General features: G+C 62.6%; 50 protein-coding genes, 1 tRNA gene, 1 pseudogene and 1 riboswitch (1 of these 53 running past the window's edge). Of the genes and pseudogenes, 29 read left to right on the forward strand and 23 right to left on the reverse strand.

The features are described from left to right. Positions 1–27 precede the first annotated feature (27 nt). The 7 genes and pseudogenes from NKH98_RS00790 to NKH98_RS00820 all read left to right on the forward strand — a co-directional run bounded on the left by NKH98_RS00790 (position 28) and on the right by NKH98_RS00820 (position 8,714). Positions 28–1,824, forward strand: a complete 1,797-nt coding sequence (locus tag NKH98_RS00790; RefSeq protein WP_352895934.1) for an acyl-CoA dehydrogenase — start codon at positions 28–30, stop codon at positions 1,822–1,824. Between the two features lie 237 nt (positions 1,825–2,061). Further along, on the forward strand, positions 2,062–3,231 hold the full coding sequence (locus NKH98_RS00795; protein WP_352895936.1) for an acyl-CoA dehydrogenase family protein: 1,170 nt from the start codon (positions 2,062–2,064) through the stop codon (positions 3,229–3,231). Between the two features lie 8 nt (positions 3,232–3,239). Beyond that, positions 3,240–3,695, forward strand: coding sequence for an OsmC family protein (locus NKH98_RS00800; protein WP_254816313.1), 456 nt, complete (start codon positions 3,240–3,242; stop codon positions 3,693–3,695). Positions 3,696–3,712: 17 nt separating this feature from the next. Continuing rightward, positions 3,713–4,921 (forward strand): acetyl-CoA C-acetyltransferase, encoded by a 1,209-nt coding sequence (locus NKH98_RS00805; protein WP_352895938.1) that lies wholly within the window; start codon positions 3,713–3,715, stop codon positions 4,919–4,921. Between the two features lie 12 nt (positions 4,922–4,933). Beyond that, the gene (locus tag NKH98_RS00810; protein WP_352895940.1) at positions 4,934–7,153 is read left to right on the forward strand and encodes a 3-hydroxyacyl-CoA dehydrogenase NAD-binding domain-containing protein; all 2,220 of its coding nucleotides are present in this window, start codon (positions 4,934–4,936) and stop codon (positions 7,151–7,153) included. A gap of 81 nt (positions 7,154–7,234) precedes the next feature. Continuing rightward, positions 7,235–7,879, forward strand: coding sequence for a S24 family peptidase (locus NKH98_RS00815; RefSeq protein ID WP_352644339.1), 645 nt, complete (start codon positions 7,235–7,237; stop codon positions 7,877–7,879). An 11-nt stretch (positions 7,880–7,890) separates the two neighbouring features. Then, positions 7,891–8,714 (forward strand): annotated as a pseudogene (locus NKH98_RS00820) (thermonuclease family protein). Here NKH98_RS00820 and NKH98_RS00825 read toward each other — a convergent pair. Then, the gene (locus NKH98_RS00825) at positions 8,677–10,332 is read right to left on the reverse strand and encodes a lysine--tRNA ligase (protein WP_352895942.1); all 1,656 of its coding nucleotides are present in this window, start codon (positions 10,330–10,332) and stop codon (positions 8,677–8,679) included. The pseudogene NKH98_RS00820 and the gene NKH98_RS00825 overlap by 38 nt on opposite strands. Positions 10,333–10,578: 246 nt before the next feature. On the opposite strand from NKH98_RS00825, the gene NKH98_RS00830 reads away from it, so the two are divergent. After that, complete coding sequence (locus tag NKH98_RS00830; protein WP_352895944.1) at positions 10,579–10,989, forward strand: tellurite resistance TerB family protein; 411 nt, start codon at positions 10,579–10,581, stop codon at positions 10,987–10,989. Positions 10,990–10,997: 8 nt separating this feature from the next. Here the strand turns inward: NKH98_RS00830 and NKH98_RS00835 are convergent, their stop codons facing one another. Continuing rightward, positions 10,998–11,849: an ABC transporter substrate-binding protein gene (locus tag NKH98_RS00835; RefSeq protein WP_352895947.1), complete on the reverse strand. Its 852-nt coding sequence runs from the start codon at positions 11,847–11,849 to the stop codon at positions 10,998–11,000. Positions 11,850–12,120: 271 nt separating this feature from the next. On the opposite strand from NKH98_RS00835, the gene NKH98_RS00840 reads away from it, so the two are divergent. From NKH98_RS00840 to NKH98_RS00850, 3 genes are all read left to right on the forward strand, one after another. After that, the gene (locus NKH98_RS00840) at positions 12,121–12,852 is read left to right on the forward strand and encodes a helix-turn-helix transcriptional regulator (RefSeq protein WP_254816321.1); all 732 of its coding nucleotides are present in this window, start codon (positions 12,121–12,123) and stop codon (positions 12,850–12,852) included. Positions 12,853–12,949: 97 nt separating this feature from the next. After that, positions 12,950–13,588 carry an acyl-homoserine-lactone synthase gene (locus NKH98_RS00845; RefSeq protein WP_023677342.1) on the forward strand — a complete coding sequence of 213 codons (639 nt, stop codon included), beginning with the start codon at positions 12,950–12,952 and terminating at the stop codon, positions 13,586–13,588. A 15-nt stretch (positions 13,589–13,603) separates the two neighbouring features. Continuing rightward, positions 13,604–14,353, forward strand: coding sequence for an enoyl-CoA hydratase-related protein (locus NKH98_RS00850; protein ID WP_352702289.1), 750 nt, complete (start codon positions 13,604–13,606; stop codon positions 14,351–14,353). 24 nt (positions 14,354–14,377) lie between these two features. Here NKH98_RS00850 and ppk2 read toward each other — a convergent pair whose 3' ends face one another. Continuing rightward, entirely contained in the window at positions 14,378–15,280 is a 903-nt protein-coding gene (ppk2, locus tag NKH98_RS00855) for a polyphosphate kinase 2 (RefSeq protein WP_352506183.1), read from the reverse strand. A 213-nt stretch (positions 15,281–15,493) separates the two neighbouring features. On the opposite strand from ppk2, the gene NKH98_RS00860 reads away from it, so the two are divergent. From NKH98_RS00860 to NKH98_RS00870, 3 genes are all read left to right on the forward strand, one after another. Beyond that, positions 15,494–16,759, forward strand: coding sequence for a sensor histidine kinase (locus NKH98_RS00860; RefSeq protein WP_352895950.1), 1,266 nt, complete (start codon positions 15,494–15,496; stop codon positions 16,757–16,759). Positions 16,760–16,876: 117 nt separating this feature from the next. Next, positions 16,877–17,602 carry a phosphate signaling complex protein PhoU gene (gene phoU, locus NKH98_RS00865; RefSeq protein WP_352895953.1) on the forward strand — a complete coding sequence of 242 codons (726 nt, stop codon included), beginning with the start codon at positions 16,877–16,879 and terminating at the stop codon, positions 17,600–17,602. A 117-nt stretch (positions 17,603–17,719) separates the two neighbouring features. Continuing rightward, positions 17,720–18,727 (forward strand): magnesium and cobalt transport protein CorA, encoded by a 1,008-nt coding sequence (locus NKH98_RS00870; RefSeq protein WP_023677347.1) that lies wholly within the window; start codon positions 17,720–17,722, stop codon positions 18,725–18,727. Positions 18,728–18,845: 118 nt separating this feature from the next. On the opposite strand, the gene NKH98_RS00875 is transcribed toward NKH98_RS00870, so the two are convergent. Then, a complete protein-coding gene (locus NKH98_RS00875) occupies positions 18,846–19,370 on the reverse strand; it encodes a GcrA family cell cycle regulator (protein WP_352475925.1) in 525 nt (174 codons plus the stop codon). 354 nt (positions 19,371–19,724) lie between these two features. On the opposite strand from NKH98_RS00875, the gene NKH98_RS00880 reads away from it, so the two are divergent. The 3 genes from NKH98_RS00880 (at position 19,725) to NKH98_RS00890 (ending at position 23,023) form a co-directional block, all read left to right on the forward strand. Further along, positions 19,725–20,924, forward strand: a complete 1,200-nt coding sequence (locus tag NKH98_RS00880) for an aspartate aminotransferase family protein (RefSeq protein ID WP_352895955.1) — start codon at positions 19,725–19,727, stop codon at positions 20,922–20,924. 14 nt (positions 20,925–20,938) lie between these two features. Beyond that, positions 20,939–21,850, forward strand: a complete 912-nt coding sequence (gene argF / locus NKH98_RS00885; RefSeq protein WP_254816329.1) for an ornithine carbamoyltransferase — start codon at positions 20,939–20,941, stop codon at positions 21,848–21,850. A 162-nt stretch (positions 21,851–22,012) separates the two neighbouring features. Then, on the forward strand, positions 22,013–23,023 hold the full coding sequence (locus NKH98_RS00890) for an Hsp33 family molecular chaperone (protein WP_352895957.1): 1,011 nt from the start codon (positions 22,013–22,015) through the stop codon (positions 23,021–23,023). A 6-nt stretch (positions 23,024–23,029) separates the two neighbouring features. Here NKH98_RS00890 and apaG read toward each other — a convergent pair whose 3' ends face one another. Next, positions 23,030–23,422, reverse strand: coding sequence for a Co2+/Mg2+ efflux facilitator ApaG/CorD (gene apaG, locus NKH98_RS00895; RefSeq protein WP_254816331.1), 393 nt, complete (start codon positions 23,420–23,422; stop codon positions 23,030–23,032). Positions 23,423–23,643: 221 nt separating this feature from the next. Between apaG and NKH98_RS00900 the strand changes: the two genes are divergently transcribed. Next, complete coding sequence (locus tag NKH98_RS00900) at positions 23,644–24,798, forward strand: ceramide glucosyltransferase (protein WP_352800520.1); 1,155 nt, start codon at positions 23,644–23,646, stop codon at positions 24,796–24,798. Positions 24,799–24,834: 36 nt separating this feature from the next. Here NKH98_RS00900 and NKH98_RS00905 read toward each other — a convergent pair whose 3' ends face one another. Further along, a complete protein-coding gene (locus NKH98_RS00905) occupies positions 24,835–26,025 on the reverse strand; it encodes an O-succinylhomoserine sulfhydrylase (protein ID WP_254816333.1) in 1,191 nt (396 codons plus the stop codon). 70 nt (positions 26,026–26,095) lie between these two features. Next, positions 26,096–26,173, reverse strand: a riboswitch (SAM riboswitch). A gap of 135 nt (positions 26,174–26,308) precedes the next feature. Here NKH98_RS00905 and NKH98_RS00910 point away from each other — a divergent pair. Continuing rightward, the gene (locus NKH98_RS00910) at positions 26,309–27,403 is read left to right on the forward strand and encodes a 2'-deoxycytidine 5'-triphosphate deaminase (protein WP_352895959.1); all 1,095 of its coding nucleotides are present in this window, start codon (positions 26,309–26,311) and stop codon (positions 27,401–27,403) included. A 55-nt stretch (positions 27,404–27,458) separates the two neighbouring features. On the opposite strand, the gene araD1 is transcribed toward NKH98_RS00910, so the two are convergent. The 4 genes from araD1 to chvE form a co-directional block, all read right to left on the reverse strand. Beyond that, entirely contained in the window at positions 27,459–28,451 is a 993-nt protein-coding gene (gene araD1, locus NKH98_RS00915; protein WP_352475920.1) for an AraD1 family protein, read from the reverse strand. 191 nt (positions 28,452–28,642) lie between these two features. Further along, entirely contained in the window at positions 28,643–29,935 is a 1,293-nt protein-coding gene (gene mmsB / locus NKH98_RS00920; RefSeq protein ID WP_352805373.1) for a multiple monosaccharide ABC transporter permease, read from the reverse strand. Then, the gene (mmsA, locus tag NKH98_RS00925; protein WP_352895961.1) at positions 29,932–31,464 is read right to left on the reverse strand and encodes a multiple monosaccharide ABC transporter ATP-binding protein; all 1,533 of its coding nucleotides are present in this window, start codon (positions 31,462–31,464) and stop codon (positions 29,932–29,934) included. Before mmsA ends, mmsB begins: the two co-directional genes overlap by 4 nt. A gap of 99 nt (positions 31,465–31,563) precedes the next feature. Next, positions 31,564–32,628 (reverse strand): multiple monosaccharide ABC transporter substrate-binding protein, encoded by a 1,065-nt coding sequence (gene chvE / locus NKH98_RS00930; protein WP_254816339.1) that lies wholly within the window; start codon positions 32,626–32,628, stop codon positions 31,564–31,566. A 316-nt stretch (positions 32,629–32,944) separates the two neighbouring features. On the opposite strand from chvE, the gene NKH98_RS00935 reads away from it, so the two are divergent. Further along, the gene (locus NKH98_RS00935; protein WP_352475919.1) at positions 32,945–33,934 is read left to right on the forward strand and encodes a LysR family transcriptional regulator; all 990 of its coding nucleotides are present in this window, start codon (positions 32,945–32,947) and stop codon (positions 33,932–33,934) included. 286 nt (positions 33,935–34,220) lie between these two features. Here NKH98_RS00935 and NKH98_RS00940 read toward each other — a convergent pair. Next, positions 34,221–34,294: transfer RNA gene (locus tag NKH98_RS00940), tRNA-Gly, on the reverse strand. A 93-nt stretch (positions 34,295–34,387) separates the two neighbouring features. Here NKH98_RS00940 and NKH98_RS00945 point away from each other — a divergent pair. Further along, complete coding sequence (locus NKH98_RS00945; RefSeq protein ID WP_352895964.1) at positions 34,388–34,690, forward strand: DUF6460 domain-containing protein; 303 nt, start codon at positions 34,388–34,390, stop codon at positions 34,688–34,690. A gap of 3 nt (positions 34,691–34,693) precedes the next feature. On the opposite strand, the gene NKH98_RS00950 is transcribed toward NKH98_RS00945, so the two are convergent. Continuing rightward, positions 34,694–35,596, reverse strand: a complete 903-nt coding sequence (locus tag NKH98_RS00950) for a histone deacetylase family protein (protein ID WP_352805366.1) — start codon at positions 35,594–35,596, stop codon at positions 34,694–34,696. A 49-nt stretch (positions 35,597–35,645) separates the two neighbouring features. Between NKH98_RS00950 and NKH98_RS00955 the strand changes: the two genes are divergently transcribed. Next, complete coding sequence (locus tag NKH98_RS00955) at positions 35,646–37,070, forward strand: MATE family efflux transporter (protein ID WP_352896319.1); 1,425 nt, start codon at positions 35,646–35,648, stop codon at positions 37,068–37,070. Positions 37,071–37,073: 3 nt separating this feature from the next. Here the strand turns inward: NKH98_RS00955 and NKH98_RS00960 are convergent, their stop codons facing one another. Together NKH98_RS00960 and NKH98_RS00965 are read right to left on the reverse strand one after the other, a co-directional pair. Further along, positions 37,074–38,150, reverse strand: a complete 1,077-nt coding sequence (locus tag NKH98_RS00960) for a quinone-dependent dihydroorotate dehydrogenase (protein ID WP_352895966.1) — start codon at positions 38,148–38,150, stop codon at positions 37,074–37,076. Then, complete coding sequence (locus NKH98_RS00965) at positions 38,147–38,497, reverse strand: DUF952 domain-containing protein (protein ID WP_352895969.1); 351 nt, start codon at positions 38,495–38,497, stop codon at positions 38,147–38,149. Before NKH98_RS00965 ends, NKH98_RS00960 begins: the two co-directional genes overlap by 4 nt. Positions 38,498–38,623: 126 nt before the next feature. Between NKH98_RS00965 and NKH98_RS00970 the strand changes: the two genes are divergently transcribed. Beyond that, positions 38,624–39,055 carry a hypothetical protein gene (locus NKH98_RS00970; RefSeq protein WP_352644304.1) on the forward strand — a complete coding sequence of 144 codons (432 nt, stop codon included), beginning with the start codon at positions 38,624–38,626 and terminating at the stop codon, positions 39,053–39,055. A gap of 118 nt (positions 39,056–39,173) precedes the next feature. Continuing rightward, positions 39,174–39,836 carry a response regulator gene (locus NKH98_RS00975; RefSeq protein ID WP_473556440.1) on the forward strand — a complete coding sequence of 221 codons (663 nt, stop codon included), beginning with the start codon at positions 39,174–39,176 and terminating at the stop codon, positions 39,834–39,836. Positions 39,837–39,839: 3 nt separating this feature from the next. On the opposite strand, the gene NKH98_RS00980 is transcribed toward NKH98_RS00975, so the two are convergent. After that, positions 39,840–43,328, reverse strand: coding sequence for a PAS domain-containing hybrid sensor histidine kinase/response regulator (locus NKH98_RS00980; RefSeq protein WP_352895972.1), 3,489 nt, complete (start codon positions 43,326–43,328; stop codon positions 39,840–39,842). A gap of 236 nt (positions 43,329–43,564) precedes the next feature. Here NKH98_RS00980 and mscL point away from each other — a divergent pair, with 236 nt between their 5' ends. Together mscL and NKH98_RS00990 are read left to right on the forward strand one after the other, a co-directional pair. Continuing rightward, positions 43,565–43,987: a large conductance mechanosensitive channel protein MscL gene (mscL, locus tag NKH98_RS00985; protein WP_254816348.1), complete on the forward strand. Its 423-nt coding sequence runs from the start codon at positions 43,565–43,567 to the stop codon at positions 43,985–43,987. A 111-nt stretch (positions 43,988–44,098) separates the two neighbouring features. Then, entirely contained in the window at positions 44,099–45,265 is a 1,167-nt protein-coding gene (locus NKH98_RS00990) for a pyridoxal phosphate-dependent aminotransferase (RefSeq protein WP_352895975.1), read from the forward strand. A gap of 36 nt (positions 45,266–45,301) precedes the next feature. On the opposite strand, the gene hemA is transcribed toward NKH98_RS00990, so the two are convergent. Continuing rightward, on the reverse strand, positions 45,302–46,579 hold the full coding sequence (hemA, locus tag NKH98_RS00995) for a 5-aminolevulinate synthase (protein ID WP_352896321.1): 1,278 nt from the start codon (positions 46,577–46,579) through the stop codon (positions 45,302–45,304). A 265-nt stretch (positions 46,580–46,844) separates the two neighbouring features. On the opposite strand from hemA, the gene galE reads away from it, so the two are divergent. Continuing rightward, positions 46,845–47,840, forward strand: a complete 996-nt coding sequence (gene galE / locus NKH98_RS01000; RefSeq protein ID WP_352805350.1) for a UDP-glucose 4-epimerase GalE — start codon at positions 46,845–46,847, stop codon at positions 47,838–47,840. Positions 47,841–47,883: 43 nt separating this feature from the next. Beyond that, the gene (locus NKH98_RS01005; RefSeq protein ID WP_352895980.1) at positions 47,884–49,134 is read left to right on the forward strand and encodes a D-amino acid dehydrogenase; all 1,251 of its coding nucleotides are present in this window, start codon (positions 47,884–47,886) and stop codon (positions 49,132–49,134) included. Positions 49,135–49,170: 36 nt separating this feature from the next. Here NKH98_RS01005 and NKH98_RS01010 read toward each other — a convergent pair whose 3' ends face one another. The 7 genes from NKH98_RS01010 to NKH98_RS01040 all read right to left on the reverse strand — a co-directional run bounded on the left by NKH98_RS01010 (position 49,171) and on the right by NKH98_RS01040 (position 56,311). Further along, entirely contained in the window at positions 49,171–50,541 is a 1,371-nt protein-coding gene (locus NKH98_RS01010) for an FGGY-family carbohydrate kinase (protein ID WP_352895983.1), read from the reverse strand. Further along, positions 50,538–50,855, reverse strand: a complete 318-nt coding sequence (locus NKH98_RS01015) for an L-rhamnose mutarotase (protein WP_352895986.1) — start codon at positions 50,853–50,855, stop codon at positions 50,538–50,540. Before NKH98_RS01015 ends, NKH98_RS01010 begins: the two co-directional genes overlap by 4 nt. Then, entirely contained in the window at positions 50,855–51,856 is a 1,002-nt protein-coding gene (locus tag NKH98_RS01020) for an ABC transporter permease (protein WP_352895989.1), read from the reverse strand. Before NKH98_RS01020 ends, NKH98_RS01015 begins: the two co-directional genes overlap by 1 nt. Continuing rightward, the gene (locus NKH98_RS01025) at positions 51,853–52,830 is read right to left on the reverse strand and encodes an ABC transporter permease (RefSeq protein ID WP_352475904.1); all 978 of its coding nucleotides are present in this window, start codon (positions 52,828–52,830) and stop codon (positions 51,853–51,855) included. The genes NKH98_RS01020 and NKH98_RS01025 overlap by 4 nt, the downstream gene beginning before the upstream one ends. Then, positions 52,827–54,368 carry a sugar ABC transporter ATP-binding protein gene (locus NKH98_RS01030; protein WP_352895992.1) on the reverse strand — a complete coding sequence of 514 codons (1,542 nt, stop codon included), beginning with the start codon at positions 54,366–54,368 and terminating at the stop codon, positions 52,827–52,829. The genes NKH98_RS01025 and NKH98_RS01030 overlap by 4 nt, the downstream gene beginning before the upstream one ends. An 83-nt stretch (positions 54,369–54,451) precedes the next feature. After that, positions 54,452–55,447: a rhamnose ABC transporter substrate-binding protein gene (rhaS, locus tag NKH98_RS01035; RefSeq protein ID WP_254820009.1), complete on the reverse strand. Its 996-nt coding sequence runs from the start codon at positions 55,445–55,447 to the stop codon at positions 54,452–54,454. 54 nt (positions 55,448–55,501) lie between these two features. Continuing rightward, complete coding sequence (locus NKH98_RS01040; protein ID WP_352805334.1) at positions 55,502–56,311, reverse strand: DeoR/GlpR family DNA-binding transcription regulator; 810 nt, start codon at positions 56,309–56,311, stop codon at positions 55,502–55,504. 187 nt (positions 56,312–56,498) lie between these two features. Here NKH98_RS01040 and NKH98_RS01045 point away from each other — a divergent pair, with 187 nt between their 5' ends. Continuing rightward, positions 56,499–56,523 carry the start of a bifunctional rhamnulose-1-phosphate aldolase/short-chain dehydrogenase gene (locus tag NKH98_RS01045; protein ID WP_352895995.1) on the forward strand. The gene runs 2,078 nt beyond the window's last position, so 25 of the gene's 2,103 nt are visible here — the first part of the coding sequence; the start codon lies at positions 56,499–56,501; its stop codon lies off the right edge, out of view.

The raw sequence follows: 56,523 nt of genomic DNA on the forward strand, positions 1-56,523 counted from the left end.
CCAAGACCGCATGGTGGAGGAAAACGCATGCCGATCTACAAGGCGCCGATCCGGGACACGCTGTTCGTGCTGAACGAAGTGCTGGGGTATCAGCGCTATTCCAATCTTCCCGGATTTTCCGACGCCACGCCGGATGTGCTCGAGGCCATCCTTGCCGAAGGGGCGAAACTCGCTGAAAACGTGATGCAGCCGCTGAACCGTGTCGGCGACACGGAAGGTTGCGTGCGCCATGACGACGGTTCGGTAACGACGCCGAAAGGCTTCAAGGAGGCCTTCGACCAGTATCGCGAAGGCGGCTGGATGGGGCTCGCCGCACCTGTCGAGTTTGGCGGGCAAGGCTTGCCCTACGCGGTGCACACCGCGGTTGCCGAATACATGGTGTCGGCCAATATGTCGCTGATGATGTATGCCGGCCTGACGCAAGGCGCGATCGCTGCGATCATCACCCATGGCACCAAAGAGCAGAAGGCAACATGGTTGCCGAAGCTGGTCGAGGGCGCCTGGACCGGCACCATGAATCTGACCGAGCCGCACTGCGGAACCGATCTTGGCCTGCTGCGCAGCAAGGCCGTCCCAAATGGCGACGGCACCTACAGGATCTCCGGCCAGAAGATCTTCATCTCGGCCGGCGAGCATGACATGTCGGACAATATCGTCCACCTGGTGCTGGCCCGTATCGAGGGCGCGCCGGATGGCGTGAAGGGCATCTCGCTGTTCATCGTGCCGAAGTTCAAGCTCGATGTCTCAGGCAATCCCGGCGAGAAGAACACCGTCTCCTGTGGCTCGATCGAGGAGAAGATGGGTATCCATGGCAACTCGACCTGCGTCATGAATTACGACGACGCTGAAGGCACGCTGCTCGGCGAGGCCAATGGCGGGCTGAAAGCAATGTTCACCATGATGAATGAGGCGCGGCTTGGCGTCGGCCTGCAGGGGCTCTCACTATCGGAGGTCGCCTATCAGAATGCGGTTTCCTACGCCAAGGACCGTCTGCAGGGCCGCTCGCTGTCAGGACCGAAGGCGCCGGACAGGAAGGCCGATCCGATCATCGTCCATCCGGACATCCGCCGCAGCCTGATGACCATGAAGGCGTTCAACGAGGCCGGCCGCGCGCTGGCGCTGTGGACGGCGATCAAGTCCGACATCGCTCACCGCTCCGGTGACGACAAAGATCGCCAGGTCGCAGACGACTATACCGGCCTGATGACGCCGGTGGTCAAGGGCGTGCTCACCGACAAGGGTTTCGATCATGCGGTAATGGCGCAGCAGGTGTTCGGCGGCCACGGCTATATAGAAGAACACGGCATGAGCCAGTTCGTCCGCGATGCCCGCATCGCCATGATCTATGAGGGTGCCAACGGCATCCAGGCGCTCGACCTCGTCGGCCGCAAGCTGGCCTTGAATGGCGGCCGCGCGGTCCAAGTCTTCTTTAGGGAAGTCGGAGAGTTCTGCGAGGAGAACCGCACCGATGAGAAGATGGCGCCCTTCACCAAGGCGCTTAAAAAGGGCCTCGACGATCTGCAGGCGGCGACGGTGTGGCTGGTGCAGAACGGCATAGCCAAGCCCGACAATGCGGGTGCCGCCTCGACCGACTACATGCATCTCTTCGGCCTGGTGGCGCTGGGCTATATGTGGGCCCGGATGGCCAAGGTGGCCGCAGCGAAATTGGCTGATGGTCCCGACGGCGCTTCGTCTTTCTACGACAACAAGCTGGTGACGGCGCGCTTCTTCATAGAGCGGATTATGCCGGAGACGTCGGCGCATCTTGCCCGCATCTCCAGCGGTGCCGACACATTGATGGCACTGGCGGCGGAAGCGTTCTAGCTTCGGCGTTCCCCTGCCCCTCGAGGGGAGGGTGGCCCGAAGGGCCGGGAGGGGTCCTGCCTGCAGTGCGCCGACCTCCATTCTGGTGCACGCCTTGGAGGAAAATGATCGCAATGCCGTGGCACATGGCGCAGGTTGTAAAAGATAAGGTCGAGCAAGTCATCGGCGACCCCACCCGGCCGCTTCGCGGCCACCCTCGTCTCGAGGGCAGGGGGACGTCGGCGCGAGGGAGAAACCATGACCCACCCCGCCGAAATCCTTAGCCTTCCCAAGCCCGCCTGGGCGGCGGACGAGGTCGGCATGCTTTACAACATGGCGCACCGCTTCATGTCGGAAGAGATCGCGCCGCGTTACGACGAGTTCGAGAAGAACGAGATGGTCGACCGCGAAAGCTGGCAGAAGGCGGGTGCTGCCGGACTGCTGTGCGCCTCGATGCCGGAGGAATATGGCGGATCGGGCGGCACCTTCGCGCATGAGAGCGCCATCATCGAGGCGATCGGCCATGTCGGCGTCGACGGGTTCGGCATTGGCCTGCACAATTCGATCGTTGCCCCCTATATCCTCCACTACGGCTCGGAGGAGCAGAAGAAGAAGTGGCTGCCGAGGCTGGCGACCGGCGAGTTGATCGGCGCCATCGCCATGACTGAGCCGGGTGCGGGCTCAGACCTGCAGGGCATCAAGATGCGCGCCGAAAAGGACGGCAACCGGTACAAGCTCAACGGCTCGAAGACTTTTATCACCAACGGCCAGCTCGCCAATTTCATCATCGTCGTTGCCAAGACCGATCCTGAGAAGGGCGCCAAGGGCATCTCGCTGATCGTCGTCGAGACTGACGAGGTGGAGGGTTTCGAGCGCGGCCGTAACCTCGACAAGATCGGCCTCAAGGCCAACGACACGTCGGAACTGTTCTTCAACGACGTGCGTGTGCCGACCTCGAACCTGCTCGGCAATGACGAAGGCCAGGGCTTCGTCCAGTTGATGCAACAATTGCCGCAGGAGCGGCTGCAGATCGGCACCACTGCTATTGCCATGGTCGAGCGGGCTCTGGCGCTTACCATCGACTACGTCAAGGAGCGCAAGGCCTTCGGCAAGGCCATCATCGAATTCCAGAACACCCAGTTCAAGCTTGCCGAATTGAAGACCGAGGCGACCATCGGCCGCGTCTTCTATAATGACTGCGTTGCCCGCCATATTAACGGTGGTCTCGACCCGGTGACGGCTTCGATGGCCAAATACTGGCTGTCAGACCTGCAAGGAAAAGTCGTCGACGGATGCCTTCAATTGCATGGCGGCTATGGCTACATGAATGAATATCCGATCGCCCGCATGTTCCGCGATGCCCGCGTCCAGCGCATCTACGGCGGCACCAACGAGATCATGAAATTGCTGATCGGGCGGAGCCTTTAGGAGGTCGCATGTCGAAGCATTTTGCTGGGCTTCGCTGGAAGTCGGGGGCACGGGAGGATTTCCTTTCCGGCCGCTATTCCCGGGTCCATGAACTTCATTTTGATGGTGGCGCGGTCATCTCCGCTTCCGCATCGCCGTCGATTGTGCCGGCACCTTTTAGCGATGCAACGATCGTCGATCCGGAAGAACTGTTCGTCGCTTCGCTTTCTTCTTGCCACATGCTCTGGTTCTTGGATCTGGCAAAACGCGCTAAGCTCAATGTCCGATCTTATCACGACGAAGCCGAAGGCCTGATGGCCAAGAATGCTGAAGGGCGCACAGCCATCACACATGTCACCCTTCGGCCGCTCGTCGAATGCGACGCAGATGCGGCTATGATCGAGAGCATTCATCACAAGGCGCACGACGCCTGTTTCATCGCCAATTCGGTGCGGACCGAAGTGGTGGTCGAGCCCCGATTTTAGATCACAGGAGATCACCAATGGCCGAAGCTTATGTCTATGATGCCGTGCGCACGCCGCGCGGCAGGGGCAAGAAAGATGGTTCGCTGCACGAAGTGCCGGCGGTGCGGCTCGGCGCCAAGGTGCTCGAGGCCATCCGCGACCGCAACGGGCTGGACACTAGCACCGTCGACGACGTCATCTTCGGCTGCGTCGATCCGGTTGGCGAGGCGGGTGCGGTCATTCCACGTGCCGCCGCCTTCGAGGCCGGCTACGACACCAGGGCGCCCGGCATGCAGATATCGCGCTTCTGCGCCTCGGGCCTCGACGCCATCAATTTCGGCGCCGCCAAGATCGCACAAGGCGCCGACGAGATCGTCATTGCCGGTGGCGTCGAATCAATGTCGCGCGTCGGCATGGGCGCCTCCGGCGGCGCCTGGTTCATGGATCCCTCGGTCGGCCTGCCCGGCTGGTTCGTGCCGCAAGGCATATCGGCCGACCTGATCGCCACCAAATACGGCTTTTCGCGCGATGACGTCGACGCTTATGCGGTCGAGAGCCAGAAGCGTGCCGCCAAGGCGTGGGGAGAGGGCCGCTTCAAGAAATCGGTGATCTCGGTCAAGGACCAGAACGGCCTGACCATCCTCGACCATGACGAGCACATGCGGCCCTCAACCGACATGCAGTCGCTGGCCGCACTCAATCCGTCCTTCGTCATGCCGGGCGAAATGGGCGGCTTCGACGCCGTCGCCGTGCAGAAGCATCCCGAGGTGGAAGAGGTCAACCACGTCCACCATGCCGGCAATTCGTCCGGCATTGTCGACGGCGCGGCGGCCGTGCTGCTCGGCTCGAAAAAGGCGGGAAAGACGCTCGGCCTCAAGCCGCGCGCGCGCATCCGTGCGTTCGCCAATATCGGCTCCGAGCCGGTGCTGATGCTGACCGGCCCGGTCGACGTCACCGAGAAGCTGTTGAAGCGGGCGAAGATGAAGCTGCAGGACATCGACTTGTTCGAGCTCAACGAGGCTTTCGCTTCGGTGGTGCTGCGCTACATGCAGGCTTTCGACATTCCGCATGACCGGATCAACGTCAATGGTGGGGCCATCGCCATGGGCCATCCGCTCGGCGCCACCGGTGCGATGATCTTCGGTACGGTGCTGGACGAATTGGAACGCCGTGACCTCAACACCGCGCTGGTGACGCTTTGCATCGGAGCCGGCATGGGCACTGCAACGATCATCGAACGCGTTTGACGGAGAGAGTTGATGAGCTACACCAATTTCACCCTCGACATCGACGCCGACGGCATTGCGCTGGTCACCTGGAACATGCCGGACCGTTCGATGAACGTCTTCACCGAGGAGGTGATGCGCGAACTGAACGCCATCGTCGACAAAGTGGCAAGCGATGCAGTGATAAAGGGCGCGGTGATCACCTCCGGCAAGGATACGTTCTCGGGCGGCGCCGACATCACCATGCTGCAGAAGATGCTGGCGAGCTTCGCCGCCGACAAGGCGAAGGACCCGGAGAAGGCGACCAAGGCGCTGTTCGACAAGGCGGGCGCTATGAATGGCCTGTTCCGTAAACTGGAAACCTCGGGCAAGCCGTGGGTTTCGGCGATCAACGGCACCTGCATGGGCGGCGCCTTCGAATTGTCGCTCGCCTGCCACGGCCGTGTCGCGGCTGATTCCGACCAGGTGAGGATGGCGCTTCCGGAAGTGAAGATCGGCATTTTTCCAGGCGCCGGCGGCACCCAGCGCGTACCGCGGCTGATCGACCAGCAGCAGGCGCTGCAAATGCTGACGTCCGGCCAGACGCTGTCGCCGCAGAAGGCCAAGTCAATGGGCTTGATCCATGAGATTGCCGAGGCGGACAAGCTGGTCGAAACTGCCAAGGGGATGATCAAGAACGGCTTGAAACCGGTGGCGCCATGGGATGAAAAGGGCTTCAAGCTGCCCGGCGCTCCGATCTATTCTGTGGCAGGTGCCAATCTGTGGCCGCCGGCTATCGCCATTCTGCGCCGCGAGACCTATGGCAATTATCCCGCTGCCGCCGCCATCCTGAAATGCGTCTACGAGGGCCTGCTGGTGCCGTTCGATACCGCCTTGCGGATCGAGCAACGCTACTTCACCGAGATCATGCAGACCAGGGAAGCGGCGGCGATGATCCGCTCATTGTTCGTGTCGCTGCAAGAACTGAACAAGGGCGCTCGCCGCCCAGCTGGTGTGCCGGAAACGACGTTCAAGAAGATCGGCGTGCTCGGCGCCGGCTTCATGGGCGCCGGGATCGCCTATGTAACGGCCAAGGCTGGCATTCCGGTGGTGCTGCTCGACCGCGACATGGAGTCCGCCGCCAAGGGCAAGGCGCATTCCGAGACCCTGATCTCGGATCAGGTGAAGAAGGGCCGTGCCAAGCCGCAGGATAAGGATCGGTTGCTGTCGCTGATCACGCCAACGGCCGATTACGCGGATCTTGCCGGCTGCGATCTTGTGGTCGAGGCGGTGTTCGAGGACTCGGCCGTCAAGAAGGATGCCACGGAACAGGCCGAGGCTGTACTCAAGCCGTCGACGATCTTCGCCTCGAATACGTCGACCATACCGATTACATCGCTGGCCAGGAATTCGGCGCGGCCGAAGAATTTCATCGGCATCCACTTCTTCTCGCCGGTCGACAAGATGATGCTGGTCGAGATCATCCTCGGCAAGAAAACCGGCGACAAGGCGCTGGCCACCGCGATCGACTTTGTCCGCGCCATCAAGAAGACGCCGATCGTCGTCAACGATACGCGCGGTTTTTACGTCAATCGCTGCGTACTGCGCTACATGTCGGAAGCCTACAAGATGCTGATCGAAGGTGTTCCGGCGCCGATGATCGAGAATGCGGCGAAAGCCGCTGGCATGCCGGTCGGTCCTCTGGCATTGACCGACGAGACGGCGATCGACCTTGCCCAGAAGATCATGAAGCAGACCATGCGCGACCTCGGCGACAAGGCGGTCGATCCGAAGCAGATGGCGCTGATCAACACGATGGTCGACACGCATGGTCGCTTGGGCCGCAAGAACGGCAAGGGCTTCTATGACTATCCGGCAAAACCGGCAAAGAAGAAGTTGTGGCCAGGCCTCAGGGACCTCTACCCGCAGCTGTCGCCGGAGCAGGTCGACTATGAGGAACTGAAGCAGCGGCTGCTGGTCACCATCGCGCTTGAGGCGGTACGGGTGATGGAAGAGGGCATCGTTACCGACCCACGCGAGGCCGATGTCGGGTCGATCCTGGCCTTCGGCTTCGCACCCTATACAGGCGGTGCACTGTCCTACATCGACGGCATCGGCGCGAAGAAATTCGTCAAACTCGCCAAGCGCCTGCAGAAGAAATACGGCGCCGAGTTCAAGGCGCCGAAGCTGCTGCTCGACATGGCCGAGAAGGGCGAGACCTTCTACGAGCGCTTCGATCCCTATACCAGGAACGAGGCCAAGGAGGCGGCCTGACGCCGTCTCCGGCGGTGGACAAGATGGCGGCCAAGGGGTAGAACAGCAAAGGTATTTTTTCCTGTTTCGAAGGAGAGCAAGGTGCTCTCGCACGACCGCGTTTGGGCCGCCATCGACGCTCTTGCCGAGCGTTATTCGCTTTCGGCCTCCGGACTGGCCAGGCGCGCTGGCCTCGACTCGACCGCCTTCAACAAATCGAAGCGGCTGTCCTCAGATGGGCGGCCGCGCTGGCCGTCTACCGAATCGCTGGCCAAGATCATCGAGGCGACCGGCGCCTCGCTGGATGAATTTGCAGGACTGGTCGAAGGCCGGGGTAATTCCGGCGCACTGCCCGTGCAGAAATCGTCGGTGCCGCTGCTTGGCTTCGCCCAGGCGGGCGCCGGCGGCTTCTTCGACGATGCCGGGTTTCCGGCGGGGCAGGGATGGGACCTGATCGAATTGCCGGCACGGGCAACCGAAACCTCCTATGCGTTGAAGGTCCAGGGCGATTCCATGCTGCCGCTCTACCGCAATGGCGATGTCCTCATCGTCGAGCCGGGAGCTACCATACGAAAGGGCGATCGCGTCGTCGTCAAGACCAATGCCGGCGAGGTGATGGCCAAGGTGCTCGACCGCCAGACACCGAAGTCGATCGCGCTGGTCTCCCTCAATCCCGATCACCCGGACCGCGACATCCCCATGCGCGATGTCGAATGGGTGGCGCGGATTGTTTGGGCAAGCCAGTAGGCGCGGGGCCGGTGCGTCTGCCTCACCTTGCCTTGGCTGTTCTGGCGATCCCGGCGATGGCCACGGCAATTGTCGCCGGCGGCCGTGCCGTCCAGAGCGAAAGCGGCGGCCCCTGGGAGCAAATCCAGGTCGGCGCTGAACCGCAGCCCGCCGCGCCGGCTACGTCGGCCATCCCGAAACCAGTGCCGGCCAAGCAGGCGGCGCATTCGAGGGCAATCGATCCAGAAATCGTGGTGCCGCCGCAGCTCGGTTCCAACGAGCTTGAACGGATAGAGCCGCGCGCCCCGTTGAGCGATCTGGCATTGGCCGGACCGCCCAAGCCGCCAAAAACGAAAATGCCCGACGACTGGAAAGGCACGAAACTATTCCAGCCCGTCGCGTCGGCCGCCGGGGTCATCGAAGCAAAGGGCTATTCGATTGCGGTTTCCGGTATCGACATCGTCAAGCAGGAGGAGACTTGCACCGACGGCGGCGAGTCCTGGAATTGCGGCATTCGGGCGCGAACGGCCTTCCGCGCCTTTCTCCGTAGTCGTGCTGTGGTCTGTGCCGTGCCGCCCGAAGGCGGTCGTGATCTGATCGCCGCCGAGTGCCGGATCGGCAATCAGGATATCGGCCAATGGCTGGTCGAAAATGGCTGGGCGCGCGCCGCCAAGGGCGGCCCTTACGTAGAAGCCGGCGAGAAGGCGCGTGCAGCAAAAAAAGGCGTCTTCGGGCCGCCGCCGAGCGTTTCAGGCCTGCCGCGTCGCGATCCGCACCTGTAGTGCCTAGCTCGATCCTGGAGGAGCAGGACGGCGCGCTCACGCCGCCAACTGACCAGCCAGCGCCCGCTGAATGAGCTCGCGCGTTTCGGCGATGCCGTAGAGCGCGGCGAAGGAGCCGAAGCGCGGCCCACGTTCCTGACCTATCAGCACCTGATAGATCATCTGGAAGAAGGCGACGGAGACACCGGGTCCGCCCTCCGGGCTCTGCTTGGAATGATCCTGGTAGCGCTCGATCTTGCGCGCAACATTGAGGGCGGCGTTCTGGATTGCCTCGCTGTCGACATCAGCCGGCAGCGCGGCGAGCGCTTCCGAAAGCTTGGTCAGCGCCTCGCGCTCGACCGCGTCGGCGGCACGATACACTTTCGCCGGCTTCACGAAATCGTCGAAATAGCGGATGGCATATTCGGCCAGCCGGTCGAGCTCGGGATGGGTCGTCGGCGTCACACCCGGCGCGTGGCGCGAAATGAAACCCCACAGCACGCTCCTGTTTTGGGCATTCGAGGCGCTGACCAGGTTGAGCAGCAGCGAGAACGGAACCGGCAGGTCGACTGCCGGGGGATTGCCGTCATGCATGTGCCAGACCGGATTGCCCAGCCGCTCCTTCCAGTCCTGCCTCTGATAGGCAGAGAGGAACGTATAATACTCGTCCACTGCCTTCGGGATAACGTCGAAATAAAGTTTCTTCGCCGTTCGCGGGCGCTGGAACATATAAAGGCTAAGACTCTCGGTCGGCGCGTAAGTTAGCCACTCGTCGATGGTTAGCCCATTGCCCTTCGACTTCGAGATCTTCTGGCCGTGCTCATCGAGGAACAGCTCATAATTGAAGCCCTCTGGCGCCGGAGCATCGAGCGCGCGGCAAATCTGCCCGGCGAGCTTGACGGAATCGATCAGATCCTTGCCGGACATCTCGTAATCGACGCCGAGTGCTGCCCAGCGCATCGCCCAATCGGGCTTCCATTGCAGCTTGGCATGACCGCCGGTCACCGGCGTCTCGAAGCGCTCGCCGGTGTCCGGATCGCGCCACACGATGGTGCCGGCGTCGAGCTTGCGCTCGTCGATCGCGACTTGCATGACGATCCCGGTGTTGGGATGGATCGGCAGGAAGGGCGAATAACTCAGCGCCCGTTCCTCGCGCAGGGACGGCAGCATAATTGCCATCACCTTATCAAAGCGCTCGAGCATCTTGAGCAGCGTCGCGTCGAAGCGGCCGGAAGTATAATAGTCGGTCGAGGAAGCGAATTCGTAATCGAAGCCGAAACGGTCGAGGAAAGCGCGCAGCCGTGCGTTATTGGCGGCGCCGAACGACGGATACTCATTGGAGAAAGGGTCCGGTATCCTGGTCAGCGGCTTGCCGAGATAGGCGCGCAGCATGTCCTTGTTAGGCACATTGTCCGGCACCTTGCGCAATCCGTCCATGTCGTCGGAGAAGCACAGCAGTCGCGTCTTGACCTTGTCTTCAGTCAACACGCGGAAGGCGTGGCGCACCATAGATGTACGCGCCACCTCGCCGAACGTGCCGATATGCGGCAGGCCGGACGGGCCGTAGCCGGTCTCAAACAGCACCGTTTCCGGGTAGCCACCGATCGCGTAGCGAGCGACGATCTTTTTCGCTTCCTCGAACGGCCACGCCTTGCTTTCGGCGGCGGCGGTGAGGAGTTCCGGGCTGAGATCGATCGGCTGTTGTTCGGCCATGATGCTATTCCTGCAACTTGCCGGCATCCATGCCGGCAGCCGCATGCTCTAGACCATGATCCCGAAAAGTGGAACCCGGTTTCAGGGCAGGACCGCGATCAGGCAAGAAGATTGAGAGCTCCGGTCCCAATTAGTCGGGATGGATCAAATTCCAAGCGTGACCGGAGCGCCAACGATCGCCGCTCTTTTTCCTTGCGGCGCCGGTCTCTCGTTCCTAACTTCGGGACCCATCTCAAGGAGTTCTAAATGTCTTTGTCGCCGCACGAAGCCATGATCTACCTGATGGTCATCACCTCGGCGTCGGACCGCGACATGACCGACATCGAACTGGCGCGGATCGGTGACGTCGTTCGATCCTGGCCGGTGTTTGAGGATTTCAATCAGGAGCGGCTGGTCGATGTCGCCCAGGCCTGCCAGGAAATGCTTCAGGAAAAGGACGGGCTGGAGGGCGTCCTGGCGCGTGTCGCCGAGGCGCTGCCCGAACGGCTGCGTGACACTGCCTATGCCGCCGCCTTCGAGGTTGCGGCCGTCGATCTCGAAATGCGCCTGGAGGAGGTGCGCGTGCTACAGCTCGTCCGCCGGGAACTCGATCTCGATGCGCTGACGGTCGCCGCCATCGCGCGAGCCGCCAAGGCGCGCCTTCGCACGCTGACCTGAGCCGGCAGTCAGAAAAAGCTGACCGGAAAATAGCGAAGATAAAACTCGGCGAACGTACCTTTCACCGAAATTTCCTGCAGTGCGTAGTCGAAAGCGGCCGCCAATGCCGGGTCGTCGGCCCTGGTGGCGATCGCCATGCCCGAGCCGAGGTATTCGGGCGCCAGATAGGGGCCGCCGGCAAAGCGGCAACAGCCAGCCGCATCGGAGCCGCCGAGCCAGAAGGCGAAACGCATGCCGTCGCCGAAGGCGGCGTCGATCTTGCCGGCTTTCAGCTTGCCATAAAGCTCCTCCGGCTTTGCGAAGGGGACGATTTGGACGTCGCCGAAATAAGTGCGCAGCATCCGCTCATGCGCGGAATCGGCTATCACGCCGACACGTTTGCTGCGCAGCCTGTCGAACATTGGTTCGGTCAGCGCCTGTGTCTTCAGCATGATGAAGCGTGCCGGAAATTGCAGGTAGGGGCGTGAGAATGCGTATTTCGACCGCGACTCCCGCGTCGCGGCGATGCCGGCAATGATCGCTTCGCCTTCGCCTTTCCCGAGCGCACCTTCGATCTCGGCCCAGGGCAGCGCCTGGATCTGGCATTTTTCGGCAATGCCGAGCTCGGCGCAGATGGCGCGCGCCAGGTCGACATGGAAGCCCGACAGCCGGCCTGCCCCATCGAGGAAATTGAACGGCGGGAAATCCGTGGTGGTCAGGAATCGCAGCCGCGGCAGCATCGAAAGGTCCGGCTTTGGCAGCCGCTCCTTGGCGTCCCAAAACACCGGCACCTGCGGCTCCGCGGCGAGCGCATCAGCCGCAAGCGATTGCGCTCCGATCAATATCGAGATCAATGAAATGGATATGCGCCGAAACGCCACGCAACGACTCCGTCCGGTCTTGCCCCGACTTTAGTACGAAATAACACAGTTTTTTGTACGAAAATAACACAGGCACAACGGTTTTTGGTTTCATCGTGACGATTTAGGGATATTGTTTAGTGAGTTTGCAAATGACTGTGTGATGCCGGCTGAAGAGGAGCGGTAGGCCGCACAAAGGGAGCAGCTTTGCAGTCCGGGGTTGATGGCATAGTGCGGGTTGATCGCTGCCATTGGTCTCAAGAGCGGAAGGCAACATGGGGTAGATGTTGCGATGGGTCATTTCGATCGTACCCTGGAGTTGATAGATCAGTTGCAGCACGCCGGTACAGCGGCCGCCGTCTGCGAAAAGCTGCTGGGGGTAACAAGCGGGTTCGGGCTGACGGCGCTCATGGCCGGGACGGTTCCGCAACCCGGCACGCCGAGAAATCGGCAAAAGGACCATGTGTTGCTTTGCGACTGGCCGGCCGAATGGCTTGAGCGCTACGTTGCGCGCAACTATGTCGATCACGACCCAGTCGTCAGTCACATGAAGCAGCTTCAAGCGCCATTCCAGTGGCGGGAAGCGTCTCAGGGCATCCGTATCGGCAAGAGCGGCGGCGATGTCATGGGTGACGCCGGTGAATTCAAGCTGCGCGACGGGTTGGCCTTCCCGCTGATCACGCTCGATGGCCAGATCGTCATGGTGTCGCTAGGCGGCGAGGCTGTCGAATTGTCGGGCGCCGAATTCGGGCTTGTGTCGCTGGTCTCGACTTATGCGATTGGCCGCGCCATGCAGCTCCACACTATGGCGGGCAAAACCATCGACCATGTCGAATTGACGCCGCGTGAGCGCGAATGCTTGCAATGGGCCGCCGTTGGCAAGTCCGAATGGGAGATTTCACAAATTCTCGGCATTTCTGAACACACGTCAGAGAAACACCTTCTTAACGCCAAAAGCAAACTCGGTGCCGTCAACCGGGTCCAGGCCGTCGCGGAAGCGATAAGGCGCGGCTATATTAACTAGGTCGGCCGCGCCGGCCTAGAAATTCTTGCCTACGCGATCGCGTAATTTTTTCGGGGAAGCACGGCCGTATCTTCCTATTGAAACTAGGAGACGGCAAATGCTTTTTTCCCTCACGACCCAGGAATTGATGGAACGGCCCGACCTCTGGGAGGCAGTTCATCGTTTGCGTTACAGAGTTTTCGTCGAAGAGATGGGATGGACCGATCTGCAGCGCCCCGACGGCCTCGAGATCGATCAATTCGACCACGACGAGGCAGTGCACCAGATCGTCATCCGCAATGGCGAGCTCGCCGGTTACCAGCGGATGTTGCCGACGACTCGGGCACATCTTCTAACCGATGTGCTGGCGGACCTTTATGAGGGAACCCCACCGTCGGGCCCGAATGTCTATGAACTGACCCGCTATGCGGTTGCACCGGGGTTCCGCGACGGCCGGCGCGGCGTGTCGACGGTCGGCACGGAGCTGATCGCCGGCTTCGTCGAGTGGGGTCTGAAGCGCAACGTCAACCAGGTTATCATCGAATTCGAGCCGATGTGGGTGCTTCGCGCGCTGCAGCTGCATTTCCTGGCAACGCCGCTCGGTTACCAGCGTACCTATGGCAACCAGCAGGTGGTTGCCACACTGCTCACCTTCAACGAGCACACGCTCGACGTGGTGCGTTCGCGCCGCAACCACTTTGCGCCGGTGCTGGCCAGAGGGTACCCGGACATGCTCGGACAGAGACGCGCCTCGTGAGATTGGAGAGAGGCCATGAACGTTCATTCAAAAGCAGAATTCCGCAATCACACGCTGATCGTCACGGTATCGTCGGGTGACGGCCGCCCGGTGCTGGACAGGCTGGCCTATGAAAGCCTGGCCAGGACATTCCATGAAGCCGCTGCCGACGACGACGTCCGCGTCGTGGTCCTGCGCGGTCTGGCCGGGTGCTTCTGCCTCGGCGCCGATTTCTCCGAATTTCTCGACGCCACCAAACATCGGCGACTGATCGACGCCGTTACCGATATGTTTCGCACGCTGGCGACATTCCCGAAACCGGTCCTTGCCTGTGTCGACGGCGACGCCGTCGGCGTCGGCTGCACCATCCTGTTCCACTGCGACATGGTGATCGCCTCGAGCAAGAGCACGTTTCGGGTGCCGTTCGTCGATTTCGGCCTGGTGCCGGACGCGGCGACCAGCATCCTGGCGCCGCAGAAGCTCGGCTATGCCGGGGCGTTCCGCTTCTTCTGCCTGGGCGACACGCTCGCCGCCGAAGATGCCAGGGCACTGGGCCTTGTCGGCGAGATCGTGACGGACGCCAGCGTCGAGGAAGCCACGTTGGCAAGAGCCAGGCAACTCGCCAAGAAGCCTGTCGCGGCGCTGCAGCAGACGCGCGACCTGCTTAGGGGCGACACCGGCGCGCTCTGCGACCGCATCGACCAGGAGATCTCGCTTTTCCAGCAGGCGCTGCAGGACGACACTACGCTGAAGCGACTGCAGCGGATTGCCCGGCTGGCGGCATGACAGCCGCGTATCGATGAGGTGAGCTTATTTTTCGAGGAAAGTCGGCCCTTCGCCGATGATCTTCTTGTCCACCTTACCGATGACGTCGAGATCGCGGCCGTCATAGGGAAGCGACAGGAGAATGCGCTGCATGACGGCCAGCCGCGCGCGCCGCTTGTCGTTCGCCCGCACAATGATCCAGGGCGCGAACTCCTTGTGCGTGCGTTCCACCATCAGGTCGCGCGCCTTGGTGTAGTCGTCCCATTTGGTGATGCCGGCGATGTCGATCGGCGAAAACTTCCAGCTCTTCAGCGGGCTCCAGCGACGGTCGTGGAACCGCTCGAGCTGTGTTTCCCGGCCGATGTTCAGCCAGAATTTGAAGAAATGGATGCCTTCGTTGCGGATCATCCGCTCGAAATGCGGAACCTCGTCCAGAAATTGCTCGTGCTGCTCGGGCGTGCAGAATCCCATCACCGGTTCAACACCGGCGCGGTTGTACCAGGAGCGGTCGAAGGTGACGAATTCGCCCGACGTCGGGAAGTGGTCGACGTAACGCTGGAAGTACCATTGTCCAAGCTCGGTGGGTGTTGGCTTGGTCAGCGCCACGTTGCGCGCCGTGCGAGGGTTCAGATACTGGCGCAAAACGAAGATCGTGCCGCCCTTGCCGGCAGCGTCGCGCCCCTCAAACAGCGACATTACCCGCTTGCCTGTCGACTGCAGCCACGCCTGCGCCTTGACCAGCTCGATCTGCAGCTTCTCTAACCTCTCGTCATACTCCTCGCCCTTCATTTTCTTGTCGTAAGGGTAGCCGCCGGCGGTGAGCTTGCGGTCCTCGATCCAGTCGGGAAGCGTCGGAGCCTCGATGTCGAACTCCCGCTCCTTGCCGTAGATCATGATCTTCAGCGGCCCCGATGAAGCTGCAGTGGGGCTTTCCTTGGCGTTTTTCATCGAGACGAACCTTTCCAGCCTCCGGACTCATGCTATTGGAAGCCTTACGGCATCGGCCCGAAAATCGGAATCGATTTTCGGAAAGAACGATGCAGCAGATAATGCGGTAGAGCGTCCTTTGTGCGCCCAATTGGACGCACGGCGCTCTAGCGTCGGTCCAGCAGGAAGTTATTGAGCGTTGGCCGCACACGGAGCGCAGGCGACGGAGCGCAAATGGCCGATATCGGCACAGAGCGGAAAGGCAGGGCGCAAGCCGTCGCCATGCGGCTGTGGAACAGCCGCTGGCTACTAGCGGCCGGCTTCGTTGCGGTTCTGATCGTTTATGGTTTTGCCGGCATGTCTGGCTATGTGGTGCTGCTGGCAGGCGCCGTGCTGGTTGCCGCGGCAATACTGCCGGCCGGCGTCGCCCGTCAATCGACCGAAAATGCCGCGGCCGTCGAGGCGAGCGGCTTGCAACAACTTTCCGGCGAATATCTCGCGGCAGCGGTTGCCGATCCGCTGATCATTTTCGATCGTTCCGCCGCCATCGTCCATGCCAACGCCGCCGCCTTTGCAGCCTTTGGCGGGATTGCCCCCGGCATGTCGCTGTCGCTGAAATTCCGCGCGCCGGAAATGCAGTCCTTGCTGGATAACATCTTGGCAGGCAACGTCGCCTCGGACAGCGTCGACTATGTTGAAAGGCTGCCGGTCGAACGAGCCTATCGGGTGAGCGCGTCTTCTGTCGGTCACGCCACGGATCTCTACGTGCTGGTGTTCAAGGACCAGAGCGAAGCGCGCCGGATCGACAGAATGCGCGCCGACTTCATTGCCAATGCCAGCCACGAGCTACGCACGCCTCTCGCCTCGATTGCCGGCTTCATCGAGACGCTGCGCGGGCCGGCCCGCAACGACCCTGCGGCACGCGAGCAGTTCCTGCAGATCATGCAGAACCAGACCAGCCGCATGGCGCGCCTCATCGACGACCTTCTGTCGCTGTCACGGCTGGAGATGAAGCCCTATCTCAAGCTGGGAACCGAGGTCGATCTGCGCCAGGCCATCGACAGCGTCATCGATTCGCTTGGGCCGCTCGCCAAGGAAAACGGCGTCGTCATCGAGCGTGATTTCGCGGAAGGGCCCCTCGCCGTGCCTGGCGATCGGGACGAGCTTTTCCAGGTCTTCGAAAACCTGCTGGAAAACGCCTGCAAATATGGTCAATCGGGCGGACGCGTCGTGGTGTCGATCGCGCGCAGCGACAGCGATACCGAACCGGGGATCGACGTCACTATCAGGGATTTCGGCCCCGGCATTCCCGAAGAACACATCCCGCGCATCACCGAGCGCTTCTACCGCGTCGACGTCGAGAACAGCCGGACCCAGAAGGGCACCGGCCTTGGCCTGTCCATCGTCAAGCATATCCTGACCCGGCACAACGCCAGGCTCTCCATCTGGTCGGAAGTCGGCAAGGGTGCGGCGTTCACCGTCCATTTGCCGGCTCGCTGACGCAGTACTATCTCTAGCCCATGATGGGCCGTTTCTTTTTTCTGTCATCCGGCTAGCGTATTAGCGGGGATTCGAGGGAGCGACTCAACCACAAGATCCCGGGAAGGCATTTGGTCCATGCAGTCCGTGCACATCGTCAGCGCCTATGACGAGGAGCTGAAATATCTGTCGAAGCGCATCGCGGCGATGGGCGGGCATGCCGAGCGCATGGTCGAGCAGGCCGTCGCGGCACTGGTCAATGCGGATCCGGGACTTGCCCAGAAAGTCATTCGAGACGACCTGGTTCTGGATGAGGGGCAGCGCGAGATCGACGATAAGGCGATCATCATCATCGCCAAGCGCCAGCCGATGGCGACGGATCTGCGCGAGATCGTCGGTGCGATCCGCATCTCGGCGGACCTCGAACGGGTAGGCGACCTCGGCAAGAACGTCGCCAAGCGAGTGGTTGCTGTCGCTGATGGGCGCCAGCCGAGCAGCCTGTTCCGTGGCCTCGAGGCTTTGGCTAATCTGGCGCTGACACAGCTCAAGGAAGTACTCGACGTCTACGCATCGCGGTCAGTGGAAAAAATCGGTTTCGTGCGCGACCGCGACGACCAGATCGATGCCATGTACACCTCGCTGTTTCGCGAGTTGCTGACTTACATGATGGAAGACCCACGCAACATCACGCCCTGCACGCATCTCCTGTTTTGCGCCAAGAACATCGAGCGCATCGGCGACCACGCCACCAACATCGCCGAGACGATCTACTATATCGTCACCGGCGACCAGATGCCGGCCGATCGTCCGAAGGGCGACAAGACGGACAGGATTATTCTTCACGCAACGCAACCAGCGAAATGAGTGTCTCTCGATACTAATGCGAATTTCGGATTCGCCACCTGACAGAAAATTGCGCTAAGCTTTCGACGCGCTGACTTCTCAGTTCCGCGATGAAGGCCCCGCCTCCAGGAGGCTGCGATGGAATATGTCCGCGAGTTTGCTCCTGCGCCGCCGATGTCGGGTATAATCGCTTGCGGCGTCTATACGGCTGGGCGGCGCATCGCCGACATTCCGATCGAGGAAGCCGGCGAATGGGCCGGGAAGCCGGGCCACGTGGTCTGGATCGGACTGCTGGAGCCCGACCGCAATTTGTTACTGCGCGTCCAGGCGCAATTTCATCTGCATGAGCTGGCGATCGAGGACGCCGAGCATCCGCACCAACGGCCGAAGATCGAGCAATATGGCGATGCCCTGTTCATCGTTGCCCGCACGGCGCAGTTGATCGACAGCCGTGTCACCTTCGGCGAGACGCATCTGTTCGTCGGCGCCGGCTATATCGTCAGCGTCAGGCATGGCCCGTCGACCTCCTACGCTGCCGTTCGCCAGCACTGGGAAAGCTGTCCGCATTCCCTCGCCAAGGGCGAGGATTTCGTCCTCTACGCCATTCTCGATTTCATCGTCGACAACTACATGCCCGTGCTCGAGCAGATCGAAAACGAGGTCGAGGCGATCGAGGACAAGGTTCTGCTGAAACCGATGACCGGCTCCGATATCGAGCGGCTTTACATGCTGCGCCGCGATCTCTTGCGCCTGCGCAACGCTGCTCTGCCGCTGGTGGAGGTCTGCCGGCGGCTGACCAGCGCCGATCTGCCGCAAATCCACACAGCCATGCATCCGCTGTTTCGCGACGTCACCGACCATATCCGCACTGTCCAGGAAAAGATCGACAGCCTGCGTGAGGTTCTCGCTTTCGCCTTCGAGGCGAGCCTTCTGGTCGGTCAAAGCCAGGAGACGGCGATTTCCAAGAAGCTTGCCTCATGGGCGGCCATCTTGGCCGTGCCCACGGCATTCGCCGGCATTTACGGCATGAATTTCAGCGACATGCCGGAACTGAGGATGGAATATGGCTACCCGGCCGTCCTGGCGGCAATTGCCCTGATCTGCACGTTTCTTTACTGGCGGTTTCGCAAGAATGGGTGGCTGTAAGGGTAAGGGAATAGGCAGTAGCCAGTAGGGAATAGGCAATACGGAAGTGGGTTGTTGGCGAAACGACCCCTTGTGAAGCGCTATCTTCCCCTACTGCCTACTCCCCACTGCCTATCGCCTATCTATGCCGCCGCCGCTCCGATGCTGGCTGAAACGCCACGCGGGCGTGGTACTTGCAGTAGGGGCCGGTTTCGGCGGCGTCGTTGCCGCAGAAATGGAAATCTTCCGAAAGCGGATCGCCATTCGGCCATTTGCAGGTGCGCTCGTTCAGCTCGACGAGTTGCAGATGCCGCGAGATCGGCACGACGACGTTCTCGACCGGGCGGATATAGTGGCGCGCTACCGGTTCGGCATCGAACTGCGCCTTGAGCGCGGTCGCACCGATCGACATCGACGTGGTGGCATGGCGCGTGGCGCTTGCTGCCCGGGACACCGATTTCTGGATCGTCGATCCCTGTACCGTCTTCTTCTGGCGTGCCGGTGAGGCGGTCGTACGTCCGCGACCGGACAGTTTCAGCCGGTGCACTTTGCCGATGACAGCATTGCGGCTGACCCCGCCAAGCTGTGCGGCGATCTGGCTGGCGCTGAGGCCCTCCGACCACAATTTTCTGAGAAGTTCGACTCGCTCGTCAGTCCAGTTCATGAGACCGCGCTCCTGCTGAAACGTGCGGCAATCGGAATCCATTCCCGACCCGGCTTCTGCCGGGCAGACACCACATATATCGGGTGATTAGGTCCGCCGCACGAAATCTAGTTATTTCTCTACTACAATTACCTTATGCGCTGACTCGGTGACAAGAGTCCCAAGGCCAACACGAATCGGTTTTTTCGGTTTTCCCCAACTTGCCCGGTCGCTTATGAGCCGGCGTTATGCTGGAGGGCTTGCCGCACGTCCTTGCGCGACCTTTTCGTTGACTTCACGGCCGAAAAACACGATAAGCCACAAGGGCCGCCGCTTTGGCGGCTTTTTGATTTTCCGGTTCCGGAGACGCATATAATGAGCGGTTCGGCGCTTTTCGAGACCTTTGTTCGCGCACCCCTGGCTTTCGACCACGGTGAAGGCACCTGGCTGGTCACCGATAAGGGCGAGCGATATCTCGATTTCGCCGGCGGGATCGCCGTCAATTCATTGGGCTACAGCCATCCGCATTTGGTCGCGGCCCTCACCGAGCAGGCCGCCAAGCTCTGGCACGTCTCCAATCTGTACGAGATTCCGGGACAGAGCCGGCTCGGCGAGCGGCTGGCCGACGCCAGCTTCGCCGACAAGGTGTTCTTCACCAATTCCGGCGCAGAGGCGCTCGAATGCGCCATCAAGACGGCGCGGCGCTACCACTTCGTCAAAGGCCATCCCGAGCGATACCGCACAATCACCTTCGAAGGCGCCTTCCACGGCCGTACCCTGGCGACCATCGCCGCCGGGGGCCAGTACAAATACCTGGAAGGTTTCGGCCCCAAGGTCGACGGCTTCGACCAGGTCGGCTTCGACGATGTGGATGCGGCCGAAAAGGCGATCACGCCTGAAACCGCGGCGATCCTGATCGAGCCGGTGCAAGGCGAGGGCGGCATCAGGCAAGTGCCGACGCAATCGCTGAAGCGGCTCAGGCAGCTCTGCGATCAGCACGGACTGCTTCTGATTTTCGACGAGGTCCAATGCGGCGTCGGCCGCACCGGAAAGCTGTTCGCGCATGAATGGGCGGGCGTCACCCCCGACCTGATGGCGGTGGCCAAGGGCATCGGCGGCGGCTTCCCGATGGGTGCCTGCCTCGCCACCGACGAGGCGGCGGTCGCCATGACCGCCGGCGTGCACGGCACCACCTTCGGCGGCAATCCGCTGGCGATGGCGGTCGGCAACGCCGTGCTCGACGTGGTGCTGGAAGACGGCTTTCTCGAGGACGTCCGGCGCAAGGCGCTGCTGTTGAAGCAGGGGCTTGCCGGTGTCGCCGACGAATTTCCGGATGTTATCGAAAGCATCAGGGGCACCGGCCTGATGCTTGGGCTTAAATGCGCGATGCCCAACACCAAGGTCACGGTGGCACTGCGTGACCAGCATCTCTTGACGGTTCCGGCCGGCGACAACGTTATCCGCCTGCTGCCGCCTCTCACCGTGACCGACGCCGAGATCCACGAGGCGCTCGAGCGCATTCGTGCCGGCGCCAAGAGCCTGGCGGATGCCATCGTCGCTGCCGCTGCGAAGTAATCCTGGAATTCCTGATGTCCCTTCGCCATTTTACTGATCTTTCTGCCGTTTCCGAAGGCGATCTGCGCTTCATGCTCGACGACGCAGCTGTGCGAAAGGCAAGGCTCAAGGCCGGAGAACGCAGCAAGCCGCTCGAGGGCAAGGTGCTGGCGATGATCTTCGACAAGCCGTCGACGCGCACGCGCGTATCGTTCGACGTCGGCATGCGGCAGTTGGGTGGCGAGACGATCATGCTGACCGGCACCGAGATGCAGCTTGGCCGCTCGGAGACCATTGCCGACACGGCCAAGGTGCTGTCGCGCTATGTCGATGCCATCATGATCCGCACCACCTCGCATGACCGGCTGTTGGAACTGACGGAAAACGCTACGGTCCCCGTCATCAACGGGCTGACCGACGAGACCCATCCCTGCCAGCTGATGGCCGACATCATGACCTTCGAAGAGCACCGCGGTCCGGTGGCCGGCAAGACGATCGCCTGGACCGGCGACGGCAACAACGTGCTGCATTCGCTCCTGGAGGCATCTGCGCGGTTCCATTTCAAGCTGAACGTCGCCGTGCCCGAGGGCAGCGAACCGGCTCAGAAGCATGTCGACTGGTCGAAAGCCAATGGCGGCAAGCTGAAATTCACCCGCTCGCCCGAGGAGGCCGTTCACGAGGCCGACTGCATCGTCACCGACTGCTGGGTGTCGATGGGCCAGGAGCACCGTGCCCGCGGCCACAATGTCTTCCTGCCCTATCAGGTCAATGCGGCACTGATGGCGAAAGCCAAGCCGGACGCGCTGTTCATGCACTGTCTGCCGGCGCATCGCGGTGAGGAGGTTACCGACGAGGTCATCGACGGACCGCATTCTGTGGTGTTCGATGAGGCCGAGAACCGGCTCCATGCCCAGAAGGCGGTCCTGGCCTGGTGCCTGGGCGCTTGATACGGGCCGCGATGATCCGGGCCGGCCTGATCTGCGCCGCCTTGATCCGGGCCGCCTTGATCCGGGAATGGGTGGTGCCTATCTCAGGCGCATCACGCAAATCGAGCGCGTCTCGTCGCATGCGCCCCGGAGGGCGGCATCGCCGCGCCCCGGAGCTTTGTCATGTTGGAAACTCATCAATTGGCTGAACATAAACCCAAGCTCGGCGAATTCGGCTACGCCGGCGACGATCATGTCGTGCCGTTCGAGGTCGGCCCGCTCGACGTGCGCGGCCGCACCGTCCAGCTCGGGCCGATGCTCGACGCCATTCTCAGCCGCCACGACTATCCCGAGCCGGTCGCCCGGCTCCTGGCCGAAGCCTGTGTGCTGACGGTACTGCTCGGAACTTCGCTGAAATTCGAGGGCAAGTTCATTCTGCAGACCCGCACCGATGGGCCGGTCGACATGCTGGTCGCCGATTTCTCCACGCCGCACGCGCTGCGCGCGTATGCCCGCTTCGATGCCGACCGGCTGCAGGCTTTGACTTCGGCCGGCGAGACGTCACCGCAGACGCTGATCGGCAGCGGTGTCCTGGCGCTGACCATCGACCAGGGCGCTCACACGCAGCGCTACCAGGGCATCGTCCAGCTCGACGGCGTCACACTTGAAGATGCCGCACGCACCTATTTCCGCCAGTCGGAGCAGATTCCGACCGACCTCCGCCTTTCGGTTGCCAAGCTTCTGACGCCCGGCGTCGGCGGTGCCCGCGAGCAATGGCGGGCCGGTGGCCTGCTGGCACAATTCCTGCCGCAGTCGGCGGAGCGTATGCGCGTACCCGACCTTCCCGGGGGCGACGGCGATCCGCGTGAGGAAATCCACGACCCGACCGACAATTCCTGGCAGGAGCTGCTGGCGCTGCTTGGCACCATTGAACCGACCGAGCTGATCGATCCGACGATCGGCGCCGAACGGCTGCTTTACCGGCTTTTCCACGAGCATGGCGTCCGCGTGTTCGGCAGCGTGCCGGTCGCCGACCAGTGCTCATGCTCGAGGGAGAAGATCCGCGGCATTCTCGAAGGCTTTTCCGCCGAGGAGATCAGGGACAGCAGCGAGGATGGCAGCATTCACGTCGCCTGCGAATTCTGCTCGAAGCAATATGACTTCGACCCGGCGGAGTTTGCAGCGGCTGGATGACGGCGGTCAATTGACGGTGCGCCGCGTGCCCGGCAAATCGAGCGAGAAGGCGGGGATGGCGACGTCGAACGTCTCGCCCCGCTTGTTGCGCATTGTGTAGTGCCCGACCATGATGCCGGACGGGGTCGAGAGCGGGCATCCGGACGTATACTGATAGCTGTCGCCGGGGTTGAGTCCGGGTTGCTCGCCGACGACCCCGGGGCCGCGCACTTCCTCGACTTTGCCGGTACCGTCGGTAATGTGCCAGTAGCGTGATAGAAGCTGCACGAACTCATCCGACTGATTGTCGATGGTCACCTGGTAGCCCCAGACATAGCGGTTTTGCGGCGGATCGGAGTGATCCTCCAGATAGAACGGCCTGACCTGCACTTCGATGTTGCGGGTGACGGCGCTGTACATAAACTGCTCCAAAGCAATGTAGATGGAACTTTCGATGCTCAGCGCAGTTTGGTCAACGATGCGCAGCATCTTCTTGCCCGATCTCAAGCGCAGGTGCCGAAAAACAATGTCATTTGAGTGACAATGATGGTGTGCAGGCTTGTGCCGGACGACTCAGCGTTCTGTCGAATTGTTGAAAACGGCTGTCATGCGGCCGGCATTTCTGGAGTGACCAGATCTCGATGGAACCGACATTCGCAGCCGCCCTCCTTTCCATAGCCCTCCTTCTTTCAAATCTCGCCAGCATCCTGTTAGCTTCGCAGAAGCTGAAGCGACCAGCCAGTATTGCACCGCCGGCGGCCAACGCGCCGCCGGTATCGATCGTCATCCCGGCGCGCGGCGTCGAGCCGTTTGCCGAAGAGACGCTGGAGCGCGCCTTCTCACTCGACTGGCCGCGCTATGAACTCATCTTCTGTGTCGCCCATGCCGACGACCCGGTGGTCAAGCCGATCACTGCCGCAATGGCGCGCTTTCCAGCTATTCGCGCGCGCCTTCTGGTCGGTGACGACCGCATCAGCGGCAATCCAAAACTCAACAATTGCGTGAAGGGTTGGGAGGCGGCGCGTTATCGCTGGGTCATCCTTGCCGATTCCAATGTGCTTATGCCGAGCGACTACGTCCAGCACCTGATGGCGGCGTGGCGGCATGACACCGGCCTCGTCTGCTCGACGCCAATCGGCTCGCGGCCGGACGGCTTCTGGGGGGAGGTCGAATGCGCCTTTCTCAACACGCTGCAGGCACGCTGGCAGTACGCTGGAGAGGCGCTCGGCCTCGGCTTCGCCCAGGGCAAGAGCATGTTGTGGAATAAGCCGATGCTCGATGCCAATGGCGGCATCCGCGCGCTTGCTGCCGAGATCGCCGAGGACGCCGCCGCGACCAAGCTGGTCAACGGGCTCGGACTGCGGGTCAATCTTGTCGCCTCTCCCTTCGAACAGCCGCTCGGCCGGCGCACGCTTGGCGAGATCTGGTCGCGGCAGGCGCGCTGGGCGCGGCTGCGCCGCGTCACCTTTGCACTGTTCTTTGCTCCCGAAATCCTGATCGGCGCGGCACCGCCGCTGGTGCTGGCGCTGATCGCGGCGGCTGACGCCGGCGTCAGCCTGCCGGCCACCGCCATCGCCGTGCTGGTCGCGGCCTACCTGCCGGAATGCGCCTTGGCCTCGGCCAAGAGATGGCACCTGTCGCCGCGCACGATCCCGGCGATGATGGCACGAGACCTGATGCTTCCCGCCATTTGGGCGCGCGGATGGCTGAGCGGCGCCGTCGACTGGCGCGGCAACGTGATGACTATCCAGACAAAGACCGTCGCGGAGCTGGAAGAGACCCCGTCCGGCGCCTGATCGGCACGTCCCCGCTCGCCTCTGTTCGGCCAGCCCTTATCCGGCAACTCTCAGTGCCTGCTCGATGTCTTCGAGCAGGTCGTCGGCGTCCTCAAGGCCGACTGACAGCCTGAGCGTTCCCGGTCCGATGCCGAGCTCGGCGCGGGCTTCATCAGTCAAGTTCTTGTGTGTGGTCGTCGCCGGATGGGTGATCAGGCTCTTGGCGTCGCCGAGATTGTTGGAAATCAGCACGACGTCGAGTGTGTTCTGGAAGGCAAAGGCCGCCTGCTTGCCGCCCTTCACATCGAAGCAAATCAGCGTCGAGCCGCCCGACATCTGCTTCTTGACCACGGCCGCTTGCGGGTGGTCGGCGCGGCCGGGATAGATGACGCGGGCGATTTGCGGGCGCTCGGCCAGGAAATCCGCGATGCGGCCGGCACTTTCCGTCTGCTGGCGTACGCGTAGCGGCAGCGTCTCCAGGCCTTTCAGCAGCGTCCAGGCATTGAAGGGCGAGAGGCTTGGGCCGGTGTGGCGGAAATAGTCATGCAGGTTCTCGTCGATCCATTTCTTGTCCGACAGAACGATGCCGCCAAGACAGCGCCCCTGGCCGTCAATATGCTTCGTGGCCGAATAGACGACGATGTGGGCGCCGAGTTGCAGCGGTTTCTGCTGCAAGGGCGTAGCGAAGACATTGTCGACGATCAGCCTGGCGCCGATCGAATTGGCAAGTGCCGCGACGGCGGCAATGTCGACTACCTCCAGCGTTGGATTGGTAGGGCTTTCCAGGAAAAACAGTTTGGTGTTTGGCTTGACCGCCTTTTCCCAATTGGCGATGTCGGTGCCGTCGACCAGCGTTGCCTCGATGCCGTATTTCGGCGCCAGCGTCTCGATCACCCAGCGGCAGGAGCCGAACAGCGCGCGCGCCGCCACGATATGGTCGCCCGCCTTGGCGCTACACAGCAGTGCTGCCGTCACCGCCGCCATGCCGGATGCCGTGGCGCGCGCGTCCTCGGCTCCTTCCAGCGCGCACATGCGTTTCTCAAACATGTCGACCGTCGGATTGGCATAGCGCGAATAGATGAAGCCCGGCTCCTCGCCCTTGAAGCGGGCCTCCGCCGCTTGCGCCGTCTCGTAGACATAGCCTTGGGTGAGATACATCGCCTCGGAGGTCTCGCCGAAGCCGGAACGCAGCGTCCCGGCATGCACGAGTGCGGTCTGAGGCTTCCAGTCGCGCTTCTTGGTCATCATTCCATCCAAACACCAAAATTGGTCCAAACAACAAAAAACCGGCCGCGAAAGTCGCAACCGGTCCATATGGCCTTGCGGCCCGACGGTCCTTTAGCGACTTGTTTAACGTGGCTGCAAGCCGACCGGCCAAATCACCACGGGATAACGAGCTTTAGACCCGCGCCACGCTTGCGTCAATTGCCGGCATGATTAAGAGGGTTGTACCAAGCAGGTGCCAAAGGCGTCCACGGTCGGACCTGCGACAGAACAAGACCTCGCCCGGCGTTCGAACGGAGCCAGACCCTTGCGGCAGACAGGCATTCTTCCCGATCAGGATATTTCCGCGCTGTTCCAGACGGGCGCGCTGAAATCGCCGCGCATGCTCGATGCCGATCAGATCCAGCCGGCCAGCCTTGACCTCAGGCTCGGCGACAAGGCCTGGCGAGTGCGTGCTTCCTTCTTGCCCGGCCCGGACCACAGGGTTGTCGACAAGCTCGACCGGCTGAAGCTGCACGAGATCAACCTCGCCGAAGGTGCGGTGCTGGAAACCGGCTGCGTCTACATCGTGCCGCTGCTCGAAAGCCTGGCGCTGCCCGCCCATATTTCCGCCTCCGCCAACCCGAAAAGCTCGACCGGACGGCTCGATATCTTCACCCGCGTAATGACCGACCGTGGCCACGAGTTCGACAAGATCGCCGCTGGCTATGAAGGCCCGCTCTATCTGGAGGTCAGCCCGCGCACTTTCCCGATCATCGTGCGGACCGGCTCGCGGCTGTCGCAGATCAGGTTCCGCACCGGCAATGCGCTCTTGTCGGAAAGCGAGCTGCACGAGTTGCACCGCGCCGAAATGTTGGTCGCCACCGAACCACCCAACATCTCAGGCGGCGGAATCGCGCTGTCGATCGATCTCGACGGCGACAAGGACGGGCTGGTCGGCTATCGCGGCAAGCACCACACCGGCCTGGTCGACGTCGACAAGCGCGCCGCGCAGGATGTCGTCGATTTCTGGGAGCCGCTCTACAAAAGCGGCGCCGGCGAGCTGGTGCTCGATCCGGACGAATTCTACATCTTGGTGTCGCGCGAGGCGGTCCATGTGCCGCCACTCTACGCCGCCGAAATGACGCCTTTCGACCCGCTGGTCGGCGAGTTCCGCGTCCATTATGCCGGTTTCTTCGACCCGGGTTTCGGCCATTCGGCGTCGGGCGGCACCGGCAGCCGGGCGGTGCTCGAGGTGCGTAGCCACGAAGTGCCGTTCATCCTCGACCACGGCCAGATCGTCGGACGGTTGGTCTACGAGCACATGCTGAAACGGCCGCAGGCGCTCTACGGCACAGATCTCGGCTCGAACTATCAGGCGCAGGGCCTGAAACTGTCCAAGCATTTCCGCGCCGCGCGATGAGTTTGGAACTGCCAATCTCCCCCACGAGGGGGGAGATCACGCTGTCATCGACGCCTCAAAGCGCCTTCACCGCCACCTTCACCGGCTGCTCGATTTCAAGCGGGTTGCGCAGCGGCAGGCCGAAATCCTGCGCCTCGATTTCGAATACGTCACCGGCCTCGGTCCTGATGCCGTCCGCGAAGGACAGCGTCGCCGTGCCGAACATGTGTACATGCACATCACCCGGCTGGCGGAAGGCCGAGTATTTGAAGTGGTGATGCTCGAGATTGCCAATGGTGTGCGACATGTTCGCCTCGCCCGACAGGAACGGCTTTTCCCAAAGCAGCTTGCCGTCGCGCAGGATGCGTGAAGCGCCGCGGATATCGGACGGCAGGTCGCCGATCAGGATCTCCGGGCCGAACGAAGCGTTACGCAGCTTGGAATGGGCGAGGAAGAGATAGTTCACACGCTCGGTGACGTGGTCGGAAAACTCGTTCGACAGGGTGAAGCCGACGCGGAATGGGGCGCCGTCGTCGCCGATCACATAGATACCGGCGATTTCCGGCTCCTCGCCGGCATCCTGGGCGAAGGCCGGCGACACAAGCGCCGCACCGGGCGCCACCGCCATAGTGCCGTTGCCCTTGTAGAACCATTCCGGCTGCACGCCGATCTGGCCCTTCGCCGGCTTGCCACCCTCAAGCCCCATGCGGAACATCTTCATGGAATCGGTCAGCTGTTCCTCGCCGTCCGTGCTGAGCTTCTTGTGCATGGAATCGCGGGTCGCGGCGGAGCCGAGATGCGTCAGCCCGGTGCCGGTGAGATGGAGATGCGCCGGATCGGGATGGTTGATCGGCGACAGCAGTCGTCCCTTCTTGTAGGCTGCGTCCAGATCGATGGTTTCGCCGAAGCCCTTGCGCTCGATCAGGGCGACAAGCCCGCTGCCGGTGCGCGCGGCTTCCATCGCCAGCGAATAGACGCTGCGCGCGCCGTTGATGACGCGGGTCTTGCCGCCGTTGCGGGCAACGACGCGGATCGTCTCGGCGTCGTCGAGGATCTGTGAGATCAGCATGGTAACCCTCTCTGAATTGCGGGCTTGGCGTGCCTTTCTTGGCAAACCCTGCCCGGCGCGGCTCGGACCGTTGTCCGCGCCTCGATTGAAATTCTTCGTCCGGATTGCGCTCGCGGATCAGGTCCCTCGAGGGACTTCTTTGCGCCGCCCGGCAGCGCCGCGATGTGACCCGTATGCCTCCTGGTTGCCTCTCAAGCCTTGTTCTTGTTGTAGACGTCGAAGACGACGGCGCCGAGCAGCACCAGGCCTTTGACCACCTGCTGCCAGTCGACATTGACGCCCATGATCGACATGCCGTTGTTCATGACGCCCATGATGAAGCCGCCGACCACCGCGCCGATGACCTGGCCGACGCCGCCCATCGCCGAAGCGCCACCGATGAACACCGCGGCGATGACGTCGAGCTCGCTGCCGAGGCCGGCCGCCGGCACAGCCTGCCCCAGGCGCGCTGCGATAATCAGGCCGCCGAGTGCCGACAGCACGCCCATATTGATGAACACCATCAACGTCAGCCGTTCGGTCTTGATGCCCGATAGCTGGGCTGCCTTGGCATTGCCGCCCATCGCATAGATGCGGCGGCCGATCGTCATGCGTTTGGTAACGAAGACGAACAACGCGATCAGCACACCCATCACCGTGAGAACGATGGGGAGGCCCCTATAGGTGGCGAATTGGTAAACGAGAAACAGCGCCAGCGCGCTGATCACCAGGGTCTTGACGACGAACAGCGAGAAGGGCTCGGCTTCGTAGCCATGCTTCTCGCGGGTGCGCCGTGCCCTGAGCCCGAAATAGGCATAGGCGAGCACGGCGACGAGGCCGATCACGATCGTCGTCAGGTGCAGCGTGAGGCCGCTGCCGACAATGGTTTTGCCGGCGGCGTTCACGGTTGGCGGTATCAGTGTCAATGGGCCGATCAGGTCCGGAATGAAGCCGGAACTGAGCGCCTTGAAGCCGACTGGAAGCGGCCCCACGGAAGACCCGCCACCGAGCAGCGCCTGGCAGATGCCGCGGAAGATCAGCATGCCCGCCAGCGTGACGATAAAGCTCGGTATTCGGTGATAGGCAATCCAGTAGCCTTGTGCCGCGCCGATCGCACCACCGACGATCAGGCAGATGATCGACACCACCAGCGGATTGCTCAATGGGCCAAGCGGCCAGATGACCATCATCATCGCCGCCAGTGCGCCGATGAAGCCGGCGACGGAGCCGACGCTGAGATCGATGTGACCCGAAACGATCACCAGAAGCATGCCCAGCGCCATCACGATGATGAAGCTGTTCTGCTGCACGAGATTGCTGAGGTTCACCGGCTTGAACAGCGTTCCGGACGTGGTGAACTGGAAGAACACCATGATTGCGATCAACGCCAGGACCAACCCGTATTCGCGCAGATTGGTGACCAGCGCCGAGACGGCAATGCGAGGTCCCTGTTGTAGATCCTGGGCAACGCCGGTCTGCGGCCCGGGAGCGCTTTCGGTGCTCATGATGCTTTTCCTTCTCCGCGGACGATGGCGCGCATTATCTTTTCCTGGCTGGCGTCGCTTGCCGCCATTTCGCCGACGATGCGTCCTTCGTTCATGACGTAGATGCGGTCGGTGATGCCGAGCAGTTCGGGCATTTCCGACGAGATGACGATGATTGCCTTACCCTCGGAGGCGAGACGCGCGATGATCGTATAGATTTCATATTTGGCGCCGACGTCGATACCACGTGTCGGCTCGTCGAGGATCAGCACTTCCGGATTGGCGAACAGCCATTTCGACAGCACCACCTTCTGCTGATTGCCGCCAGAAAGGTTGCCGGTCATCTGGTAGACGCTCGAGGCGCGGATGTTGGTCCTGCCGCGATAATCGTTGGCGACCGAAAGCTCGCGCAAATCGTCGATCACGCCGTGGCGCGACACGCCGGGCAGGTTGGCCAGCGTGATGTTGTGCTTGATGTGGTCGATCAGGTTGAGACCGTAGGTCTTGCGGTCCTCGGTAACGTAGGCGATGCCGTGTTCCACCGCCTTGCTCACCGAAGAGACGTCGATCGGCTTGCCGTTTAGGAACACCTCGCCCGTTATGCGGCGGCCGTAGGACCGGCCGAACAGGCTCATGGCAAACTCGGTCCGGCCGGCGCCCATGAGCCCGGCAATGCCGACCACTTCGCCCTTGCGGGCGTTGAGGTTGATGCCCTTGATGACCTGCCGCTCGCCATGGATGGGGTGGTAGACCGACCAGTTTTTCACTTCGAGAACGGTCTCGCCGATGTTCGGCTCGCGCGGCGGATAGCGGTCGTCGAGCGAACGGCCGACCATCGAGGTGATGATGCGGTCCTCCGAGATGTCCTTCTTGGCCAGCGTCTCGATGGTCCGGCCGTCACGGATGATGGTGACTTTGTCGGCGACCCGGTTCACCTCGTTGAGCTTGTGCGAGATCAGGATAGAAGTGATGCCCTGCCGCTTGAATTCGAGCAGCAGATCGAGCAGCGCCTGGCTGTCCTTTTCGGACAGGCTCGCCGTCGGCTCGTCGAGAATGAGCAGCTTCACTTCCTTGCTGAGCGCCTTGGCGATCTCGACCAGCTGCTGCTTGCCGACGCCGATATTAGTGATCAGCGTGTTGGGGTCTTCCTTGAGGCCGACCTTCTTGAGCAGGGCGCTGGTGCGCGCCTCGTTCGCGTTCCAGTCGATGACGCCGTATCTGGCGTGCTCGTTGCCGAGAAAGATGTTTTCGGCGATCGACAGCATCGGCACCAGCGCAAGCTCCTGGTGGATGATGACGATGCCCTTGCGCTCGCTGTCGTGGATACCTTTGAAATGGCACTCGTCGCCGCGATAGATGATCTGGCCGTCATAAGTGCCGGACGGATACACGCCCGACAGCACCTTCATCAGCGTCGACTTGCCGGCGCCGTTCTCGCCGACCACGGCATGGATCTCGCCTTCCTCGACCATGAGCTTGACGTTCGACAGCGCCTTGACGCCGGGAAACGTCTTGGTGATGTCGCGCATCTCCAAAATCGTCGATGCCATTGAGAATACCACTCCTGCGAGGTCCGCAAACAATACCGGGCTGGCTCGCCAACGAAAAGGGGCCCTGCCTGCGCAGGACCCCAGGCTTTGTAACCGCGATTACTTCAGTTCTTCAGCCTTGATGTAGCCGGAGTCGACCACCAGCGCCTGGTAGTTCGACTTGTCGACGTCATGCGGCGTCAACAGGATCGAGGGAACAACCTTGACGTCGTTGTTGTAGGTCGTGGTGTCGAGGCCTTCCGGCTTGCCGCCAGAGAGCACCTTATCGACGAGTTCGACCGTCGCCTTGGCGAGTTCGCGGGTGTCCTTGAACACGGTCGAATACTGTTCGCCGGCGATGATCGCCTTGACCGAGGCGGTCTCGGCGTCCTGTCCGGTGACGATCGGCCATGGCTGATCGGCGGTGCCGTAGCCTACGGCGCGCAGCGAAGCGATGATGCCGCGCGACAGGCCGTCATAGGGCGAGAGCACGCCATCGACGCGGCTGCCGTCCGAGTAGTTGGCGGAGAGCAGATTGTCCATGCGGGCCTGGGCGGTTGCCGCCAGCCAGCGCAGCGTGCCGACCTTGTCCATGCCCATCTGGCCGGACTTCACGACGAGGGTCTTGTCGTCGATCAGCGGCTGAAGAACCGACATGGCGCCGTTATAGAAGAAGAACGCGTTGTTGTCGTCCGGCGAACCGCCGAACAGCTCGATGTTGAACGGTCCCTTCTTCTCGGGATAACCGAGGCCCTTGAGCAGCGATTTGGCTTGGATGACGCCGACGCCGAAATTGTCGAAGGTGGTGTAGTAGTCGACATTTGGCGTCTTCTTGATCAGGCGGTCGTAAGCGACGACGACAACGCCGGCGTCATTGGCCTTCTGCAGCGCATCGCCCATCGTGGTGCCGTCGATCGAAGCGATGATCAGCGCCTTCGGGCCCTTGGTGATTTCGTTTTCCAACTGGCTGAGCTGGTTCGGAATGTCGTCCTGCGCATATTGCAGGTCGACAGTGTAGCCCAAAGCCTCGAGCTGGGACTTGACGGCGTCGCCGTCGTTGATCCAGCGCTGCGAGGTCTTGGTGGGCATCAGCACGCCGATCAGGCCTTCGCCCGCCTGCGCCGGCAGCGTCATGGCCGCGATGCCTAGGGCCGCGACGGCGGCCAGTGTCTTGATAATCTTCACATTAACTCTCCCTGGTTGATGGACGCGTACCCTTGGGTTTCGTGGGCCGCGCAATCGTGCAGGAGCGCCAAAGGCGCCGCTGCCGTCAATCGATCTCCGGTATCCTCCCAATCGCCCCGAAACTCTGGTTTCAATCGATACGAGTTCTCTCTCGTCACTGATCGTCAAGTCTCAGGACGCGCGGAGGGTGTGTCGCTTTGCCATAACTGTCAAATGCGATCTTTGATGGTTGCTATATCGAGACTGATATGGCTTAGGCTAGTGAGGACGCTGCCGGATTTTGCCGGGGCGCCGGGCGTGCGAGTAGGGAAAAATCATGGCGGCGCTGCGAAATCCTGGCGGAATATCAGCCGGTTACGATGAAATCCCGGGCGATGGCGGAACCTTGCTGCGCAGCGGCTTGAGCCTGCGTCACATGCGCATGATCGCAGCCCTCGACGAGCACGGCCGGGTGAGCGCCGCGGCCCAGGTCATGAACATCTCGCAGCCGGCGGCCTCGCGCATGATCGCCGAGATGGAGGCCGTGCTCGATGTCAAGCTCTGCGAAAGGCTGCCGCGCGGCATCACGCTGACGCCCTATGGCAAGGCGTTGGCACGGCGCGCGCGATCGATCCTGCTCGAGATGCGCGAGGTCGACCGTGAGATTTTCGAGCTCAAGGCGGGCAAGGGCGGCTCGGTGTTCCTGGGGGCGGTAACAGCACCGGCGATCGAGCTGGCGGTACCGGCGATCCGCGAGATCCGGCGCCTCTATCCGCGCATCGAAATCACCATGCAGGTCGAGACCTCGAACGTGTTGGCGCGCGAGCTGATCGCCTCGCGCCACGATTTCATCATCGCCCGCATCCCCGACGACCTCAATCCGCGGCTGTTCGAAGCCCGCGTCATCGGCGTCGAGAAGGCCTGCCTGATCGTGCGCCGCGGCCACCCGCTGACCAAGGGCAAGGTGGTGCGGCTGGAAGACACCGCCGCCTATGACTGGGTTTTCCAGTCGGGCGGCTCGCCGCTGCGCCAGGCGATGGAGAGTAACTTTCTGAACCGAAACATCGCGCTGCCGGACCGCATCCTCAATACCAGCTCGCTGCTATTGACTCTGGTCATGGTCGCGCAATCCGACGCCATCGCACCGGTTTCGATCCAGGTCGCGAAGTTCATCCAGAACCCGGAAGGCCTGGCCGGCGCCATCGATGTTGTCCAGACCGAGTTCGACATCGAGGTCAGACCCTACAGCCTGATCACGGTGAAGAACCGCGCGCTGTCGCCGGCAGCCAAGATGCTGCACGATTTCATTTTGCGAGAGGTGGGCTGAGGCTTGGAGCGAATAGCGGGGCGCATTCCGTGGCCCCGAGCGGCGCCGGTGCACGTTGGCAATACCGAGGATGCTCAAAAAAGCCCGCCAGCAGAAGCCAGCGGGCAAAGGGTAGACATTCCGGTTGGGGTCATTCGAGGCCCCGCCGACCCTCAATGTGAAATATTCCAGGAACCGGTACATCGGCCAAACAGATGAAAGGCGGCCAGCCGGGTTGCAAAAAACTGGCTGTAAGTCCGCTGGTTTTCAACTGGCCAAAACAAGTGCAATGCACTGGGGCAAAAGCTGGAGCGGGTAGCGGGAATCGAACCCGCGCGTTCAGCTTGGGAAGCTGACAAGCTACCATTACATCATACCCGCGCTGGTTCCTCCGATATCATGGCCCGGCGCCGATGCGCAATCCGGTTTGAGGGCTCGGCTTGATGCAGGGCTGTCAACTGCGTATTTCTGGGCATGTGCCCGAATCGCGGCACCCGACTGTGGAGACAGGCCTTGTCCGCACTGAACCGCTTTCTCGGCGATACGCCGCTCCGGGTGATCCTGAAGCTGCTTGTGGTGTCGTTCCTCGTCGGCCTGGTCATGAATGCCTTCGGCTGGTCGCCGATGGACGTGCTTTACGGCATCCGCAACTTCTTCATCGACCTGTGGAATTTGGGCTTCCACGCCATCGACCGTTTCCTCGGCTACATCCTGCTCGGTGCTGTGATCGTCGTGCCGGCCTTCATCCTGCTCAGGATCGCCAATTTCAGGAAGTGAATTTCAGGCGTATTCCGCAGCCACCTCGAACAGGATGGCGTGGCGTGCGGCGAGTGCTGCGACATCCGCCGAATAGCCGCCGCCGATGACCCCGCACACCGGGATATCAAGCGTGCGGAAATGGCGGATCACCATATCGTCACGGGCGCGCAGCCCGTTATCCGTGAGCGACAACCTGCCGAGCCGGTCCTCGACATGGATATCGACGCCGGCATTGTAGAAGACGAGATCCCAGCGCCTTCGCGCCGACAGCTCCGGCAGGATGGCGTTCAGCCGCTCCAGATAGGCTGCATCGCCGGCGCCGTCGGGCAGGGCGATGTCCAGATCGGAGGCGATCTTGCGCGCGGGGTAGTTGCGGTCGCCATGCATGGAGAAGGTGAACACGCGCGGCTCGTCGCCCAGGATGTCGGCCGTGCCGTCGCCCTGATGCACGTCGAGGTCGACGACCAGGATGTTTTGGGCAGCAGCTTCGGCGAGCAGCACCAGCGCGGCAACGGCTACGTCATTGAAGGTGCAGAAGCCGGCGCCTTGCGCGCGCCGCGCATGATGGCTCCCGCCGGCGGTGTTGCAGGCGATGCCGTTCAGCAAGGCCAGCCGCGCTGCCAGCACCGTGCCGGCCGTTGCGAGCTGCGCCCTCAGCGAAACCCGCTGTCCAATGGGGAAACCGATCTCGCGCTCGATCCTCACCGGCACTTCGCAGGCAAGCACCTGGTCGACATAGTCTGCCGCGTGGGCAAGCTTCAGCCATGATGGCCGCGCCGCCTCCGGCATGTTGAGCGCTTCGGGCTGCGCCAGGCCGCGCGCCCGCAAGGCATCCATCAGCAGCGGATATTTGCTCATCGGGAAGCGGTGGTTGACGGCGAAGCCGGCGTCGTAGTCGGGATGATGAACGATCTGTAAGGGCATGGAACGGGCGGTGCGCCAGAGGCGGTTTCGGTTGACCATAGCGGGGTGGATGGTTGCGCGAGGTCCGCAAATTGGGGCACATCGGCCAGCCGATCAAGCCGCAACAGGAAGCAACACGCGTTTGGAGCAGGCTTTACCCACCGAAGCCCACGCCACCGAAGCCAGGGCCTTCGTCGTCACCAACCGCTCGGTGCTCGCCATCGCCGTGCCGATGACGCTTGCCTATCTGACGACGCCGTTGCTCGGAATCGTCGACACGGCGGTGGTTGGGCAGTTCGGCGACGCCGCCCTTCTCGGCGGCCTGGCGGCCGGCGCCCTGATCTTCGACGTCGTTTTCACCACCTTCAATTTCCTGCGCTCCGGCACCACCGGCCTCGTCGCCCAGGCCTGCGGGCGCGGCGATGCGCTGGAGGAGCAGGCGGTGTTCTGGCGCGCCGTGCTGATCGCGGTCGTCGCCGGTGTCGTGCTTGCCGCGCTTGCCCCGCTGGTTTCCGCCGCCGGGCAATGGTTCATCGGCGCCGAACCGCGCGTCAGCGCGGCGATGGACGTCTATATCCGCATCAGGATGCTCGCAGCACCGTTCTCGCTGATCAATTACGCCGTCCTTGGCTACGTGCTTGGGCGCGGCGAGGGCGGGCTCGGCCTGATGCTGCAATTGATACTGAACGGCATCAATATCGCTCTCTGCTTCCTGCTTGGGCTGGAGCTCGGCTGGGGCGTTGCCGGCGTTGCCTGGGCAACGGTCACCGGCGAATTCGTCGCCATGCTGCTTGGTCTCGCCATTGTCGGCCGGCGCTTTTGGGCAGCGCCCACGCTGCCGCGCCACCGCGTCCTCGACTTGCCGGCATTCCTGCGCATGATGTCGCTCAATCGCGATATCATGATCCGCTCCTTTTCGCTGCTCGCCGCCTTTGCGCTGTTCACGCGCCAAGGCGCGCAGTTCGGCACGCTGACGCTGGCCGCCAACGCCGTGCTGATGAACCTCTTCCTGGTTGCCGGCTATTTCCTCGACGGTTTCGCCACTGCCGCCGAGCAGCTCGCCGGCCGCGCCATTGGAGCGCGCGCCGCCACCGCCTTTAACCAGGCGGTGCGGCTGACGCTGCTTTGGGGGCTCGGTCTGGCGGGCGCGGCGACGCTCTTCTTCCTGCTGGAGGGCACCGATCTCGTCGCCCTGATCACGACCTCGACGGACGTCCGCGCCATTGCCGACATCTACTTGCCATGGGCGGCGTTCACCGCGCTCAGCGGCGTGCTGGCTTTCGAGATGGACGGTGTCTTCATCGGCGCAACATGGTCGCGCGACATGCGCAACATGATGCTGGTGTCGTTCCTGTCGTTCAGCGCCGCCCTGCTGATTCTGGTGCCGGCCTTCGGCAATCACGGCTTGTGGGCGGCGTTGCATGTCTTCCTGCTGGTACGCGGCTTCAGCCTGCTCGCCATATTGCGGCTGCGGGTGCGCACCGCCTTTAACTAATCGCTAAAGCGGTTTCACCGCCCATTGATCGAGGCGGCTGTCGCGAAGCTCGCGCAGCGACTTCAGCCCTTGACTGTTCATGAAACGAGCCATGCCGGAAAGAATGCGCCCCGGCAGCGCGGGCCCAGCATAGATCATGCCGGTATAGAGCTGCACGAGATCGGCGCCGGCGCGGATCTTTTCCAGGGCCGTCTCGGCGGAATCAACGCCGCCGACGCCGATGATAGTGGTATCCGGGCCAAGCAGTTTTCGCATCCTTGCCAGCACGATGGTCGAGCGCTCGAACAAGGGTTTCCCCGAAAGCCCGCCGGCCTCGCCGGCAAGGCCGGCGCTGCGCAGGCCGGATCGCGCGATCGTGGTGTTGGAGACGATGAGGCCGTCAATCTGCTTCTCGGTGAGCTCGGCGGCGATGTCCTCCAACTCGGCCTCGACCAGGTCCGGCGCGATCTTGAGGAAGACGGGTGGTTTCGCGGATGCTGCCGCACGCGCGGCCATGACACGCGACAGAAGTTCGCCAAGTTGTTCGCGTGCCTGCATGTTGCGCAGGCCCGGCGTGTTCGGCGAGGAGATGTTGATTGCCAGATAACTGGCATATCGCGCAAACCGGACCACGCCGCGTTCATAGTCACTGACGCGGTCGGTGCTGTCCTTGTTGGCGCCGATGTTGACGCCGATGATGCCGGCACGGCCCATGCGGGCGGCAAGGCGCTTTTCCGCGGCGTCGTGGCCCTCATTGTTGAAGCCCAGCCGATTGATCACCGCCCCGTCCGAAGGCAGCCGGAAAATGCGCGGCTTCGGATTGCCGCCCTGCGGCAGCGGCGTGATCGTGCCGACCTCGGCGAAGCCGAAGCCGAGGCCGAGCAGCGCGTCCGGCACTTCGGCATTCTTGTCGTAACCCGCCGCCATGCCGAGCGGGTTCGGGAAATCGAGTCCGCAACGGCTGACCTTTAGCCTGTTGTCCTGCGGCGGACGACCGGCGACCGGCAGCCCGCATCTCAGCGCGGCGATCGACAGTCCATGCGCGGTTTCCGGATCGAGCGTGAACAGCAGTTTCTGGCCGATCCGGCCGAGCGCGCTCATTCGGCCTCCAGCGCCGGGAATTCATGCTGCCCGTCGGCGCCGAGCGGCAATGCCCGCACCGAAACGACCGCATCGAGGCCGAGCGCGTCATAGAGATGCGGGAACAAGGCGCCGCCGCGCGAGACCTCATATTTCAGCGCATCGCCAAGGCGCGCGCCGTCGACGGCGACCAGCAGCAACCCGCCCTGGCCGGCGAAATGTTTGGCCACCGTTTCCCGAACCTGCCTGGCGGCGGAAAAATGAATGAAACCGTCGGCGACGTCGATCGGCGCGCCGGTGAATCGGCCTTCCCTTTCGGCCTCGCGCCAAAGCGCCTCGGGAACTATCTTGTAGATGATCTCGGACATGGTTGCGCTATAGTCCGAACCGACCATGCGGGGAAGGGCAGGCCCGTGTTCTTCCCCATTTCAGGTTCGTCCCCATTTCAGGCGCAAACTGTGATAGATTGCGCTGGATGGCTCATGGAGGAAAACATGCGTCTGAAACACGTCTTGATCCCCGCAGCACTGGTCTCGCTTATAGCGGCGTCGGCCTTTTCCGAGGAAGCCGATCGCTACCGGTTGGAAAAATCGGCCAATGGCTATGTCCGCATGGATACGCAAACCGGCGCCATGTCGCTCTGCGAGGAGCGCTCCGGTCAGCTTGTCTGCAAGACGGCGGCCGACGAACGTGCCGCCTTCCAGGATGAGGTCGACCGGCTGCAAAATTCGGTGAAGGCGCTCGACGAACGCGTCGCCAAGCTCGAAAATTCGCTTGCCGCGCGTCTCGAATCGACTTTGCCCAGCGAGGAGGATTTCAACAAGACGATGGGCTACATGGAGCGCTTCCTGCGTAGCTTCATGGACATCGTCAAGGACATGGACAAGGACGAAGACGGCGCCAAGCCCAATTCGCAAAAGACCTAGGCAATTCGCAAAAAGACCTGGGCGGGAACAGCAAGCCGGCCACGCCGAACAGCAGGCATGGCGTTATGATCGTTCAGATCCTGCAAGGCGGAAAATCGCCAACGGGATTCGGGGAGGGATATCACCGTTGGGCTACACATTCGTCATTGCCGACGATCACCCGCTTTTTCGCGGGGCATTGAGGGAGGCACTCGCGGGCATCGGAGACGTTGCCGCCATTCACGAGGCTGGCGATTTCGAAAGCGCCAAGGCGCTGGTCCTGGCCAATGAGGATGTCGATCTGGTGCTGCTCGATCTCTCGATGCCGGGGGCAAGCGGTCTTTCCGGCCTGATTTCGTTGCGCGGCATCCATCCGGCGGTGCCGATGATGGTGGTCTCGGCGCATGACGATCCGGTGACGATCCGGCGCGCGCTTGATCTCGGCGCCTCCGGCTTCATCTCCAAATCGGCCAGCATGGAGGAGATCCGCAATGCGGTGCAGTCGGTGCTCGCAGGTGATATCGCGGCACCCGCCGGGGTCGATCTGGGCGTCGAGCGCGATCCCGAGATTTCCGACCTGATCAAGCGGCTGCAGGCGCTGACCCCACAGCAGACGCGAGTGCTCGGCATGCTGGCTGAGGGACTGCTCAACAAGCAGATCGCCTATGAGCTCGGGGTCTCCGAAGCGACGATCAAAGCGCATGTCTCGGCTATCCTGCAGAAGCTCGGCGTCGACAGCCGCACCCAGGCGGTCATCCTTTTGTCCAAAATCGGCAGCGACCCGCTGCAGACGGCCGGCTGATCCCTATTCGGCCGCCGGCGCCAGCGGCCTGACCCTGGCCATCATCGAGCGCAGCATCGCCGGTTTCAGCGGTTTGCTGATCACCGGCACGTCGAGCCTGCCGGCGGCGGCGCGAACCTCGCTGGAACGGTCGGCGGTGACCAGCACGGCCGGCAGGTCCTCGCCATGGATCGCACGCAACTGGGCGATCAATTCGAGGCCGGTCCTGTTGTCGAGATGATAGTCGGCAAGCACGATGTCCGGCCGATGCATGCCGGACCTGTCGAGCTCCTCCGCGCCGGAAAGCGTGTCGACGCTGCAGCCCCAGCCCTCGAGCAGGAGCCGCATGCCGTCGAGGATGCGGGCGTCGTTGTCGATGCAGAGCACATTGAGCCCGGCAAGCGAGGCCGCGGCACGGGCAGGCGGCTTCGCCTCCGCCTCGCGTCGCGGCGCCTGCACGGCCGCCACAGGCAGCAGCACGGAAAAGCGTGTGCCCTTGCCGGGGTTGGAAAAGATCCGGATTTCGAGGCGCAGGACGCGGGCGATGCGGTCGACAATGGAGAGCCCAAGGCCAAGGCCTTCCGCCTCGCGTGCGCCTTCGTCCAGCCGGGTGAATTCGCGAAACACGGTGTTCAGCTTGTCGCCGGCAATGCCGATGCCGGTGTCGATCACCTGGATCTCGGCCAGTTCGCCGCGCCGCCGCACGCCGACCAGGATACGGCCACGGCGCGTATACTTGATGGCGTTGGAGACCAGGTTCTGGATCAGGCGGCGCAGCAGATTGCGGTCCGTCATCACGCTGAGCGACGACGGCATGATCGAGAGCTCGAGCTTCTTTTCGGCGGCAAGCGGCCGGAAGTCGTTACCGATCTGGCGCAGCAGCCCGTCGAGGCCGAAGGTCGTATCGTCCGGCTTCATCGCGCCGGCATCGAGGCGCGAAATGTCGAGCACCGCGCCGAGGATGGTCTCGACCGATTCCAGCGACGATTCGATGTTCATCGCCGCCTTGCCGGCAGGCCCCTTGCCGGTCTTCTCGATCAGCGACGAGCAATAGAGGCGGGCGGCGTTCAGCGGCTGCAAGATGTCATGACCGGCGGCAGCGAGGAAGCGGGTCTTGCCGAGATTGGCCTCCTCGGCCAGCATCTGCGCCTGCGCCAGCTCCTCGTTGACGCGGGTGAGCTCGGCGGTGCGGCTCTTCACCCGCTGTTCCAGGGATTCGTTGGCGCGCTTAAGCGCCAGATCCTGCTCGACGCGTCCGGAAATGTCGGCGTAGGTGGCGACGATGCCGCCGTCCGGCATCGGGTTGGAGCGCAATTCGAGAATGCGCCCGCTGGTCTTCAGCTCCATCTGCCAGGGGCTGACGAAGCTGGTCAGGCGGTTCAGCATGGTAACGCGTTGATCTGCCGGTATATCGCCGCGCTCGGCAAGGTGGCGCAGGATACGATCGAGTGAGACGCCGACCTGGCCCATCTCGTCGGGCAGGTCGAACAGCGCCCGGTACTGGCGGTTCCAGCAGATCAACCGAAAATCCCGGTCGAAGACAGTGATGCCCTGTTCCATCTGGTCGAGCGCGATCTGCAGCAGGTCGCGATTGTGCTGCAGCGCCTCGGTGGCGTCGTCGAGCAGGCGGAAGGCGTCCTTGGATTCGCGGTCGTTGCGGCGCAGCAGCAACGACAGGATCAGCCGCGCCGAGGACGAGCCGACGGCGCTGGCCAGAAGCTGCTCGGAGAAACGGATGACATCCATGCTGGCCTGCTCGTTGCCGTGCAGTGAAGTGCCGCTGCTCTTTTCGAATGACTGGAATGACCGCTCGGTGCGTTCGACACCGAGATAGCGCGCAATCGTGTCCTTGAGGTCGTTGACGGTGATGGTGGTGCGGAAGCGGCGCAGGCTCGGCAGCGGCCCCGCCTCGCGCGGCACGAAGATCGACGCCTGGATGCGCTCCAGTGGCACCGACGCCCGCGACAGCGAGCCGAACACAAAAAACAGCGTGTTGATCGACAGGCTCCACAGCACGCCATGGTTCAGCGGCTCGGCGACGGTGCCGAACAGAGCTTGCGGCCGCAACACATCTAAGCCGAACAGGCCGTGGGCGAGGATGCCGGTATCGGGCGCGACGAGCGAGGGAAGCAGCAGCGTATAGCTCCAGACGACGATGCCGGCGACCATGCCAAGTGCGGCACCCCGGCCGTTGGCGCCGCGCCAGACCAGGCCGCCGATCATTGCCGGCGCGAACTGCGCGATCGCGGCGAACGACATCAGGCCGATCGAGGACAGTCGCGCGTTGTTGGTGCTCTCGCGGTAGTAGAGGAAGGCGATAAACAGCATGATGAAGATCGCCGCCCGCCGCACATTCAAGATGAGCGTCGACCAGTCCTCGTTCTCGGAGGTCGTTGTCCGCAGCAATCGCCTCACGAACAGAGGAATGACCAGATCGTTGGAGATCATGATCGACAGCGCAACGCTTTCGACGATCACCATTGCGGTCGCCGCCGACAGGCCGCCGATGAAGGCGGCCATGGCCAGCACGTCGTGGCCGCTGAACAGCGGCAGCGACAGCACATAAAGATCGCTGCTGGTTCTCGTGCCGACCAGTTCCAGGCCGGCCAGCGCGATCGGCAGCACGAACAGGTTGATCGCCACCAGATAGAGCGGAAACACCCATGTCGCGGTGCGCAGCTCGGCCTCGCTGCGGTTTTCGACGATGGTGACGTAGAACTGGCGCGGCAACATGAGGATGGCAAAGCCGCTCAGGCATGTCAGCACCAGCCAGGTAGCGAGCGAGGTGTTGTAGCCCATCGCCTGGCGCACCTGCGTGTTTTCGGCGAGCCGGTCGAACATGTCGCCCGGCCCGCCGAAGATCAGGAACGTGACCATCAGGCCGATCGCCAGGAAAGCGGCGAGCTTGACCACCGTTTCGACTGCCACAGCCAGCACCAGCCCGTCCTGGTGCTCCGTGGCGTCGGCATGGCGCGTGCCGAACAGCACCGCGAACAGCGCCAGCAGCATGGCCACGACCAGCGAGATGTCGCTGACGAACGGATCGAAGGAGGGCGGCGCGCCGGTATAGTGCTCGACCATCAGGCTGACCGAGCCGGAGATTGCCTTCAATTGCAGCGCCATATAGGGCACCGCGCCGATGGTCGCGATCAGTGTGGCGATCGCCGCGACGGCAAAACTCTTGCCGTAGCGGGCGCCGAGAAAGTCGGCGATCGAGGTGATCTTCTCGGTCTTGGCCAGCCTGACAATGCGCTGCAGCAGCGGAAAGCCGAACACAAACACCAGCACCGGTCCGATATAGATGCCGAGGAACTCGAGGCCGCGCTCGGAGGACAGCCCGACCGAGCCGAAGAAGGTCCAGGAGGTGCAGTAGATGGCAAGGCTGAGCGCATAGATGAAGGGCCGGGCGCGGCCGGGGCCGGATGAAGTCGAGCGCCGGTCGCCCAGGCTGGCGATGGCAAACAGCAACGTCACATAGGCAATCGCGATGATGACGATGAACCAGCCCTGCACGCCTCGAACTTCCTCCCTGTGCCGGTTTTGGATCGGCTTGATCAGACGCAATCACAGCTTGGCGATCAAGTCCATCGCGGCTTTTGGCGTATTATATCGGCTGCCTCGGGCAATCGTGACCGGTCGAAACCGGTCTTTTGCTCCTGTTTGCAACCGCAGGTTTTTGCTATCCTGCCTGCTGGTCGATGCCGAGGGCGCGGACGGCAGCACGGCCGGTCAGGACGAGGAGGAGTCGAATGCTGAAAGAGTTTCAGGAATTCATTTCCAGGGGCAATGTGATGGACCTGGCTGTCGGCGTCATCATCGGCGCTGCTTTCGGCAGAATCGTCGACTCCCTGGTCAACGACATCATCATGCCGGTCATCGGGGCGATTTTGGGCGGATTGGACTTCAACAACTACTTTCTGCCCTTGTCCTCGGCTGTTAACGCAACATCGCTGGCGGATGCGAAGAAACAGGGGGCTGTTTTCGCCTATGGCAGCTTCATCACCGTGGCGCTGAACTTCCTTATCCTCGCCTTCATCATCTTCCTGATGGTCAAGGCGGTGAACAATCTGCGCCAGCGGCTGGAGCGCGAGAAACCGGCCGCCCCGGCTGCCCCGCCGCCGGCCGATGTCGCGCTGCTCACCGAAATTCGCGATCTCCTCGCCAGAAAGTAGCGCCTGCGGCAACTTTCTGGACCAAAACCCTGGTCGCTTGCGGCCGGGGTTTTCTGTTTTCGTCCGCCCTGAAACACGCTAGCAGTCGAGCAAACGAAAACGGACCTATCCATGACCTTGATCGATACCTTGCGCGCCGAGGCTCGGGCGGCGCCTGAAAGCGGCATTGTCGCCGTCATGAACCGTGGCCGCGGCCGCGACGGCATGATCCCGCTCTGGGCCGGCGAGGGTGACCTGCCGACGCCCGCCTTCATCGCCGATGCCGCCGCCAAGGCGCTCGCCGACGGCGAAACCTTCTACACCTGGCAGAGAGGCATTCCCGAACTCAGGCAGGCGCTCGCCCGCTACTACACCAGGCATTTCGGCAAGACTTTTGCCAACGAAGAATTCATCGTCACCGGCTCCGGCATGCATGCCATCCAGCTGGCCATCGACGCGGTGGCCGGCAAGGGCGACGAACTCGTCTACCTGTCGCCGGCATGGCCGAACTTCGCCGCCGCCGCAGGCGTCGCAGGCGCCGTGCCAGTCGCGGTCACGCTCGATCAGTCGGGCAATGGCTGGTCCTGCGATATCGACAAGATCGCAGCGGCGATCACACCAAGGACCAAGGCGCTGTTTGTCAACACGCCGTCCAACCCGACCGGCTGGACCGCCGACAAGGAGACGTTGCAGGCGATCCTCGATCTTGCCCGCCAAAGGGGTCTGTGGATTATCGCCGACGAGATCTACTCGCTGTTTCATTACGGCCACGGCCGCGCGCCGTCCTTCATCGACATCATGGCCGATGAGGATCGCATCCTGTTCGTCAATTCCTTTTCCAAGAACTGGGCGATGACCGGCTGGCGCATCGGCTGGATCAAGATCCATCCCGCCTTGCAGCAGGTGTTCGAGAATCTGGTCCAGTATTCGACTTCCGGCGTTGCGCAGTTCATGCAGCGCGGCGCCGTCGTTGCCCTCGATGAGGGCGACGCCTTCATCTTCGAGCAGGTGGAGCGGGCGAGGGCGGCGCGCGACCTGGTGTGCGGTATTCTTGCCGAAACCGGCAGGGCGCGGTTCACCGTGCCGCAGGGCGCATTCTATCTGTTCTTCGCGGTCGACGGCATCACCGATTCCCGCGCTGCCGCCTTCGACATGGTTGACCGCGCCAATGTCGGCCTGGCCCCCGGCACCGCCTTCGGCCCCGGCGGCGAAGCCTTCCTCAGGCTATGCTTCCACCGCCGCCTCGACCAGCTCGAAGAAGCCGCGCACCGGCTGGCGAAATGGATGACGAGTGTGTGAGCTGCCTCGAAGCCCGAGTAGAGTTTCAAACGGGCTTCACCCGCCCGACTTCGGCACCAGCAACGGAATGACGCGGTCGCTCTTGGCTACTGAAGGCCGGCCGGCCGAACCGTAGGGAATCCCCAACGCGTCCCATGTCTCGACCAGCGCGTCCTGCAGGGAGGCAATCAGCGCGTCCGAATGGAACGGTGTAGGCGTGATGCGCAGCCGCTCGGTGCCGCGCGGCACTGTCGGGTAGTTGATCGGCTGGATATAGATGCCGTGCACACCGAGCAGGCGGTCGCTGGCCATCTTGCAGAGCTCGGGATCGCCCACCAGAAGCGGCACGATGTGGGTAGGCGATTCCATCACCGGCAGGCCGGCTGCGGCCAGCACTTGCTTGGTCCGTGTCGCCTGACGCAGCTGCGCGTCGCGCTCGGCCTGCGAACGCTTGAGATGGCGGATCGAGGTGGTTGCCGCTGCAGCGATCGCCGGCGGCAACGCCGTGGTGAAGATGAAGCCCGGCGCATAGGAACGCACCGCGTCGATCACCGCAGTGTTGCCGGCGATGTAGCCGCCAAGCGTGCCGAACGCCTTGGCCAGCGTGCCCTCGATGATGTCGATGCGGTCGGCCAGCCCTTCGCGCTCGGTGATGCCGCCGCCGCGCGGCCCGTACATGCCGACGGCGTGGACCTCGTCGATGTAGGTCATGGCGTTGTAACGCTCGGCGAGTTCGACGATCTGCTTGATCGGCGCGATGTCGCCGTCCATCGAATAGACGCTCTCGAAGACGATCAGCTTGGCGCGCTCGCGGCCGGCCGTCTGCAGCAGGCTTTCGAGATGCACAACGTCATTATGGCGGAAGATCTTCTTCTCGGCGCCCGAGCGCCGCACGCCCTCGATCATCGAAGCGTGGTTGAGTTCGTCCGAGATGATCAGGCAATTGGGAAGCAGCTTTGCAATGGTCGAGATCGACGCCTCGTTTGAAACGAAGCCGGAGGTGAAAACCAGTGCCGCTTCCTTGTCGTGCAGGTCGGCAAGCTCCAGTTCGAGCTCGACCAGCGGGTTGCTGGTGCCGGAGATGTTGCGGGTGCCGCCGGCGCCCGACCCCATCTTGCCTGCCGCCTTCTGGAACGCGGCAATGACGTCGGGATGCTGGCCCATGCCGAGATAATCGTTGGAACACCAGACGGTGATTTCCTCGGCGCGGCCATTGGCGCGCCAGATGGCGCGCGGGAATTTCCCGACGATACGCTCAAGGTCGGCGAAGATGCGGTAGCGACGCTCTGCATGGAGCTGGTCGATCGCTTCCTCGAAAAACCGCTGGTAGTTCATGTCGCCTTCCCAATTTTGCGCGCGATCATAGTCATTGGCCCATTCGTCGTCCACTTGGCCTTTTTGGTCAAAATGCCACGCCCCGAGCCTGTTCCTAACGACCACGGAACGTGGCCTATTCCCTTGATGTGGATCAATCTTGTTTCAGGACAATGCCACGCGCCGATGAGACCGGTTACGGCAGGTTCTAATGGCTCGGCGGCAGGTTTTCCAGTAAGGCGACGATTGAGACAGTTCCGACAAATCATGAATAGCGAGGATGCGGATGACGGTTTTGGTGACAGGCGGGGCCGGCTATATCGGTAGCCATATGGTCTGGGAATTGCTGGACACGGGTGACAGCGTCGTCGTCCTCGACCGGCTTTCCACCGGCTTTGAATGGGCAGTGGCTCCGGAAGCAAAGCTCGTTGTCGGCGACGTCGCCGACAGGGAACTGGTTGCCTCGATCATCCGCGACAATAAGGTCGACGCGATCATCCATTTCGCCGGCTCGATCGTGGTCCCCGAATCGGTAGCCGACCCGCTTGCCTATTACGAGAACAACACCTGCAAGACGCGCACCTTGATCGAGACCGCGGTGCGCGAAGGCGTGCCCAATTTCATCTTTTCCTCGACCGCCGCCGTCTATGGCGGCGCCGGCCTGGAGCCGGTACGCGAGGATGCCCGGCTTGCGCCGGAATCGCCCTATGGCCTGTCCAAGCTGATGAGCGAATGGATGCTGCGCGACGCGGCGATTGCCCATGGGTTGCGCTATACGGCGCTGCGCTATTTCAACGTCGCCGGCGCCGATCCGAAGGGCCGCACCGGCCAGTCGACGCCCGGTGCCACGCATCTGATCAAGGTCGCCTGCGAGACGGCGCTCGGCAAGCGCTCCTTCATGCAGGTGTTCGGCACCGACTATCCGACGCCGGACGGCACCTGCATGCGCGACTATATCCACGTCAGCGACCTGGCGGCGGCGCATCGGCTGGCGCTGCAGCGGCTGCGTGCCGGCGGATCGAGCCTGGTCGCCAATTGTGGTTACAGCCACGGCTATTCGGTGCTCGAGGTCATCGACAGCGTCCGCCGCGTCTTCGGCCATGATTTCGAGGTACGGATGGGCGATCGCCGCGCCGGCGACGCCGCCGCGGTCGTCGCCAATTCGGAGCTGGCGCGCGGCGAGCTCGGCTGGGCCCCGCAGCGCGACAACCTCGACCAGATCGTTGCCGATGCGCTTGCCTGGGAGCGCATCCTGACCAGCAAGAATTCGGCTCTGGGGTGAAGTGGGCTCTCCGCAAAGGTTGGTTCGGCGCGCTGGGGGCGGAATGAAAATACTGGTGCTTGGGGCCGGCGTCGTTGGTACGGCGGCGGCCTATTATCTGGCCAGCGACGGCCATGAGGTGACGGTGATCGAGCGCCATCCGGCGGCAGCACGCGGCACCAGCCGGTCGAATGCCGGCCTGGTGTCGCCCGGAGACGCCACCGCCTGGGCCTCGCCAGCCGCGCTGAAGACGTTCCTGCGCGGCCTCTACAACCACGATCTCGGCATCAAGGTGCGGCTGCGCTTTGATCCGTATTTTTTCGCCTGGAGCCTGCGCTTCCTGCGCCAGTGCACGCATAAGCGCATGCGCGCCAACACCGACGTCAAGCTGCGTCTGGCGCTCTATTCGCGCGACTGCATCAACGCCGTCTCCGCCGAAACCGGCATCCACTATGACGAGCGCAAGAAAGGCATTCTCTATTTCTTCCGCTCGCAGCAAAGCTTTGATACCGGCACCGACAATTATCGTTATCTCGGCGAACACGGCCTGCCGATCGAGATCGTCGGCCGCGACCGGCTGGTTGAGCTCGAGCCCGGCCTTGCCGCCGCCAAGGACAAGATAGCCGGCGGCGTCTATTCGCCGATCGACCAGACCGGCGACTCCAGCCAATTCACGCAGCGCCTCGCTGCCTATGCCGCCGAGAAACTCGGTGTCCAGTTCCTCTACGGCACCACTGTCGCAGGCCTCGACATCGACGGCGGCCGAGTGCGCGCGGTGATGACGTCGGCCGGCCCGGTGGCCGGCGATGCGGTGGTCATCTCGATGGGGCCGGAGAGCGGCCTGCTCGGCCGCCGCTACGGCATCGACCTGCCCGTCTATCCCGTGAAGGGCTATACCGTGACTGTTCCGCTGGAAGATGAAAGCAAGGGGCCGATCATGGGCGGCGCCGACGAGGACCGGCTGATCGGCTATTCCAGGCTGGGAAATCGGCTGCGGATGTCCTCGACGGCCGAGTTCACCGGTTTCGACCGCACGTTCAAGCCGCGCGATTTCAACTCGATCCTGAACACCGGCAAGGACCTGTTCCCCGGCGCTTTCGACGAGAGCAAGGCCGAGCTCTGGGCTGGACTTCGCCCGATGATGCCGAACTCCGTGCCGGTCATCGGCCGGGCGCGGTACGACAATCTCTACCTCGACACCGGCCACGGCCATCTCGGCTGGACCATGGCCTGCGGCTCGGGAAAGTTCCTTGCCGACATAGTTGCCGGCCGCAAGCCGGAGATCGATCCGCAGGGATTGCTCTACGTGGGCTAGGCATCTCCGAACATCAGGACGCCATGAGCTCGGCGGTCAGGCTCGTTCGTCGACCGCCGAACGCCAGGAGCGCACGTAACTTGTCCAGACCGGATCGGCCGACGGTTCGGTCCTTTCGCCTCTGCCTTGCGGTGTCCCCTGGTCCGACGCCAGCAAGGCGGCGCCGATGCTGGTGCCTGTCGCAGCCTCGGAGGCAGTGACGGCGCGTGCTGTCGCCGCAGCCAGCATGCGGGTGAACAGCCGGTTGCGGGCGAAGGGTCCTTCGACGATGGTTGACCCCTCGGCGCCGATCAGGTCGAGGCAGGTCGCGGTCATCAGCGCCAGGTAGAACGAAATGGCGACAAAGCGCTGGCCGGTGGTGATGCCTTCGGCACCGAGCCATGCGGCGGCGTGATGCGGAAACGGCCCCGAGCCCTGTTGCGTGGAAGGCAGCAGCATTGTCTTGTGCGCCAGCACTGCGGCGACATCGTCTGCCGTCCAGTCTTCCGATTGGCCCTCAGTCAGCAGGGAGAACTCACGGCCGCCCATGAAGCGCGCCGACGGCACGGGATCGCCGAGTGCGTTGACATTGACCAGCGTGTCGCGTGCCGGATCGAGCGTGACCTTGCTGCCGCCGACCGCCATCGACACCACCCAGGTGCCGGTCGAGACGACGCAGAAAGGCGGCTTGTCGGATAGAAGATGCGGCAGCAGCGAGGCGTTGGAATCGTGCAGGCCGCAAAACACCGGCGTTTGCGGGTCGAGGCCGGTTTGCCGCGCCAGAGCGGGCAGGATCGGGCCCAGGCGGTCCTTGGCCTGCCGCACCGGCGCCATTAGCCGGCGCCATTGCAGCCGGTCGACCAGCGAGGAAAAATCCGCTTTCCACGGGTTCCATAGATCAGTGTGGCAGCCGAGCGACGTCACTTCGCTGGCGGCGACGCCGGTCAGGCGCAAGGCCCAATATTGCGGATACATCAGCATCGCGGCGGTTCTGGCGAAATCCGCCGGAAAGCGCTTCTGCTGCCAGAACAGCTGCGCACCGAGATTGAGGCCGGCCGGCAGGCGCGGCGTGCCGGTCTCGGAGAACGCGGGACGGATCGTGTCATAGTCCCTGGCAAGGGCATCCGGCCCGTCGAATTCGTAGTCGAGCACCGGCAGCGCCAGTTCGCCTGATGCGTCGACCAGCACGCCCGTTGCGCCATGGGTGGTGATCGATATCGCATCGATGCGCTGCTCGCGATCGATCTCGGCCAGGCTGCCGAGGATAAACGCCCATAACCGCTCGACGTCATGGTGGGGGTACTGGCCTTGCCGAACCGGCTCGTTCGCCACTGTGCACAGGGCCACTTCGCTCGATGTGGCGAGATCGACCAGCGCCACCTTGGCGTTGGTCTTGCCGATATCGATGACGGCGACGTTGCGGGTCATTCCATATGGAACATTGTTTCCAGCGGCACCGCCACCGGCTCGTTGTTCGGCCTGGTCTCCATGATGTCCGCCATCTCGGCCCACCAACGCTGCATCACCGGATGCTTCGGCAATTCGTCCATCCCGTGGTCATCGCGTCGCCACAGCACGCCGAACAGGGTGTTGGTCTCCTCGTCGAGATGGATCGAATAATCGGAGATACCGGCCTGTTTCAGCAACGCTACGAGTGACGGCCGGATGTCGTCGTGGCGCCTCTTGTATTCGGCCTTCATGCCCGGATTGAGCTTCATCTTGAACGCATATTTTTCGGGCATCAGGCAAAGCGCTCCCGCCGTACGCGCCGCCACAGGATCGGCAGTGCGATGACGATGATCAGCAGCAGGCCGATGAAGATCGACATGACGATCCCCGGCACGTTGAGCAGGCCGAGGCCGAAGGTCACCAGTCCCATGATGAACGCCGCCAGCACCACACCCAGAATGCTGCCGGCGCCGCCCAGGATGCTGACGCCGCCGAGCACCACCATGGTGATGACTTCCAGCTCGTAGCCCTGCGCGATGGACGGCCGGGTCGAGCCGAGCCGCGATGTGATCAGCACCGAGGCGATGCCCGCCATCAGGCCGGTCAGGCAAAACAGGATGAATTTGATGCGGCCGACACGTACGCCGGAAAACTGCGCCGCGACCGGGTTGTTGCCGATGGCAAAGACCCGGCGGCCGAAGCTCGTCCGGTGCAGAAGGAACCAGTAGACGACTGCCGCGATCAGGAACAGCGTCAGTTCGAACGACACCACCCACCAGACATAGCCCTGGCCGAAGAAGGCGAAGCTCGCGGGATAGCCCTTGTAGGCCTGGTCGCCCAGGATGATGAAGGCAATGCCGCGAAACAGGCTCATCGTGCCGATGGTGACGACGATCGACGGCAAGCCGAGCCTGGTGACGAGCACGCCGTTGAAGGCGCCGCAGCCGAGCCCGACGACGATGCCAATTGCCACCAGCACCGGCGTGCCGGCGCCGGCCTGCACCGCCATGCCCATCATTGTCGAGGCGAGTGCGATGATGGCGGCGACCGACAGGTCGATTTCGCCGGAGATGATTAGCAGCGCCATGGCCAGCGCGATCAGCGCCTTTTCCGTGAAGTTGAAGGTCAGGTCCGAGAGCGACCACGCGTCGAGGAAATAGGGCGAGGCAAAACTGTTGACGGCAAAGATGGCGACCGCCACCGCGACGAGCAGCGCCTCCCAGGAGAAGACCGCCGCGGTGAAAGGGTTGTCGAGCCGGTCGGGAATGTGGCGTGGAGCAGGGGTGTCGGTCATGCCGCTTCCGCCTTCTTGAGAATGATGCGGCCTTGCCGGCGTTCGCCGCGTGCGTTGAGCACCACGGCCAGGATGATGGCGCTGCCTGAAATCGCCATCTGCCAGAAGGGTGAAATGTTGATCACCGGCAGCGCGTTGGAGATGATGCCGAGGAACAGCGCGCCGAGCACCGCGCCGCCGACCGAACCGATGCCGCCGGCAATCGAAATGCCGCCGATGACGCAGGCGGCGATGATATTGAGCTCATAACCATTCGCGACCTCGACCGAGGCGATGACGTAGCGCGAGATCCACAGATAGCCGCAGAGGCCGCCGATCATCCCCGAGATGCAGAAGACGATGAATTTCGTCCGGCCGACATCGATGCCGGCATAGACCGATGCGGTCGGGTTGACGCCGATGGCATAGATCGAGCGGCCGAGCGCGGTGCGCGTCATCACGAGGAAAAACAATGCAATGACCAGTATGGCGATCCAGGACAGAACCGGAATGCCGAGGAAAGCCGTGCGCTGCAGGCCGATGAACTCAGCGCTCATCTGGTCGGCGTTGACCCAGGCGCCGCCTGATATGACGAAGGTGGCGCCGCGGTAGATTGTGAGGGTGCCGAGCGTTACCACGATCGAGGGAATGTTCAACCGCCATACCAGCAGGCCGTTGATGGCGCCGAGCACCAGGCCGACCAGCAGTGCGATGACGATCAGCAGCGGGATCGGGATCGCCGGATGCGCGGCGTTCAGCATCGCCACCACCATGCCGGTGAAGCAGAGGTTGGAAGCCATCGACAGGTCGATCGAGCGGGTCAGGATGACGACCATCTGACCGAGCGCCAGGATCATCAGGATCGACGTGTCGTTGAACACCTGGCGCAGATTGGCAGGATCGGCAAAACCTGGAAACCGCGTTGAGATCAGCCCGATCAGCACGACGATTGCCGCCAGCAGCCAGACCTCGCGATATCTGAGAAAAGGCTTCATGACGCGATCCCCGCTGCCGTCCTGACCAAGGTTTCGGGGTCGAGCCCCTTATTGTCGTAGACCGCGGCAATGCGGCCCTCGCGCATGACGACGACGCGGTCGGACATGCCGAGGATTTCCGGCAGTTCGGACGACACCATGATCACCGACAGGCCTTGCGCGACGAGCTCGGCCATGAAGCCGTGCACGGCCGCCTTGGAGCCGATGTCGATGCCCTTCGTCGGCTCGTCCAGGATGATCACTTTGGGCGCGGTCGCCAGCCATTTGGCGATGACGATCTTCTGCTGGTTGCCGCCCGACAGCGTGCCGACGTCCTGGCTGAGCGAAGAGGCGCGCAGATCGAGCCGCTCTGTGTAGGAACGGGCCAGCGCGAACTCTTCGGCCAGCCGCAACATGCCGGACTTGGATGTCCGTTTGAGCGAAGGCAGCGAGACATTCTGGAAGATCGGCAGGCCGATCACCACACCTTGTTTGCCGCGTTCCTCCGGCACATAGACGATGCCGGCATCGATCGAATCCGCCGCCGATTTCGGCGCGATCGCCTTGCCTTCCAGCGTGATCGTGCCGCGGCTGGTGCGGGTGATGCCCGATATCGCCTGCATCACCTCGCTGCGCCCGGCGCCGACAAGGCCGTAGAAGCCAAGGATTTCGCCCCTGTGCAGCTCGAAGCCTATGTCGTCGAACTCGGTCGGGTGCGACAGGCCGGAGACGGCCAGCACCGGCGCGCCGATCTCGGCCTTGCGCTGCGGAAAGATGTGATCGACCGAGCGGCCGACCATCATGCGCACGATCTGGCTCTGGCCGGCGTCCTTGATCAGGCCTTCGCCGACCATCTCGCCATCGCGGAACACGGTATAGCGGTCGGCGATGCGGTAGATCTCATCGAATTTGTGGCTGATGAACAGGATCGCCTTGCCGTCGCTCTTGAGGAATTCGATCAGCAGGAAAAGCTCTTCGATCTCCTTCATCGAAAGCGCTGCCGTCGGCTCGTCCATGATGACGATCCGGGCGTCGATCGACATGGCGCGGGCAACCGCCACGAGGTGCTTGTTGGCGATGCCGAGATCCTTCAGCCTGGCGTCGGCTTCGATATGGCCGGCGCCCATCGTGTCGAGCACCTCACGGGCATTCTTGCGCATGGTGCGCCAGTCGATGGTTTTGAAACGCGTGCGCGGCGCATGGCCGAGGAAGATGTTTTCGGCCACCGTCAGATCGTCGAACAGCACCGTTTCCTGGTGGATGGCGGTGATGCCGTGCCCGAACGCGGCGTGCGCGCTGGGCAGTGTGACCGGCTGGCCGTCGATGCTGATGGTGCCAGCATCCGGCTGGTAGATGCCGGTCATTAGTTTGACCAGCGTCGACTTGCCGGCGCCGTTTTCGCCGATCAGCGCGGTTACCTGGCCGGGATAGAGCGACAGGCCGACGTCGTGCAGCGCGCGCACGCCGGGAAAGCTTTTCGAGATGCCGGACAGCGTCAGGCGCGGTCCGGAGGACAAAGGCGCTTCCTTCGCCATTTCGTGTTGGGCTGTCGTGTCCATAATCGTATCAAGCCCTGAAACAAGGTTCGTTTGAAAGTGCGGCGGGACCTGAGCCCCGCCGCACGGTTTCGAAGGCTCCAGGATCAATAGATCTTGGAAAACTTTTCGATGTTCGACTTGTCGAACTGGAAGGGCGGAGCCATGGCAGCCGAGTTGGTATCGTCGAGCGTGACCTTGCCGACGCGGCCGATTGACAGCGTAGCACCGGGCTTGGCTTCTTCCTTCTTCACCGCCAGGTCGTGGGCGAGGTAGACGGCGGAGTAGCCGAGATCGATCGGGTTCCACAGGGCAACCGCTTGGCTGGCGCCATTGTCGATGAACTTCTTGAACTCCGACGGCAGGGCCAGGCCGGTGACGTTGACTTTGCCGATCAGGCCTTCGTCGGTCACCACCTGCGCGGCGGCAACGACGCCGACCGTGGTCGGTGCGATGATCGCCTTGAGGTTCGGATAGGACTTCAAAAGACCCTTGGCTTCATCCGTGCTCTTGGCCGAGTCGTCGTCGCCATAGACGGTGGCGACGAGCTTGATCTTGGGGAACTTCTCCGGCAGCACCTTCTTGGCCGCGTCGATCCAGGCATTCTGGTTGGTCGCCGTCGACGAAGCCGACAGGATGGCGACGTCGCCGCCTTCAGGCAGGTAGTCGGCGGCAAGCTTGATGATGGTCTCGCCGATCAGGTTGGTGTCGGAGGGGTTGAGGTGAAGCTGGCGTCCTTCCGGCGCGACGCCCGAATCCCACGAGATGACGGTGATGCCGCGCTCCATCGCCTTCTTGAGCACCGGCACCAGCGCGTCGGCGTCGTTCGCCGAAATGGCGATGGCGTTGACCTTCTGTGCGATCAGCGAATTGACCACTTCGATCTGCGCTTCGGCGGTCGCCTTGGTCGGGCCGGTGTAGATGATGTCGACATCGCCTAGTTCCTTGGCCGCCTCTTCGGCGCCTTTGTTGGCAGCGTCGAAGAAGCCGTTGCCGAGCGACTTCACCACCAGCGCGATCTTGACGTTCTCGGCATAGGCGGCATTCACGAACATGGCGGCGGAGAACGCCGCCGTAACCATCAATTTCCTAAAGAAGCTCATCGAATATCCTCCCTTGAGCGTTGCATTCCATCGCCGCTGCGGGCGTGAGTTTTCTCAGGCCTGCAGCGAAGATTCTTCCTTATTGCTTGCCGTTGTGCGGGCGATGATCAGCGTCACGCCGGCGGTCTCCAGCATCTTGGCTTCGCGATCCTCGATGCCGTCGTCGGTGATCACCGTGGCGATGCGCGACAGGCCGCACAGGATCAGGCTCGAGCGTTTGCGGAACTTCGAGGAATCGACCAGCACCACCAACTCGTCTGCCTGGTCGATCAGTTTCTGCTCGGCCTGGATCAGCAACGGGTCGCCTTCCATCAGACCGAGCGGCCCTAGCCCTTGCGCGCCCATGAACATGCGGCGCGCGTAGAAATTCCGCGTCACGTCATTGTCGAACGGCGACAGGATGATGTTCTGCTCGCGGTAGATGGTGCCGCCCGACAGCATCACCGTGTTCTTGGAGTGCCTGAGCAAGTGCTCGGCGATCGGGAAGGAATTGGTGAAGATCGGCATGCGGCGGCCGGTCAGGAAATGCACCATCTGGAAGGTGGTGGTGCCGCCATTGATGATGATCGGCTCGCCGTCCTTGCACAGATCCACGGCTTCCCGCGCGATTGCCCGCTTCTGCGAAGCATTGATGGTCTCGTTGACGGAAAAGGGCCGGCCGGCAAGGCCGATGAACTGCGGCGGCGAAAGCGCCTCGGCCCCGCCGCGCACGCGGCGCAGCCGTTTTTGCACATGCAATGCCGCGATGTCGCGCCGGATCGTCGCCTCCGACGACTCCGTCAGGTCGACCATCTCCTGCACCGTCACCACAGGTTTTTCCTGGACGGCGGACAGAATGATCCTGTGGCGCTCTTTTTCGTGCATGGTTCCTCCCTGCTTGAGCATCTAGGCACCCAAAGCGCGCAGTGTCAATCATTTCCGATCAGATAATTTCATTGTGCAGTGCAATATGATTGATGTTGATCGTTTGTGATTGACAAGACGGCCGCTTGCGTAGAAATTCGCATAAAAGGGACCCGCGCCGTTTGCGTGTCCCAAAGGGAGGATATCTATGCTCGACAAGCGCTCCGGCACGC

The organism is Mesorhizobium sp. M0833, from assembly GCF_040319905.1.
Classification (GTDB): Bacteria; Pseudomonadota; Alphaproteobacteria; order Rhizobiales; family Rhizobiaceae; genus Mesorhizobium.

What these genes read in the sequence shown, in the direction of transcription:
- argF (WP_254816329.1), top strand. Translation starts at nt 20,939, where the DNA reads ATGTCCCTTCGCCATTTTACTGATCTTTCTGCCGTTTCCGAAGGCGAT.
- NKH98_RS00900 (WP_352800520.1), top strand. Translation starts at nt 23,644, where the DNA reads ATGGAACCGACATTCGCAGCCGCCCTCCTTTCCATAGCCCTCCTTCTT.
- NKH98_RS00965 (WP_352895969.1), bottom strand. Translation starts at nt 38,497, where the DNA reads ATGTCCGAGATCATCTACAAGATAGTTCCCGAGGCGCTTTGGCGCGAG.
- NKH98_RS01040 (WP_352805334.1), bottom strand. Translation starts at nt 56,311, where the DNA reads ATGCACGAAAAAGAGCGCCACAGGATCATTCTGTCCGCCGTCCAGGAA.
- NKH98_RS00880 (WP_352895955.1), top strand. Translation starts at nt 19,725, where the DNA reads ATGAGCGGTTCGGCGCTTTTCGAGACCTTTGTTCGCGCACCCCTGGCT.
- araD1 (WP_352475920.1), bottom strand. Translation starts at nt 28,451, where the DNA reads ATGCTGATCTCACAGATCCTCGACGACGCCGAGACGATCCGCGTCGTT.
- NKH98_RS00845 (WP_023677342.1), top strand. Translation starts at nt 12,950, where the DNA reads ATGCTTTTTTCCCTCACGACCCAGGAATTGATGGAACGGCCCGACCTC.
- NKH98_RS00870 (WP_023677347.1), top strand. Translation starts at nt 17,720, where the DNA reads ATGGAATATGTCCGCGAGTTTGCTCCTGCGCCGCCGATGTCGGGTATA.
- NKH98_RS00850 (WP_352702289.1), top strand. Translation starts at nt 13,604, where the DNA reads ATGAACGTTCATTCAAAAGCAGAATTCCGCAATCACACGCTGATCGTC.
- NKH98_RS00840 (WP_254816321.1), top strand. Translation starts at nt 12,121, where the DNA reads ATGGGTCATTTCGATCGTACCCTGGAGTTGATAGATCAGTTGCAGCAC.
- NKH98_RS00830 (WP_352895944.1), top strand. Translation starts at nt 10,579, where the DNA reads ATGTCTTTGTCGCCGCACGAAGCCATGATCTACCTGATGGTCATCACC.
- NKH98_RS00810 (WP_352895940.1), top strand. Translation starts at nt 4,934, where the DNA reads ATGAGCTACACCAATTTCACCCTCGACATCGACGCCGACGGCATTGCG.
- mmsB (WP_352805373.1), bottom strand. Translation starts at nt 29,935, where the DNA reads ATGAGCACCGAAAGCGCTCCCGGGCCGCAGACCGGCGTTGCCCAGGAT.
- NKH98_RS01020 (WP_352895989.1), bottom strand. Translation starts at nt 51,856, where the DNA reads ATGACCGACACCCCTGCTCCACGCCACATTCCCGACCGGCTCGACAAC.
- NKH98_RS00825 (WP_352895942.1), bottom strand. Translation starts at nt 10,332, where the DNA reads ATGGCCGAACAACAGCCGATCGATCTCAGCCCGGAACTCCTCACCGCC.
- mmsA (WP_352895961.1), bottom strand. Translation starts at nt 31,464, where the DNA reads ATGGCATCGACGATTTTGGAGATGCGCGACATCACCAAGACGTTTCCC.
- hemA (WP_352896321.1), bottom strand. Translation starts at nt 46,579, where the DNA reads ATGAACTACCAGCGGTTTTTCGAGGAAGCGATCGACCAGCTCCATGCA.
- NKH98_RS00795 (WP_352895936.1), top strand. Translation starts at nt 2,062, where the DNA reads ATGACCCACCCCGCCGAAATCCTTAGCCTTCCCAAGCCCGCCTGGGCG.
- NKH98_RS00945 (WP_352895964.1), top strand. Translation starts at nt 34,388, where the DNA reads ATGTGCCCGAATCGCGGCACCCGACTGTGGAGACAGGCCTTGTCCGCA.
- NKH98_RS01005 (WP_352895980.1), top strand. Translation starts at nt 47,884, where the DNA reads ATGAAAATACTGGTGCTTGGGGCCGGCGTCGTTGGTACGGCGGCGGCC.
- NKH98_RS00950 (WP_352805366.1), bottom strand. Translation starts at nt 35,596, where the DNA reads ATGCCCTTACAGATCGTTCATCATCCCGACTACGACGCCGGCTTCGCC.
- NKH98_RS00990 (WP_352895975.1), top strand. Translation starts at nt 44,099, where the DNA reads ATGACCTTGATCGATACCTTGCGCGCCGAGGCTCGGGCGGCGCCTGAA.
- NKH98_RS00935 (WP_352475919.1), top strand. Translation starts at nt 32,945, where the DNA reads ATGGCGGCGCTGCGAAATCCTGGCGGAATATCAGCCGGTTACGATGAA.
- NKH98_RS00860 (WP_352895950.1), top strand. Translation starts at nt 15,494, where the DNA reads ATGGCCGATATCGGCACAGAGCGGAAAGGCAGGGCGCAAGCCGTCGCC.
- apaG (WP_254816331.1), bottom strand. Translation starts at nt 23,422, where the DNA reads ATGTACAGCGCCGTCACCCGCAACATCGAAGTGCAGGTCAGGCCGTTC.
- NKH98_RS00955 (WP_352896319.1), top strand. Translation starts at nt 35,646, where the DNA reads ATGGTTGCGCGAGGTCCGCAAATTGGGGCACATCGGCCAGCCGATCAA.
- phoU (WP_352895953.1), top strand. Translation starts at nt 16,877, where the DNA reads ATGCAGTCCGTGCACATCGTCAGCGCCTATGACGAGGAGCTGAAATAT.
- NKH98_RS00800 (WP_254816313.1), top strand. Translation starts at nt 3,240, where the DNA reads ATGTCGAAGCATTTTGCTGGGCTTCGCTGGAAGTCGGGGGCACGGGAG.
- NKH98_RS00875 (WP_352475925.1), bottom strand. Translation starts at nt 19,370, where the DNA reads ATGAACTGGACTGACGAGCGAGTCGAACTTCTCAGAAAATTGTGGTCG.
- ppk2 (WP_352506183.1), bottom strand. Translation starts at nt 15,280, where the DNA reads ATGAAAAACGCCAAGGAAAGCCCCACTGCAGCTTCATCGGGGCCGCTG.
- NKH98_RS00790 (WP_352895934.1), top strand. Translation starts at nt 28, where the DNA reads ATGCCGATCTACAAGGCGCCGATCCGGGACACGCTGTTCGTGCTGAAC.
- mscL (WP_254816348.1), top strand. Translation starts at nt 43,565, where the DNA reads ATGCTGAAAGAGTTTCAGGAATTCATTTCCAGGGGCAATGTGATGGAC.
- NKH98_RS01025 (WP_352475904.1), bottom strand. Translation starts at nt 52,830, where the DNA reads ATGAAGCCTTTTCTCAGATATCGCGAGGTCTGGCTGCTGGCGGCAATC.
- NKH98_RS01030 (WP_352895992.1), bottom strand. Translation starts at nt 54,368, where the DNA reads ATGGACACGACAGCCCAACACGAAATGGCGAAGGAAGCGCCTTTGTCC.
- NKH98_RS00970 (WP_352644304.1), top strand. Translation starts at nt 38,624, where the DNA reads ATGCGTCTGAAACACGTCTTGATCCCCGCAGCACTGGTCTCGCTTATA.
- NKH98_RS01010 (WP_352895983.1), bottom strand. Translation starts at nt 50,541, where the DNA reads ATGACCCGCAACGTCGCCGTCATCGATATCGGCAAGACCAACGCCAAG.
- galE (WP_352805350.1), top strand. Translation starts at nt 46,845, where the DNA reads ATGACGGTTTTGGTGACAGGCGGGGCCGGCTATATCGGTAGCCATATG.
- NKH98_RS00890 (WP_352895957.1), top strand. Translation starts at nt 22,013, where the DNA reads ATGTTGGAAACTCATCAATTGGCTGAACATAAACCCAAGCTCGGCGAA.
- NKH98_RS01015 (WP_352895986.1), bottom strand. Translation starts at nt 50,855, where the DNA reads ATGCCCGAAAAATATGCGTTCAAGATGAAGCTCAATCCGGGCATGAAG.
- NKH98_RS00905 (WP_254816333.1), bottom strand. Translation starts at nt 26,025, where the DNA reads ATGATGACCAAGAAGCGCGACTGGAAGCCTCAGACCGCACTCGTGCAT.
- NKH98_RS00960 (WP_352895966.1), bottom strand. Translation starts at nt 38,150, where the DNA reads ATGAGCGCGCTCGGCCGGATCGGCCAGAAACTGCTGTTCACGCTCGAT.
- NKH98_RS00805 (WP_352895938.1), top strand. Translation starts at nt 3,713, where the DNA reads ATGGCCGAAGCTTATGTCTATGATGCCGTGCGCACGCCGCGCGGCAGG.
- rhaS (WP_254820009.1), bottom strand. Translation starts at nt 55,447, where the DNA reads ATGAGCTTCTTTAGGAAATTGATGGTTACGGCGGCGTTCTCCGCCGCC.